Genomic DNA, 55,837 nt, shown 5'->3' on the forward strand with positions numbered 1-55,837 from the left:
GCTGCGCGATGGCGTCCAGGATCCGGCCCGCGCTCAGCGAGCCGTCGCACACGCCGGCGAAGCCCGCGCCGACCGTGTCCACCTTCGTGGCCCGGCGCATGCCGCGGTTCTGGCGCAGCACGACGTGCTCCGGATCCTCGGCGCCGGGCAGCCCGACCTGCTCCTGGACGACCTCCGCGGCGAGCCTGAAATTCCCCGCGAGCAGGGCCGCGTCGTCGTGGACACGCAGATAGTCGACACGCTCGAAGTGGGCTCTGACCGTGTCACCGAGCGGCTGCTCGACGGGGTGCGGCCACTCCTCCACGGTGATGGTGGGCTCGTCCGACGCGGTCCTGCGCAGGGTGATCCAGCCGAAGCCGACGGCCTTCACCTTGCGCGCCTCGAACTCGTCGAGCCACGCGTCGTAGCGCGCGCGGTACTCCGCGGGGTCGCCCTGGTGGTCACCGGAGTCCCTCAGCCACAGTTCGGCGTACTGCGTGATGTCCTGCACCTCGCGCTGCACGATCCACGCGTCGCATCCGCGCGGCACCCACGACCTGAGTCTGTCCTGCCAGTCCTCCCCCTCGACGTGCTGCCAGTTGGCGAGGAACTGCGCGAACCCGCCCACGTTCAGCCGTTCCCCCGCTCCTTGGACGAGCGAGCGGCACAGATCGTCCCCGGTCATCCCGCCGTCGCGATACGTCAGCCGGGCGTCCGGGGAGATGACGAACGGCGGGTTGGACACGATCAGGTCGAACGTCTCGTCGTCCCGGACCGGTTCGAACAGCGAGCCCTCGCGCAGGTCCGCGGCGGGCACGCCGGACAGGGCCAGGGTGAGCGAGGCGATGTGCAACGCGCGCGGGTTGAGGTCGGTCGCCGTCACGCGCGTGGCGTGCCGGGCGGCGTGCAGCGCCTGGATCCCGGAGCCGGTGCCGAGGTCCAACGCGGCGGAGACGGGAGTGCGGACGGTGATCCCGGCGAGCGTGGTGGACGCCCCGCCGACGCCCAGGACGACACCTTCGGCACGGCTGCCGACGCCGCCCGCCCCGCCGACGGCGCAGCCCAGGTCGGACACGATGAACCAGTCCTCGCCGTCCGGCCCGCCGTAGGGCCGTACGTCCACGGTGGCCGCGATGTCGTCCGCTCCCGCGCGCGTCAGCCAGCCGGTCTCCACGCACGCGTGCACGGGCAGAACCTCCTCCACGCGCGCGTACGGCACCGGCTGCTGGAGGAGGAAGAGACGGACGAGTGTCTCCAGCGGCGTGTCCCCGCGGGTCGCGCGCAGCGCGGGCACGGTCTCGCTGCGCGCGAGGGCCGCGTACGCGGGGGCGCCGAGCAGGTCGAGGAGACCGTCGGCGGTGAAAGAAGCCGCGAGCAGGGCCTCGCGCAGCCGGGCGGCGACGTCGGGGTGGTCGACGGAGGGCAGGGGGGACAGGGTGGCGTTACTCACGCCACCCATTGTGTCCCGCGCGCGTGCCGCCCGCCCGGCCCGGTCGGCCGACCGGGCCCGCCGTCAGCTGGTGGTGGCCCGGGCCGAAGACGAGGCCGCGACCTTCTTGCAGCTGTCCTGCTTGGCCATGGCGGACTTGACGTCACCCTTCTCGAGGTTCGCCAGCGCGGTGTTGCCGCTCTTGCTGAGCTTGCCGAGCTCGGTGGCGATGTCCTGGAGTCCGTCGGCGAACTTCCCCTGGTCCTTCGTGTCCAGCGCGTCCACCTGCTTCTTCAGGTCGGCGTAGGAGGTGGAAAGGCCGTTGAGGGCGGTCACGGCGTCCTTCTGCTTCTTCGCGCCGTCGTCGACACCGGGCGGCGTTCCCGCCTTCTGGATGGCCTGGGCGAGCGCCTTGTAGGCGTCGGACATGTCCTGGAAGGCCTGGGAGTCGGTCTTCTGGACGTTCACCGGGACGTTGTCGTCCGTGGCGGCCTTCTTGATGGCGGCGTTGGCAGCGTCGACCTTCGCGTCCTGGGCGGGCAGGGCGTCGCAGACCTGCTTGGCCCAGGCGTCCAGCTCCCTGTTGCCGTCGTCGCTGCTGCATCCCGACAGCGCCAGTACGAGTACCGCACCGCCCGACAGTGCGGCCACGAGCTTCTTGTTCACCGGATCGGTCCCTTCCATGGCTCTCGGCCCCGGAACATACACGCCGACCGGGCGACAACCCCAGGACGAATGTCCGCTATGTAGGTGAATGAAGCCATTCATACCAAGGGAGAGAAGGCTCACGGCTCGGGTGCGCGCGCAGCGAAACGGGCGGCCGACGCGTCAACACGCGCCGTCCGCCCGACCTTTGAGCTGCGCACTGTTCCCGGTTCCTACGAAACCACCGCCGGATCGGTCGACTTGGCCGACTGGCCGGCGTTGTCTTCGTCACCCATGGCGATACCGCGCCGCTTGGAGACGTAGACCGCGCCGACGATCACCACGAGCGCCAGGACCGCGATCACGATCCGTACACCGAGGTTCTTGTCGTCGCCGTAGCTGAAGTTGATCACCGCGGGCGCGATGATCAGCGCCACCAGGTTCATGACCTTCAACAGCGGGTTGATCGCGGGCCCCGCGGTGTCCTTGAAGGGGTCGCCGACGGTGTCGCCGATGACGGTCGCCGCGTGGGCCTCGCTGCCCTTGCCGCCGTGGTGGCCGTCCTCGACGAGTTTCTTGGCGTTGTCCCAGGCGCCGCCCGAGTTGGCGAGGAACACCGCCATCAGCGTGCCCGCGCCGATCGCGCCCGCGAGGAACGCGCCGAGCGCGCCGACACCGAGCGTGAACCCGACGAAGACGGGCGCCAGCACCGCGAGCAGGCCGGGTGTGGCGAGTTCCCGCAGGGCGTCCCTGGTGCAGATGTCGACGACCTTGCCGTACTCCGGCGTCTGGCTGTAGTCCATGATCCCGGGCTTCTCCCGGAACTGCCGCCGCACCTCGTAGACCACGGAACCCGCCGACCGCGACACCGCGTTGATCGCCAGTCCCGAGAAGAGGAAGACGACCGCAGCGCCGGCGATCAGGCCGACCAGGTTGTTGGGCTGCGAGATGTCCATCATCAGGGTCATCGGCGCGCCGTCCCCGGAGAGCTTCTCGCCGACGTCCCGCGCGCCGGTGGTGATGGCGTCGCGGTACGACCCGAAGAGCGCCGCCGCCGCCAGCACGGCCGTGGCGATGGCGATGCCCTTGGTGATGGCCTTCGTGGTGTTGCCCACGGCGTCGAGGTTGGTGAGCACCTGCGCGCCCGCGCCCTCGACGTCGCCGGACATCTCCGCGATGCCCTGCGCGTTGTCGGAGACGGGCCCGAAGGTGTCCATCGCGACGATCACGCCGACCGTAGTGAGCAGGCCGGTGCCGGCCAGGGCCACCGCGAACAGCGCCAACATGATCGACGTACCGCCCAGCAGGAAGGCTCCGTACACGCCCAGGCCGATCAACAGGGCGGTGTAGACAGCGGACTCGAGGCCGACGGAGATGCCGGCGAGGACGACGGTGGCCGGGCCGGTCAGCGAGCTCTTGCCGATGTCGCGCACCGGGCGGCGCGTGGTCTCGGTGAAGTAGCCGGTCAGCTGCTGGATGACGGCGGCCAGGAGGATGCCGATCGCCACCGCGACGAGGGCCAGGACGCGCGGGTCGCCGTTCTTGCCCTGGATCGCCGCGTCCGTGACGCCGTCGAGGTCGGCGTACTTCCCGGGGAGATAGACGAACACGGCCACGGCGACCAGCACGAGTGAGACCACCGCGGAGATGAAGAAACCCCGGTTGATCGCGGACATGCCGCTGCGGTCCGAGTGGCGTGGCGCGACCGCGAAGATGCCGATCATGGCCGTGATCACACCGATCGCGGGCACGAGCAGCGGAAACGCGAGCCCGGCGTCGCCGAAGGCCACCTTGCCGAGGATCAACGCGGCGACCAGCGTCACCGCGTACGACTCGAACAGGTCGGCCGCCATGCCCGCGCAGTCGCCGACGTTGTCGCCCACGTTGTCCGCGATGGTCGCGGCATTGCGCGGATCGTCCTCCGGGATGCCCTGCTCGACCTTGCCGACCAGGTCGGCGCCGACGTCTGCGGCCTTGGTGAAGATGCCGCCACCGACCCGCATGAACATCGCGATGAGCGCCGCACCGAGACCGAAGCCCTCCAGGACCTTCGGCGCGTCGGCCGCGTAGACCAGCACCACGCAGGAGGCGCCGAGCAGGCCGAGGCCCACCGTGAACATGCCGACCACGCCGCCCGTGCGAAATGCGATCTTCATCGCCTTGTGCGAAACGGCGGTGAGATCCTTTTCCGGTTCCCCTTCCGCCGGAGTCGCTTCCCGGGCCGCCGCGGCGACACGCACATTGCTGCGTACGGCGAGCCACATGCCGATGTAGCCGGTGCCCGCCGAGAACGCCGCGCCGATCAGGAAGAAGATCGATCGTCCGGCGCGTTGATTCCAGTCGTCCGCGGGCAGCAGCATGAGCAGGAAGAACACCACGACGGCGAATACGCCGAGGGTGCGCAACTGCCGGGTCAGGTAGGCGTTGGCGCCCTCCTGGATGGCCGCCGCGATCTTCTTCATGCTGTCGGTGCCCTCGCCCGCCGCGAGCACCTGGCGCAGCAGCACGCCCGCGACCACGAGTGCGGCCAGTGCGACGACCGCGATGACCACCACGAGGAGTCGGTTGCCGTCGGTCAGCACCGCGGCCGCGAAGGTTGTGGAGTGGTCCAACCGCTGAGGGGTAGAAAGCCCCGCCATTCGTCCTCCTTGACGCTTGGGCTGAGCTCAAGATGTGGACGGATTGTAGGTACCGGAACCTGATCAAAACAGTGTGCGGGAAACGGAATTAGCCTTCGTCCGCGAATCCGTCACCGTAATGCCTCCAAGGCATTGCCGTTCGTGAATGGCTTCACGAAATTCGCGGCAGGGTTCACTTCCCGCGCGGCGACATTCACTTCTTCAAGATTCACTTCCTGGCACCACTGTAAGCGCGCCGTCGCACCTGCGCACATGCCGAAGGGCCCCACCGGAGTGGGGCCCTTCGAGTACGAATCCGTCCGGCCCGGGCCGGACGGGAGCGCGCCGACGTCAGCCGAGCGCCGCGGCCGGCGGTGTGGTCGGCCACGTCATACGGATCAGTCCGCCGTGTTCCCCGGCGGTGACCTCCACGTCGTCGACGAGGCCGCTGATGACCGCGAGGCCCATCTCGTCCTCCTCGGCGTCCGCATCGAGGTCGCCGGAACCCGGCGCCCGGTCACCGGGCGCCACCCGCGGGGACTCGTCCCCCACCTCGATGGAGAACTGCTTCTCCTCCTCGATGAGCGCCACCTTCACCGGCGCGGTGATGCCGCCGCTCCGGTGGAGCCCGACGGCACGACTGCAAGCCTCACCGACGGCGAGCCTGACCTCGTCGAGAACGGCCTCGTCCACCCCGGACCTGCGCGCCACCGCTGCCGCCACCAGTCGGGCGGTCCTGACGTGCTCGGGCAGCGCGCTGAAGCGGAGTTCAACGGTGGCCATGCATCCCCCTCGGAACTACGGGCGTGCTGTCGGGGGGCCGGGCTGCCGAAAGCCCGGTGCCCCGGTGTTCAACTGGGCCGTCCGGGCCACAGGGGCCCGGACGGAGTGGTCAGTCGGTGGCCGCGACCGCTTCGTCGACCGAGGTGTGAATCGGGAACACCTTGGTCAGACCGGTGATGCGGAAGATCTTCAGAATGCGCTCCTGGTTACAGACCAGGCGCAGCGAGCCCTCGTGGGCACGCACCCGCTTCAAGCCACCGACCAGCACGCCGAGCCCGGTGGAGTCGAGGAAATCCACGCCCTCCATGTCGACGACAAGGTGGAAATTGCCGTCGTTCACCAGCTCAACCAGCTGCTCGCGCAACTTGGGCGCGGTATATACGTCGATTTCGCCACCGACCTCGACGACCGTACGATCGCCGACGGTACGGGTCGACAGGGACAGGTCCACGGATCCTCCAGCACCTTGCTATCGAGCGGTCGTCCCTCGGAACACCTGGGCAGGAGCCCCCGGGACGGTACGCCAGCCGCGATGGCATTCAATCACTTACCGGCAGGCGTGCACGACGCCTTGGCTCCATTGTCCGTCACGCCAGTGACACACTCGGTGCCGATGGCCAAGAATCACCGATCCGATCGACCCTCGGCACAGCCCGCGCCCCGCCTGTCTCCGGGCCAGATCCTGGACCGGCTCGCCTCGGGACCGAGCCGGGCGTCGCGCATCACTCATACGGAGCATGTGCCCCCGCGCGCGGGCCGCCATGCCGTCTGGCCTGACCGGATTCGTTCGGAGGTCATCGCGGCCGTGCAGGCCTGCGGCATCGAGCACCCCTGGGCGCACCAGGCCGCCGCCGCCGAGCACGCCCTGGACGGCGATTCGGTGGTCGTGGCGACCGGCACCGCGTCCGGCAAGTCCCTGGCTTACCTCGTTCCGGTCCTGTCGACCCTCCTGGACGGCTCACAGGCCCCGAACGGCCGCGGCGCCACCGCGCTGTACCTCGCGCCGACCAAGGCACTGGCGGCGGATCAGTGCCGATCCGTGAAGAAACTTTCACAACCTCTGGGCACGGCGGTACGCCCGGCGGTGTACGACGGCGACACCCCGGTCGAGGAACGCGAGTGGGTCCGCCAGTACGCCAACTACGTCCTCACCAACCCGGACATGCTGCACGGCGGCATCCTCCCGTCCCACGCCCGCTGGTCCTCCTTCCTGAAATCCCTGAAGTACGTGGTGGTCGACGAGTGCCACACCTACCGCGGCGTGTTCGGCTCCCACGTGGCCCAGGTGCTGCGCCGCCTGCGCCGCCTGTGCGCCCGCTACGGCGCCTCCCCCGTCTTCCTGCTGGCGTCCGCGACAGCCGCCGAGCCCTCGGTGGCCGCCGGCCGCCTCACCGGCCTTCCGGTGGTCGAGGTGGCCGACGACGCCTCACCGCGCGGCGAACTGGTGTTCGCGCTCTGGGAACCCCCGCTCACCGAGATGCGAGGAGAGAAGGGCGCCCCCGTCCGCCGCACCGCCACCGCCGAGACCGCTGACCTGCTCACCGACCTCGCCGTCCAGGGCGTCCGTACGGTGGCCTTCGTCCGCTCCCGGCGCGGTGCCGAGCTGATCTCCCTCATCGCCCAGGAACGCCTCGCCGAGGTGGACCGGTCGCTGTCCCGGCGTGTCGCGGCCTACCGCGGCGGTTACCTCCCCGAGGAACGTCGCGCCCTCGAACAGGCCCTCCACTCGGGTGAACTCCTCGGCCTGGCCGCCACGACCGCCCTCGAACTCGGGATCGACGTCTCCGGTCTGGACGCCGTCCTCATCGCCGGATACCCGGGCACCCGTGCCTCGCTGTGGCAGCAGGCAGGACGAGCGGGACGAGCGGGGCAGGGGGCGCTGGCCGTGCTGGTCGCCCGCGACGACCCGCTGGACACCTTCCTCGTCCACCACCCGGAGGCCCTGTTCGAACGCCCGGTGGAATCGACCGTCCTCGACCCCGACAACCCCTACGTCCTCGCCCCGCACCTGTGCGCGGCCGCCGCCGAGCTCCCGCTCACCGAGGACGACCTCGTGCTGTTCGGCCCCGAGACCGAGGCGCTGCTGCCACAGTTGGAGGCCGCGAGGCTGCTGCGCCGCCGGACGAAGGCCTGGCACTGGACCCGGCGCGAACGCGCCGCCGACCTCACCGACATCCGCGGCGGAGGCGGCAGGCCGGTCCAGATCGTCGAGTCCGGCACCGGCCGGCTGCTCGGCACGGTGGACGAGGGCGCCGCCCACTCGGCCGTCCACGAGGGAGCGGTCCATCTGCACCAGGGCCGTACCTATCTGGTGCGCTCCCTGGACCTGGAGGACTCGGTCGCCCTGGTCGAGGAGGCGAATCCGCCGTATTCGACGGTCGCGCGCGACACGACGGCGGTCTCCGTCCTGGAGACGGACGTCGAGATTCCCTGGGGCGAGGGCAGGTTGTGCTACGGCTCCGTCGAAGTCACCAACCAGGTGGTCTCCTTCCTGCGCCGGCGTGTCATCACCGGTGAGGTACTGGGCGAGTCGAAGCTCGACCTCCCTCCTCGCACGCTGCGCACGCGCGCCGTGTGGTGGACGGTCACCGAGGACCAGTTGGACGCGGCCCGCATCCACCCCGAGATCCTCGGCGGAGCCCTGCACGCCGCCGAGCACGCCTCCATCGGCATGCTGCCCCTCTTCGCGACCTGCGACCGCTGGGACATCGGCGGCGTCTCGGTCCCCCTGCACCCCGACACCCTCCTCCCCACGGTCTTCGTCTACGACGGCCATCCGGGCGGGGCGGGCTTCGCCGAACGGGCCTTTCACACGGCCCGTGCCTGGCTGACCGCCACCCGCCAGGCCATCGCCTCCTGCGAGTGCGAGGCCGGCTGCCCGTCCTGCATCCAGTCCCCCAAGTGCGGCAACGGCAACGACCCCTTGCACAAGAGAGGCGCGGTGAGACTCCTGACAGAGCTGTTGCGGTGCGCACCGACGGAGGACGACACGGCGGTGAAGGACGGAGCAGTCGAGGATGCAGCCGTGAGGGACGAAGCGGTGAAGGACGAAGCGGTCGAGGACGGAGCCGTGAAGGACGGCGGAGGGTGAGCGGTCGACGGAGAGCCGCCGGGAGGCGGTCCGCTCGGCCACCCGGCTCAGCCTCCCGCCGTCGGCACCACCGGTACCTCTGACACCTGGGGCACCACCGGCCCCGCTCGCGCCCTCACCTCCACCCTGAACGGCCCCTGCCCAGCCACCGCCGTCACGTCCGACACCTCCCCCACGACCACGCACCGCACCAGTCGTGCCCCATGTGCCCGGGTCAACCGGTCCGCGCGGGCGCACGCCGCCGCGGTGCCGTCCGTCCAGTGGTCCGCGGCCGCGAGTGCGGCGAGGTCCGCGCTCCCGGCGGCACGATGCCGGACCAGGACGGCCTGACCGAGGGCGAGCACGGCGCCGAACACCAGGCACAGGACGGCCAGCGCGGCCAGGGTCCACACGGTCGCGGACCCACGGTCGGCCTGACACCGGCTCCGCCCCACGAGCCAGTCCCACCAGCGGCGGAGCACTTCCATTCCCGAGCCCTTCCAAGGGACAGGAGCGGGAGCACCGCCACCGTATTCCCGCCGGTGCCGTCGCCCGGCAGCCCCCCGGCCCGCCGAGAGGCGCCCCGTGCCTCCCTCACGTGCTCTCACGGCCCCGCCTCCCGTCCGGCCGCGGCCCCGCCGCCACCGTCTTCCGCGACCCCCACGTCCTCCGCCGCGGCCACCGCCTCCTCCCGCACCTCGAAAGGCAGCCCTCGCAGTACCGGAGGCCTCGCCACGACCACCACGCGGACCTGGTCGCCCTCACGGGTGACCGTCACACGCGCCCCACGCGGTGCCGTCGCCCGCGTCACCTCCACGACCGCGTCGGCCGGGTCCTGCCGGGCGGCGGACCGGGCGCCGTTCCTGGCCGCGTCCACGCACTGGATCTGGGCGGCCATGACCATCAACCCCCACACCAGCGCCATCGCGAACGCCACCAGCACCGGCAGCACCACAGCCGCCTCCGCCGTCACGAATCCCCGGTCCGCGCCTCGCATCCGGCCCGGCTCACGTCCCCGCACTGAGCGCCCGCTTCACGATGCTCTGCAACTCCGCCGCGACCGCCCCGCTCGTCACCACCTGGTAGAGGGCCACGGCGAACGCCACCGCCGCAACGATTCCCATCGCGTACTCGGACGTCACCATCCCCGCGTCCCTCCGCGCCGCACGCACCCGGCACACCAGGAAACGCAACCTCGCTCGTACCGCCTTGCTCATTTCGACCCCCGTGAGTCCCGATGCCCTTGCCCGTGACCGGTCCCCGTGGACCAGCCGCCTGCTCGACCTGCTGCAACCGTTGGAAACCGCTGCAACTGCTACAACTGCTGAACCCGCTCGAACCCCCTGACCGACAGCGGCTCCCACCGCGTGACCAGGCCGGACCGACCGCCCCGGCGCTCTGGCCGCGAGTCAGATCCGCCTCACGGCTCACCCCCTCCCAGCACCCCGCCCGCCAGGCCGATCACGACGGGCACGATGCCCACGGCGATGAAGGCGGGCAGGAAGCACAGCCCCACCGGTGCGGTGACCAGGACGGCCGCCCGACGGGCCCGAGCGGTGCCGGCACGCGCCCAGTCGGCTCGGGCGTCGGCCGCGATCCGGGCGACCGGCACCGCCGCGGGCAGACCGGACACACCGGCCCGCTCCAGCAGCCGGGCCAGCGCCGCCGCCCCCGGTACCGCGGCCAACGTCCGCCACGCGCGGGCGGGTTCGCCTCCGAGGCGCACCTCGGCGGCACCCCGCGCCAACGCTCCTCCCACGGGGCCGTCCAGTGCCTCGCCCACGGCCTGCGCCGCGATCACCGGCCCCGCACCGGCCGCGATGCACGCGGCCAGCAGGTCGGCCGCGAGTGGGAGCTGCCGGGCCACGGCCCGCGCGTCGGCCTCGCTCATCGAATCCGTCGCCCGCTGCCTGCGGCGCCACCACCACAGCACCGCCGCTGCGGTCAACCCCAGGCCGAGACCCACGAGCCCACCGCCCAGCGTCCACCCGGCGCCCCACACCGCCGCCTCCGGCAGCCACCGCCGCACGACCTCCCGCGCCCCGGGCCGCGGGGTCCCCGCCTTCGCCGGCCGGGCCAGCACCTCGGCGAGTCTCCGCCTCGCCCGCCGCCGACGCCGCACGGTGTCCAACCGCCGCACCGCCCACCCCAGGACCATGACGATCCCCATGGCCACCCCCAGCCTGTGGACGACTTCCGCACTCATCCCGCCTCCCTCTCCCTCATCCGTCCTCCATGCGCCTCATCCGGCCGACCCACGCGACACCCACCTCCCAACCTCGCCGCGCCTCATCCGCCCTCCGCGCCCCGCACGATCCGCAGCGCCCACCACATCCCCAGCCCTTCCAGCACCCCGCCGACGAACAGGCACCCCAGACCGGCCGCCGTGTGCAGCAGGACGCGCAGCGGGTCCGCGCCGAGAGCGGTGCCCAGGAGGAGGCCCAGGACCGGCAGGCCGGCGAGCATCACCGCCGTGGCACGCGCTCCAGCCAACTGCGCCCGCAAATCGGTACGTTGGTCCCGCTCGGCGCGCAGCGCCCCTTCGAGACGGTCGAGGCCGGCCGCGAGTCCCGCGCCCCGGTCCACGGCCACGCGCCAGCACGCCGCGAGCCCCGAAAGACCATCGGCCCCCGGCTGCCGCGCCGCACCCGTCAGCACACCGGGCACGTCCCCACCGAACCGGGCGGCCGCCAGGACGGCCGCCTGAGCCTCGCCGAGCCCTCCCGAGTCATGAGCGGCACGCTGGAGGGCCTCGCCGGGTTGCCTCCCCGAGCGCACCTCCCCGGCGAGCGCCGCGCACAGCGCGATCACCGCGTCGGCCCGCTGCTCGCCCGCCCGCCGCGCCGAGCGGGCCCGACGCATCCGGCGCAGCAGGGGTACTCCGACCGCCCCCGCGGCGACCGGCAGCACCGAACCGCCCAGCACGGCCACGACCAGTCCGACGACCGGTGACCACCACTCGGGCCGCCAGCGTCCACGCACTCGCCGCAATGCGTGTGCCAGGTGGTGCCATGACGGCGGCCCACTGCCGGCAACCCCGCCCCCGGCCAGCAGCAACCGCGCCCGCCGGGCCGCCGAGGGCGGTCCGCCCCACAGCAGGACCGCCACCCCGGCACAACCGACGGCCGCGCTCATCGGTACGTCGCCCACCACGCCTGTCACTCCCATCGCTCGTCCTCGCTCCCCTCACTTCGCAGCAGCTCCCTCAGCCGCTCCCAGCCGCGCTCGTAGGCGAACGCGTGCGACTGCCACCGCAGGGCCGGCACGGTCCGCACCAGTCCCGAAGAATCCCGCTCCAGCACATGCACCTCGGCGATCCGACGCCGCCCGGCCCGGTCGCGCACGAGGTGCAGCACCACGGACAGTGCAGCCGCCAACTGGCTGTGCAGAGCCGCCCGGTCGAGCCCGGCCGCCGTACCGAGCGCTTCCAGCCGGGCGGGCACGTCTGCCGCGGCGTTGGCGTGCACCGTGCCGCACCCGCCCTCGTGGCCGGTGTTCAGCGCGGCCAGCAGGTGGACGACCTCCGCTCCGCGCACCTCGCCCACGACCAGCCGGTCCGGCCGCATCCGCAGGGCCTGCCGCACGAGGTCCTCGAGCGTGACCAGACCGGCGCCCTCCTGGTTGGCGGGTCTGCTCTCCAGCCGGACGACGTGCGGATGGTCCGGCCGCAGCTCCGCCGAGTCCTCCGCCAGCACGATCCGCTCTCCGGGCCCGACCAGCCCCAGAAGCGCGCTGAGCAACGTCGTCTTGCCGCTGCCGGTGCCCCCGCTGACCAGGAAGGACAGGCGGGACCGCAGTAACGCTCGCAGCACCTGGTCCCCACCCGGCGGCACCGTGCCCGCGGCCACGAGTTCGTCGAGGGTGAACGCCCGCGGCCGTACCACTCGCAGCGACAGGCAGGTGCAGCCGACGGCCACCGGGGGCAGCACCGCGTGCAGCCTGGTGCCGTCGGGCAGCCGGGCGTCGGCCCACGGCCGGGCGTCGTCCAGCCGCCGGCCGGCCACCGCGGCCAGACGCTGCGCCAGGCGCCGTACGGCGGCCGCGTCCGGGAAGGAGACGGCGGTCAGCTCCAGGCCGCCGCCCCGGTCCACCCAGACCCGGTCGGGGGCAGACACCAGCACGTCGGTCACCGACGGGTCGGCGAGCAGCGGCTCCAGCGGGCCGCTGCCGACCAGTTCGGAGCGCAACTGCTCGGCCGCGCCGAGAACTTCCGCGTCCCCGAGAACCCGCCCCTGTTCCCGCAGCGCCTGTGCCACGCGTGCGGGTGTGGGTTCGGCTCCGCTCTCGGCGAGCCACTGCCGTACGCCGTCGAGGAGTGCGCCGGATCCTCGCGGCCGGTCGAGCCGGGGCACGGCGTTCACGCGGCGCCCGCCTCGGTCAGGGCCCGATCCAAGAACGCCTTGCAGAAGCGGGAGAGCGGTCCGTGTGCCGACGCGCCGGGCGGTGCGGTGCCGCCGTCCGGGCGCAGCAGGCCGGAATCGACGGGCACCTCGCCGGCCAGGGGCAGTCCGAGCAGGCGGGCCACCTCACGGTCGTCGAGGCCGGGCGCGTACGGACCGCGCACCGCCACCCTCAGATCGTGCAGGACCATGCCGACGGCGGAGGCCACTCGCCCGGCCGCCGCGACGGCCCGCAGTTCGGCGGGGACCACCAGGAGGCCGACGTCGAGCTGGGCGAGGACCTCGGCGGCCCCGTCGTCGACGCGCCGCGGCAGGTCGACGACGACCGTGCCGCCGCGGCGGCGGGCGGCGGCGAGCACCGCCCGTACCGCCTGCGGCGGGATGGCGACGCAGTCGCCGCGGTCCCAGCTGAGCAGCCGCAGCTGATGCAGTTCGGGCAGCGACTCCTCCAGGGCGCCGCCGCCGACGCGTCCGCGTGAGGCGGCGAACGCCGGCCAGCGCAGGCCTTCGACGGTCTCACCGCCGAGGAGTACGTCGAGTCCGCCGCCCAGTGGATCCGCGTCCACCAGGAGGGTGCGCATTCCCTCACGCGCGGAGGTGACGGCGAGGGCGCAGGCGAGCGTGGACGCTCCGGCCCCGCCACGCCCGCCGACGACTCCGACGGTGAGGGCGGGCCGCCCGACGCCTTCGACGACGTCGGCGATCCGGTCGACGAGCCACTGCTCGCCGTCGGGCAGCATCAGGACGTGGTCGGCGCCGATCTCGACGGCCCTGCGCCACACCCCCGAATCGTCCTGGTCGCGCCCGACGAGGACCACGCCGCGACGGCGGGCGGCACCGCGGACGCGCCGCGCGGCGTCGTCGCCGACCAGGACGACCGGCGCGGACTCCCAACCGCCCCGCTGCTCGGGCACCGAGTGGTGCACCTCCGGTGTGGCGCCGGCCGCGGCGCACAGCCGCAGCAGATCGTCGAGGAGTGCCGCGTCCTCGGTGACGATGAGCGGCCTGCCCTGCCGGCTTCCGGCAGCGGACGGCGAGTCGTGTGTGACGGCTCCGGTCACGGTTTCCATCCCCCTTCGCCGCGTGGCGCGCAGTCCTCCGCTGCCCCGCGATTCCCGTACGTGTGAAGAACCGGCGCCCGGTCCCCTTAGGAACGTCCGGCGGAATCCGGTTCGGGTGACCGGTAAACGGAACCGGTCCTGAACTCGGCGCGAGCGGACGTGTCGGAATCACGGTGCAGCGAAGCCGGGAATCATGTGGATCTTGGTGGATAACTGTGGATGAGTGAGGAGTTGTGAATATCGACGCCACCCATACCGGTGAGCACCGTCCGCCCTGCCTGCGACGTCCGCAGAGCAGTCCGACGGCTACACAACGTGACGGAGGGTGGACGCGCCGAAGAGGCGGCCGCAGGAGCGTCGATACAGCGCTACAGCCGCGCAGAAAGTATGAAAACCCATCCGGACATGCGACGACCCCCGCCGGGGGGGAGAGCGGGGGTCGTCTCCACGGCCGACTCGGGGGGGGAGGAGTCGGACCGGGATTAGCACGGTCGCGAACGATCCGTGACTTCCATGGTGTACCCGAGGGCCCTCTCAGGCAAACCCACACGCCGACCTTACGCCGAATGAGCTGCCCCTATGCTCAAGGGGTGGAAAACCACTCCTTGCCCCGTACAGCGGCCTTCTTTGACCTGGACAAGACGGTCATCGCGAAGTCGAGCACGCTCACCTTCAGCAAGTCCTTCTACCAAGGCGGGCTGATCAATCGCAGGGCGGCTCTGCGCACCGCATATGCGCAGTTCGTCTTCCTCGTCGGCGGTATGGACCACGACCAGATGGAGCGGACACGCGAGTACCTCTCCGCGATGGTCCGCGGCTGGAACGTCCAGCAGGTGAAGGAGATCGTCGCAGAGACCCTTCACGACCTGATCGACCCGCTCATCTACGACGAGGCCGCCTCCCTTATCGAGGAGCACCACACCGCGGGCCGCGATGTCGTCATCGTGTCCACGTCGGGCGCGGAGGTGGTCGAACCGATCGGCGAGCTGCTCGGCGCGGACCGCGTGGTGGCCACCCGGATGGTCGTGGGCGAGGACGGCTGCTTCACCGGGGAGGTGGAGTACTACGCGTACGGCCCGACCAAGGCCGAGGCCGTCAGGGAACTGGCGGAGTCCGAGGGGTACGACCTCGCGCGCTGCTATGCCTACAGCGACTCGGCGACCGATCTGCCGATGCTGGAGGAGGTCGGCCATCCGCACGCCGTGAACCCGGACCGCGCACTGCGCCGTGAGGCCGTCGCGCGCGGCTGGCCGATTCTGGACTTCCACCGGCCGGTGCGGCTCAAGCAGCGGATTCCGGGGTTCTCGGTCCCGCCCCGCCCGGCGCTCGTCGCGATGGCGGCGCTGGGAGCCGCGGCCGCGACGGCGGGCATGGTCTGGTACGCCACCCGACGGCGGGCGGCGCCGACCGCCTGAGCGGCGCTCACAGCGACCGGGCCCGTTTACCACCTATTTGAGGATAAAAGTAAAGAACCCGCGCCGACACTTCCGCTTTCCGGGGTCCTGGAGTACAAAGGGTTTAACGGCCCGCGAGACCAAGGACATCCGAGAGGATCACCTTATTACCGCATTTGGCCCCACGGACCGAAGCATGAACACCGAGCACCCACGCGACGTCGACCCGTCGATTACGGGCCAGCCGCACCAGGTGACGGGCGAAGTTCCCCACCTGATGGGCATATATCGAGGACGCCTGGTAACCCGGTGAGCATGCCAGCGGCGGTACGAGAACTCGTGCCGCCGCAACCCTTTCCAGGCTCCCCGAGGGGGGCCTTTCCCCTTTACGCCGCCCCGCGCTGAAGCGCCTCGCACACCGCTGTGGACTCACGGGCCCCCAACTCCACCGCGCGGCCACAGTGGGCGATCCAAGCCGCCATGCCCTCCGGGGTGCCGGACACATAGCCGCCGAGCGCCGCCAGGTAGGCCGCCCGGCCCAGTTCCGCGTGGCCCACCTCGGCGGGGCAGACCGACTTGGGGTCGAGACCGCTGCCGATCAGAACGATGCGCTCGGCGGCCCGTGCCACCAGGCCGTTGTGCGAGGCGAAGGGGCGCAGGGCGAGGAGTTCGCCGTGGACGACCGCGGCCGTGACCAGGGCGGGCGCGGAACTGCCGCCCAGGATCAGCCCGGACAGCCCTTCCAGCCGGCCGGAGACCTCGTCCGCACTCGGCAACGGCAGCTCGATCAGCGGCTCGTCGACCTCCTCGCCCGCCCGCCTCGGGCGTCCTACCTCGTCGCCACTGGTCGCCGCGGCCACCAGGTGCAACCGCGCCAGCACGCGCAACGGCGACTGCCGCCAGATGGACAGCAGCTGGCCCGCCTCCGCGGTCAGCCGCAGTGCCGCGCCGACGACGCGCGCCTCGTCGTCGGCACCGAAGTCGCTGCGTCGGCGCACCTCCTCCAGCGCCCAGTCCGCCCCGGACAGCGCCGCAGAGCCCCGGGAGCCGCGCAGGGCGGCCTCGGAGGTGATCGCGGTGCTGCGGCGGCGCATGATGCGGTGCCCGTACACCCGGTCCACGGCCTTGCGCACGGTTTCGACGGAGTCGGCCACCCCGGGCAGCGACCCCAGGGCTGCGAGCGGATCGGCGGTAGCGCCTGTCGTACTCATGAGTACGACACTACGCAACGGGAGCGCGGACCCACACGAAGGAGTGGCCTTCCTCACGCGGATGTGCCACGCAGAGCGTTCGACCCGCTACTGTTGGTGAACATGAAAATTGCTTTCGTCGGGAAGGGCGGCAGCGGCAAGACCACGCTGTCCTCCCTTTTCGTCCGCCATCTCGCGGCCGGCGGCACGCCGGTGATCGCGGTCGACGCGGACATCAACCAGCATCTGGGCGCCGCGCTCGGGCTCGACGAGGCCGAGGCCAAGGCGCTGCCGGCCATGGGCGCCCGGCTGCCGCTGATCAAGGAATATCTGCGCGGCACCAACCCCCGCATCGCCTCCGCCGAGACGATGATCAAAACCACTCCGCCCGGCGAGGGCTCGCGGCTGCTGCGGGTGTCGGAGGACAACCCGGTGTACGACGCGTGTGCCCGGCCGGTGGAACTCGACGGTGGCGCCGTCCGTTTGATGGTCACGGGGCCCTTCACGGACGCCGATCTGGGAGTCGCCTGCTACCACTCCAAGACGGGAGCGGTGGAGCTGTGCCTCAACCACCTGGTGGACGGCCGCGACGAGTATGTCGTGGTCGACATGACGGCGGGCTCGGACTCCTTCGCCTCCGGCATGTTCACCCGCTTCGACATCACGTTCCTCGTCGCCGAGCCGACCCGGAAGGGGGTCTCCGTCTATCGCCAGTACAAGGAGTACGCCCATGACTTCGGCGTCGAGCTGCGGGTCGTGGGCAACAAGGTGCAGGGCGAGGACGACCTCGACTTCCTTCGCTCCGAGGTCGGGGACGATCTGCTCGTGACGGTCGGACACTCGGACTGGGTGCGCGCGATGGAGAAGGGCCGGCCGCCCCGGTTCGACTCCTTGGAGCACACCAACCGCCACGCCCTGGACGTGCTGCGGGCGGCCGCCGACTCGGCGTACGAGCGGCGCGACTGGGAGCGCTACACGCGCCAGATGGTGCACTTCCATCTGAGGAACGCCCAGTCGTGGGGTAACGAGCGCACGGGGGCCGACCTGGCCGCGCAGGTCGACCCCGGCTTCGTCCTCGGCGAGAGCGTGACCGCCTCGGTGTGACGGTCGGGCGGGCTGTCCCCCCGCGACACCCGCCGCTCACGACCGGCCGCTACCGCTTGACCGCCGGCGCCCCGGGCGCACCCTTCGGGGCCGGGGCGGGGCCGCCGGCGAGGAAGGATGCCCAGCCCTGCTTCGGGGCCTCGCCGACGCCGAGGCCGCGCAGCTTGGCCAGGACCTGCGGATCCTGGGCGTCCAGCCAGTCCGCGAGCTGCCGGAAGGAGACACAGCGCACCTCCTCCTTGGTGCACACGTTCTCCACGACCTCCTCGACGGCGCGCATGTACGTGCCGCCGTTCCAGGACTCGAAGTGGTTGCCGATGATCAGCGGCGCGCGGTTGCCGTCGTAGGCCCGCTGGAAGCCCCTGAGCAGGCCGTCGCGCATCTGGTCGCCCCAGTACTCGTGCTTGGCGGGATCACCCTGGGTGACGGTGCCGGACTGGTTGACCATGAAGTTGTAGTCCATGGTGAGTTGCTCGAAGGAGTGGCCGGGGAAGGGCACGAGCTGCATGGACAGATCCCACAGACCCTCCTTCTTGCCGGGCCACACCTGGTTGTTGACGCCGCTGGTGTCGTAGCGGAAGCCCAGCTCCCGGCCGGCCTTGCGGAAGTTCTCCTGGCCTTCGAGGCACGGCGTGCGGGCGCCGATGAGTTCCTTGTCGTAGTCGAAGGGCAGCGGAGCCGCCGTCGCCATGCCGGTGGTGGTCTTCCACGTCTTCACGAACTGCTTGGCCTGGGCGATCTCCGCCTTCCACTCCTCGACCGACCATTCGCCGACGCCACCGCCCTTGCCACAGAAGTGGCCGTTGAAGTGGGTTCCCACCTCGTTGCCCTCCAGCCACGCCAGGCGAAGCTGCTGCACGGTGTCGGCGATGCCCCGTTCGTCGTTGAAGCCGATGTCGGAGCGGCCCGGCGAATGCTGGGGCGGCTTGTAGAGGTCGCGCTTGTGCTCGGGCAGCAGGTACACGCCACTGAGGAAGTAGGTCATCGTGGCGTTGTTCTCCTTGGCCACCTTGCGGAAGTGGGAGAACAGCCGCTGGCTGTCCTCGCCCGCGCCGTCCCACGAGAAGACGACGAACTGCGGGGGCCTCTGTCCCGGCTTCAGTCTCTCCGGTCGGGGCAGATGGGGCTGGGCCCCGGTGAACGCGGTCGAGCCGTCGCCGATCAGGCGGACGGCGTTCTTGGGAGCGGGTGCCGCCGGCTTCGCCTTCTGAGGCCCCGACGCCCCTTCGTCCGAACGGTGGAAACCATCGGTTCCCGTGGCGCAGCCGGCGAGCGATGCGGTGACCGCCGCGGCGATCACGGCGCCCACGGCGATCCTCTGGGTGGCGGCCATTTCCGCCCACCTTCTTCCTTCTCCAGGGCCAACAACGGCGCCGTCAACGTCGCACGGACCCCGAAAAAGAATTAATACGACAAGCCGATGAGATGCCCAGTTCACTCATGGGAGTGATGGATTGCACCATTTGCCGGAAATATCCATGCTCAGCCTTTACTCTGCATTACGATCCGTTTACTGAGAGTTGATCCATCCCGCCGCTGTACGCCGTGACCCACGGCCGCAAGACGCGACCGCGCAGCCCCGGAGGAGACGGGAAACATGTCAGCCTGCATCCCCACTCGCACACCGGACTCGCCACCCACCGAGCGGGTCCATCCACCCCACAGCCCCCCGCACCGCCGCTTCCGCGTGGCGGGCGCCGACCTGTCCGCCGCGATCGCGGTCTTCCTGATCGCCCTGCCTCTGTCCCTCGGCATCGCCCTCGCCACCGGCGCACCCCTCCAGGCCGGCCTCGTCGCGGCCGCCGTGGGCGGGCTCGTCGCCGGACGGCTCGGCGGCTCACCCCTCCAGGTCAGCGGACCCGCCGCCGGCCTGACCGTCGTCACCGCCGACGTCATCCATCACTACGGCTGGCGAACGACCTGCGCCATCACCGTCCTGGCCGGACTCGCCCAACTCGGCCTCGGCTGCCTGCGCGTGGCCCGCAGCGCGCTCGCCGTCAGCCCCGCCATCGTGCACGGCATGCTCGCGGGCATCGGTGTCACCATCGCCGTCGCCCAGTTGCACATCGTCCTGGGCGGCAGTCCGCAGAGTTCCGTCCTCGACAACCTCCGTTCCCTGCCCGCCCAGTTGGCCGACCTGCACCCCGCCGCCGTGGCGGTCAGTGTCCTCACCCTGGCCCTGCTGCTGCTCTGGCCGCGTCTCCCCGGCCGCATGGGCCGCTTGCTGCGCAAGGTGCCCGCCGCGCTGGTCGCCGTCAGCGGGGCCACGACGACCGCCGTCTTCGCCGGCCTGACCCAACCCCGGGTCGAACTGCCCTCCTGGAGCAGCCATGCCCTCGCGGGGCTGCCCGAGGGCCCGGCGCTCGGGCTCGCCGCCGCCGTCCTCACCATCACGCTGGTGTGCAGCGTGCAGTCGCTGCTCGGCGCGGTCGCCGTGGACAAACTCATCGCCGCCCGTCCCGGCCCACCCGCCCTGGTCGGCCGCTCCGACCTCGACCGGGAACTCTTCGGACAGGGCGCCGCCAACCTGGTCTCGGGCGCACTGGGCGGACTGCCCGTCGCGGGAGTGGCGGTGCGCAGTTCGGCGAATGTTCAAGCCGGTGCCGTCAGCCGGAACTCCACCATGGTGCACGGCGTTCTCGTAGTGGTCGCCGCGCTGTTGTTGGTACCGGTCCTGGAGCTGATCCCGCTCGCCGCGCTCGCAGCCCTGGTCATGGCCGTCGGCATCCAGATGGTGTCCCTGCACCACATCCGCACGGTGACCCGCCACCGAGAGGTGCCGGTGTACGCCATCACCACCCTGGGCGTGGTGTTCCTCGGTGTCCTGGAGGGCGTCGCTCTGGGGATCGCCGTGGCCGTCGCCGTCTCCATGCACCGTCTCGCCCGCACCCGCATCACCCACGACGACAAGGAAGGAGTCCATTACGTACACGTACGAGGGCAGTTGACGTTCCTGGCGGTGCCACGCCTCAGCCGCGCCCTGCACCAGGTGCCGCAAGGCTCGCGTGTCGTCGTCGAGTTGGACGGTTCCTTCATGGACCATGCGGCGTACGAGACACTGCAGGACTGGCAGAGAACGCACACCGCGCAGGGCGGATCCGTCGAGCTGACGAGCCGCCGCTCCGGCACAGGACCGGGCAGCACAACCGGCACCGATCCCGGCACCGGATCCGGCAGCGACGGCGTCGAGCCCGGTTCCTCCCCCGTCGAAGCCGTCTCCGGCGTCCAAGCCGTCGTCTCCGCCGACACGGCGGACAGCCCTCTCGCCGGTTGCCGCTGCCGCCCCTGGACACCCTGGCGCAACCATCAGTGCGGTGGTCCGAGATCGGCGCCGCCGCCCGGTGGCCGAGCCTCGGGGCGCCGGGACGGGTCGCCGGAGAAACCGTCCGGACGGGAGCCTGGCGGCGGTAGCGGCGCACTTCCTGCGGAGGCTGCCGAGTCCGCCCGGTCGGCCAGCGCGAGCGGGCTCGCCGAGTCCGCGGCACCCGCGGCACTCACCGAGCGGACCGAGTCGGCCGAGCTCTCCGAGCACACCGAGCGCACCGAGTCGCTCGGTGCCGCCGGATCCCGGCCGAGTGCGCGCCAACTGGTACGTGGCATCAGCGCGTTCCAGCGGAACACCGCGCCGCTGGTGCGGGGCGAGCTGGCCCGGCTGGCTCGGGAGGGGCAGCAGCCGTCCCAGCTGTTCCTCACCTGCGCCGACTCGCGGCTGGTCACGTCGATGATCACCTCCAGTGGTCCCGGCGACCTGTTCGTGGTGCGCAACGTGGGCAACCTCGTGCCACCGCCCGGCGAGGAGAGCGGAGACGACTCGGTGGCGGCCGCGATCGAGTACGCGGTGGACGTCCTGAAGGTGCGGTCCGTCACGATCTGCGGGCACTCCGGGTGCGGAGCCATGCAGGCACTGCTGAACACCGACTTGGGCGCGGCGCGGACACCGTTGAAGCGGTGGCTGCGGCACGGGCTGCCGAGCCTGGAGCGGATGGCCGACCCCGGCCGGCCCTGGGCGCGGCTGGCCGGGCGGGACGCCGCCGACGCGGTCGAGCAGCTCTGCCTCACCAATGTGGTCGAGCAGTTGGACCGACTACGGGCCCATGAGTCGGTGGCGCGGGCGCTGCGGGGCGGCGAGCTGGAACTGCACGGGATGTACTTCCATGTGGGCGAGGCCCAGGCATACCTGCTCAGCGAGGCGAGGGCGGGTAAGGGCGAGGGCGAGGTGTTCGACCATGTGGGAGTGGCGGATCTGAGCGCGTGAGAGTCGGGCGGGTCGGGCCGGCCGCTGGGCCGGCCCGACCACGCTGCCCACCCACTCGACGCAGCCCTCCTCGCTTGGCTCCCTCGGCGCAGGCCCCGAGGCACTTGGGTCCGCTCCGCACGCACCCGCCGCACTCGCCTCCGTTTCCCAGACCTCCCCCCTCACACCTCCCCTCGGTACACCCCCTACCCAACGCTCTTCCCTCGGCCCACCCCCGCCTCCCCCAAGTGTGAAAGCCGTTACACGCCTGAACTCCGCCCGGCCCGGACCCGTGGGTACGGATGACTCGGGCGACAGAGAAGGAGCCACACACCCCGGCCACGACAGGTCTAAACCAATCTCCTGTCGGCCCTTGTCACCGGCCCGCGGGTCTGATGAGCTGTGGCTCGGGACACAACGGACACCCTTGGATTGGGAGATGTCGTGAGCAACGAAAGCCTGGCCAACCTGCTCAAGGAAGAGCGCAGGTTCGAGCCGCCCGCCGACCTGGCCGCCAACGCCAACGTCACGGCGGAGGCGTACGAGCAGGCCAAGGCTGACAGGCTGGGCTTCTGGGCCGAGCAGGCCCGTCGGCTGGCCTGGGCCAAGGAGCCGACGGAGACGCTGGACTGGTCGAACCCGCCGTTCGCCAAGTGGTTCAAGGACGGCGAACTCAACGTCGCGTACAACTGCGTCGACCGGCATGTGGAAGCCGGGCACGGCGACCGGGTGGCGATCCACTTCGAGGGTGAGCCGGGCGACAGCCGCGTCATCACCTACGCCCAGCTCAAGGACGAGGTCTCCAAGGCCGCCAACGCACTGCTGGAGCTGGGCGTGCGCAAGGGCGACCGGGTCGCCGTCTACATGCCGATGATCCCCGAGACGGCCGTCGCGATGCTGGCGTGCGCCCGGATCGGTGCCGCGCACTCGGTGGTCTTCGGCGGCTTCTCGGCGGACGCGCTCGCCACCCGCATCCAGGACGCCGACGCCAAGGTCGTCATCACCTCGGACGGCGGGTACCGGCGCGGCAAGCCATCCGCGCTGAAGCCGGCCGTCGACGACGCGGTCGCGCGCGTGGACAACGTCGAGCACGTCCTCGTGGTCCGGCGCACCGGCCAGGAGGTCGCCTGGGACGTCACCCGCGACGTGTGGTGGCACGAGATCGTCGAGCGGCAGCCGGCCGAGCACACGCCCGAGGCGTTCGGGGCCGAGCACCCGCTGTTCATCCTCTACACCTCCGGCACGACGGGTAAGCCGAAGGGCATCCTGCACACCTCCGGCGGTTACCTCACCCAGACCGCGTACACCCACCACGCCGTGTTCGACCTCAAGCCCGAGACCGACGTGTACTGGTGCACCGCCGACGTCGGCTGGGTCACCGGTCACTCGTACATCGTGTACGGGCCGCTGGCGAACGGCGCGACGCAGGTCATGTACGAGGGCACGCCCGACACCCCGCACCAGGGCCGGTTCTGGGAGATCGTGCAGAAGTACGGCGTGACGATCCTGTACACGGCGCCGACCGCGATCCGTACGTTCATGAAGTGGGGCGACGACATCCCCGCGAAGTTCGACCTCTCCAGCCTCCGGGTCCTGGGGTCCGTCGGGGAGCCGATCAACCCCGAGGCCTGGGTCTGGTACCGCAAGCACATCGGCGCGGACCGCACGCCCGTCGTCGACACCTGGTGGCAGACCGAGACCGGCGCGATGATGATCTCGCCGCTGCCGGGCGTGACCGCGACCAAGCCCGGTTCCGCGCAGACGCCGCTGCCCGGCATCTCCGCGACCGTCGTCGACGACGAGGCGAACGAGGTGCCGAACGGCGGGGGTGGCTACCTTGTCCTGACCGAGCCGTGGCCGTCGATGCTGCGCACCATCTGGGGCGACGACCAGCGGTTCCTCGACACGTACTGGTCTCGCTTCGAAGGCAGGTACTTCGCCGGCGACGGCGCGAAGAAGGACGACGACGGCGACATCTGGCTGCTCGGCCGTGTCGACGACGTGATGCTCGTGTCGGGCCACAACATCTCCACCACCGAAGTGGAGTCGGCGCTGGTGTCGCACCCTTCCGTCGCCGAGGCGGCCGTGGTGGGCGCCGCCGACGAGACGACCGGACAGGCGATCGTCGCCTTCGTGATCCTGCGCGGCACGGCGAACGCCGATGACGAGGGCCTCGTGGCCGACCTGCGCAACCACGTCGGTACCGCGCTCGGCCCGATCGCCAAGCCGAAGCGCATCCTGCCGGTGGCCGAGCTGCCGAAGACCCGCTCCGGCAAGATCATGCGCCGTCTGCTGCGGGACGTGGCCGAGAACCGGCAGCTCGGTGACGTCACCACGCTGACCGACTCGACCGTCATGGACCTCATCCAGAAGAACCTCCCCACGGCACCGAGCGAGGACTGAGGACGGCCGCCCGTACCGATGTCCGGGGCACCCGGCGCCCGGTGCGCGGGGTGCCCCTTTCGCACCTAACGTGAGAATCACCGGAACGCCCCGGGCTCATTTTAGGTAAACTAAACAAAGGTGAGCCGGGAAGTCTGGTCGGCACGAGTTCCGTGCTGTCCACCCACCGGAGGCCTCACCGTGACCGCGCCCCGCGCCAACACCCCCCGCGCCACGACTCCCCGCAAGGTCTTCGGACGCCTGTCCCTGCCCGAGCGGAACTACGTCGCGAACGCGTTGCGCACCGAGACCGTCGGCGGTGTGCTGCTGCTGGTGGCGGCCGTCGCCGCGCTGATCTGGGCGAACATACCCGTGCTGCACCACAGCTACGAGAGCGTCAGCCACTTCCACCTCGGCCCCGAGGCGCTCGGGCTGAACCTGTCGATCGAGCACTGGGCGGCCGACGGGCTCCTCGCCGTGTTCTTCTTCGTCGCCGGCATCGAGCTGAAGCGGGAACTCGTCGCCGGTGACCTCAAGGACCCCAGGGCCGCCGCGCTGCCCGTCGTCGCCGCCTTGTGCGGCATGGCCGTACCGGCACTGGTCTACGTCCTGACGAACCTCACCGGGGGCGGCGCCCTGGAGGGCTGGGCGGTGCCCACCGCCACCGACATCGCCTTCGCGCTCGCCGTGCTGGCCGTCATCGGCACCTCCCTGCCCAGCGCCCTGCGTGCCTTCCTGCTGACACTCGCCGTCGTCGACGACCTGTTCGCGATCCTGATCATCGCCCTCTTCTTCACCGACGGCATCCACTTCGCCGCGCTCGGCGGCGCGGCCGCCGGCCTGGTCGTGTTCTGGCTGCTGCTGCGCAAGGGCGTACGCGGCTGGTACGTGTACGTGCCGCTCGCGCTGGTCATCTGGGCGCTGATGTACAACAGCGGCGTGCACGCCACCATCGCCGGCGTCGCGATGGGCCTGATGCTGCGCTGCACCACCCGCGAGGGCGAGGACCACTCCCCCGGCGAGCACATCGAACACCTCGTCCGCCCCCTGTCGGCAGGCCTCGCCGTTCCCCTGTTCGCCCTGTTCAGCGCCGGGGTGTCGATCTCCGGCGGCGCGCTCGGTGACGTGTTCACCGAACCGGAGACGCTGGGCGTCGTCCTGGGGCTGGTCGTCGGCAAGACGCTCGGCATCTTCGGCGGGACCTGGCTGACCGTCCGCTTCACCCGAGCCTCGCTGAGCGAGGACCTCGCCTGGGCGGACGTCTTCGCCGTGGCCGCGGTCGCCGGTATCGGCTTCACCGTCTCGCTGCTGATCGGGGAGCTTGCCTTCGACGGCGACGCGGTCCTCACCGACGAGGTCAAGGCGGCCGTCCTGATGGGCTCGCTGATCGCGGCGGCCCTGGCGACCGTCCTGCTGAAGATGCGCAACGCCAAGTACCGCCGGATGTGGGAGGCCGAGGAGCGTGACGAGGACCTCGACGGCATCCCGGACATCTACGAGGAGGACGACCCGGCATACCACCTGCGGATGGCGGACCTCCACGACCGCAAGGCCGCCGAGCACCGCCGGCTGGCCGCGGAGAAGGCCGCCGCGCGCCACGGGCTTGCCGAAGTGACGGGCGGGGCGGGCGAGGAGGGCGACCGTCCGGCATGATCTGACGGGACGGTACAAAAGACGGGACCGCACGCAGTCAGGCAGAAGACGGCGGAACCGTACAAGACGAGGGAGAACGCGATGAGCGCACCCGACGGCAGCCCGGTCGGCGCCGAACGAAGCATCGGCCAGCTGTTCGCCTCCGCGACGACCGAGATGTCGGCGCTGGTGCACGACGAGATCGCGCTGGCGAAGGCCCAGCTCAAGCAGGACGTCAAGCGCGGGGCGACGAGCGGCGGGGCGTTCACGGTGGCCGCCGCGCTCCTGCTGTTCTCGCTGCCGATGCTGAACTTCGCCCTGGCGTACGGCATCCGCACCTGGAGCGACTGGAATCTCGCGATCTGCTTCCTGCTGTCCTTCGCGGCGAACGTCCTCATCGCCGTGGCACTGGCGCTGATCGGCGTCCTCTTCGCCAAGAAGGCCAAGAAGAGCAAGGGCCCGCAGAAGGTCGCCGCCTCGATGAAGGAGTCGGCGGGCGTCCTCCAGCACGCGAAGCCGCACCCGCGGCCCGAGCCGGCGCAGGACGGTGGCCAGAAGTCCCTCGAGCCTGTGGCACGCTCGTCGTCATGACAGACCCCGCCCCCGCTTCGGCTCAGCCGGCCTCAGTCGTACGGCCCGATTTCGTCGGCGAGACCAAGGTGACCCACCGGGAAGTCGCCGCCAACGGCGCGCGCTTCCACATCGCCGAGCTGGGTGACGGGCCCCTCGTGATGCTCGTGCACGGCTTCCCCCAGTTCTGGTGGACGTGGCGGCACCAGCTGACCGCGCTGGCCGATGCCGGTTTCCGGGCCGTGGCCATGGACCTGCGGGGCGTCGGCGGCAGCGACCGCACGCCCCGCGGTTACGACCCGGCCAACCTCGCCCTCGACATCACCGGCGTGATCCGCTCCCTCGGCGAGCCGGACGCCGCGCTGGTCGGCCACGACCTGGGCGGCTATCTGGCGTGGACGGCGGCGGTCATGCGCCCCAAGCTCGTACGACGGCTCGCGGTCGCCTCGATGCCGCACCCGCGGCGCTGGCGTTCGGCGATGCTCGCCGACGTGCGGCAGACCACCGCCGGCTCCCACATCTGGGGGTTCCAGCGGCCCTGGATCCCGGAACGGCAGCTCACCGCCGATGGCGGCGAGCTGGTCGGGCGGCTGATCCGGGAGTGGTCCGGGCCGCGGCCGCCGGAGGACGAGGCCATCGAGACGTACCGGCGGGCCATGTGCATCCCCTCCACCGCGCACTGCTCGGTGGAGCCCTACCGGTGGCTGGTGCGGTCGATGGCCCGGCCGGACGGGATCCAGTTCTACCGCCGCATGAAGCGGCCGGTGCGCGTACCGACGCTGCATCTGCACGGCTCGCTCGACCCGGTGATGCGTACCCGCAGCGCGGCCGGGTCGGGCGAGTACGTCGAAGCGCCGTACCGCTGGCGGCTGTTCGACGGGCTCGGGCACTTCCCGCACGAAGAGGATCCGGTCGCTTTCTCCTCCGAACTGGTCAACTGGCTCAAGGATCCCGAACCCGATCGGTGACCGTTCCATCGCGCCCGGTACCCGCCAATGAACACCTGTGCCACGAACGGCCAATTGCCTGGCGCATAGGCCAATTGGCGGCCTCTCAGGCGATTATCGACCTTGGGGCAGGGGCAGACGTCGAGGTATGGGCTGGACGCACGACTACAGTGACGCAGTACGCGACCGCCGCTCGGCCGGTGGCCTCGACTCCCACCAACACGGCAGCGGCCCGCAGTTGCAGGGCAGCGACCTCCGAGTGGGCATTCCGCGCATCCTTCGCCGCCGGGCCCGCTGGGTCTCGGTACGCCTGCGTCACCCGCGCGACTGACGGTCACGCGGGCTTCTTCCCGGGGCGCGGTCCGCCGGCCGACCGACCGTATCTCTCTCACAGGGCGCAGTTGTCGCTGTCCACCTGCTGGTTCGCGGTGCGTCCCCGGGCGATGTCCTGCTGGATCTCGTCCGCGGTGAGCGCGTAGCCGGTTTCGGCATCGTCGAGGGACTTCGCGAAGACCACGCCGTACACCTTGCCTTCGGGCGTGAGCAGCGGGCCCCCGGAGTTGCCCTGGCGGACCGTCGCGTACAGCGAGTAGACGTCACGGCGGACGGTGCCACGGTGGTAGATGTCCGGGCCGTTGGCCGTGATGCGACCCCGCACGCGCGCCGCTCGGACGTCGTACGCGCCGTTCTCCGGGAAGCCGGCGACGATCGCGCCGTCCCCGCTCGAGGCGTCGCCGGTGGTGAACTGGAGGGCTGGCGCGTCGAGATCCGGTACGTCGAGGACGGCGATGTCGCGCTTCCAGTCGTACAGCACGACGGTGGCTTCGTGCTTGCGGCCCTCGCCGCCTATCTGGACGGTCGGCTCGTCGACGCCGCCCACGACATGCGCGTTGGTCATGACGCGGCGCTCGCCGAAGACGAAGCCGGTGCCTTCCAGCACCTTGCCGCAGCTCTCGGCGGTGCCCATGACCTTGACGATGGAGCGCTGCGCGCGGACCGCCACGGCACTGTTGGCCAGGGCCGGGTCGGGCGGCTGGACCTCGGTGATCGGCTCGTTGGCGAACGGACTGAAGACCTGCGGGAAGCCGTTCTGCGCGAGGACGGAGGAGAAGTCGGCGAACCAGGTGTCGGCCTGGGCGGGCAGCGCCTCGGAGACACCCTGCAACACCGTGGAGCTACGGACCTCCTTGCCCAGCGTGGGCAGGGTCGTACCCGCGAGGGCGGACCCGATCAGCCAGGCCACCAGCAGCATCGCGACGACGTTGACCAGGGCGCCACCGGTCGCGTCCAGCGCGCGGGCCGGGGACCAGGTGATGTAGCGGCGCAGCTTGTTGCCCAGATGGGTGGTGAGGGCCTGGCCCACGGAGGCGCAGACGATGACGACGACCACCGCGACGACGGCGGCCGTCGTGCTCACCTCGGAGTTGTCGGTCAGCCAGTCCCAGATGACCGGCAGCAGATAGACGGCGACGAGACCGCCGCCCAGGAAACCGATCACCGACAGTATGCCGACGACGAAACCCTGGCGGTAGCCGACGACCGCGAACCAGACGGCCGCGACCAGCAACAGGATGTCCAGCACGTTCACCGTTCAGGCCTCGCCTCTTTCTACCCGGCCACGGCAGGCCGGCCGGGGGTCCGGAGGGTCGTCCCCCCCGGGTACACACAGCACGGACGACACCCTGTCATGACCGCCAGTCGAGTGGCACCAGCTTGTCGCGGTCCCAGGGGCGCTCCCAGCCCGCGTAGTGCAGGAGACGGTCGATCACCCCGGCGGTGAAGCCCCACACCAGGGCCGATTCGACCAGGAACGCCGGGCCTCGGTGACCGCTGGGGTGGTACGCCGTGGCGCGGTTGGCGGGGTCCGTGAGATCCGCCACGGGGACGGTGAAGACGCGAGCGGTCTCGTTGGGGTCGACCACGCCGACCGGACTCGGCTCGCGCCACCAGCCCAGCACGGGGGTCACGACGAACTCGCTGACCGGGATGTACAGCTTGGGCAGCACACCGAACAGCTGGACGCCGGCCGGATCGAGGCCGGTCTCCTCCTCGGCCTCACGCAGGGCGGCTCGCAGCGGGCCGTCGCCGTGCGGATCGCCGTCCTGCGGGTCGAGGGCACCGCCGGGAAAGGAGGGCTGCCCGGCGTGCGAACGCAGGGAGCTGGCGCGCTCCATGAGCAGCAGCTCGGGGCCGCGCTCACCGTCACCGAAGAGGATCAGGACGGCGGACTGCCGCCCGCCTCCGTCCTCCGGGGGCAGGAAGCGGCTCAGCTGGAGCGGCTGCACCGTCTCCGCGGCGTCCACCACCGGATCCAACCAGGGCGGCAGCCCCTCCTTGATGAGGGCCGCCCCGCCCTGCGTGTCACTTGTGCGCGTCATCGCCACACCACTCCCCCGCTCTGCGTGGTCCAACGCCCGAGGAGGCGAAAATCGTTCCGGTTCGGCGGGGTCGCACCCTGCCTCATCCGGCCCCCAGCGGTGGAGCGGGGCGGCCGCCCGCGTCCAGGTAGGCCTGGGGCGGGTTCAGCCGTTGGCCGGGGAAGCCGCCCTTCTCGTACTTGAGAAGCTTCTTCGCCTTCTCCGGATCGGTCTCCCCCTCGCCGTACGCCGGGCAGAGGGGGGCGATGGGGCAGGCGCCGCAGGCGGGCTTTCGGGCGTGGCAGATGCGGCGCCCGTGGAAGATCACGTGGTGCGAGAGCATCGTCCACTCGCTCTTGGGGAAGAGCGAGCCGACGGCGGCCTCGATCTTGTCCGGCTCGGTCTCCTGCGTCCACCGCCAGCGCCGTACCAGCCGCTGGAAGTGGGTGTCCACGGTGATTCCCGGTCGGCCGAACGCGTTGCCCAGCACCACGAAGGCGGTCTTGCGGCCGACGCCGGGCAGCTTCACCAGGTCCTCGAGGCGCCCCGGCACCTCTCCGTCGAACTGCTCGACCAGCGCCTGGGAGAGCCCTATCACCGACTTGGTCTTGGCACGGAAGAAACCGGTCGGACGCAGGATCTCCTCGACGTCCTCCGGATCGGCGCCGGCCAGGTCCTCGGGCGTGGGGTACTTCGCGAAGAGGCCGGGGGTGGTCTGGTTGACCCGGAGGTCGGTGGTCTGGGCGGACAGGACCGTGGCGACCACCAGTTGGAACGGGTTCTCGAAGTCCAGCTCGGGGTGGGCGTAGGGGTAGATCTCGGCGAGTTCCCGGTTGATGCGGCGGGCGCGGCGGACCAGGGCGGTGCGGGACTCCTTCCCGAAAGGCTTCGACGACGTCGGGGCAGCCGTCACTGCGCCGGTCTCGGCCTTCTCCACGGGCGCCTTCTTCTTCGCGGAGGGCGCCTTCTTCGCGGAGGGCGCCTTCTTCCCGGCCGCCTTCTTGGCCGGAGTCGCCTTCTCCACGGGCGCCTTCTTCTTCGGGGAGGGCGCCTTCTTCACGGTCACCGGATCCAGGGCAGCGGGCGTCCCCTCGGCAGCCGCCTTCTTCACGGCTTTCGCCCTCTCCTCGTCACCACCGGGGACCTGTTCGCCCACGGCGGAATCACGACGTACAACCACCTGCCCAGCCCCCTCGGCCTGTGCTCTCACCGGCGATTCGGACACCTGGCCAGCCTAAAGCCCGACACTGACATCTGCCCCGGGCCCTGAAGATCAGCCCCCAATTGGACCCCTGCCGCTTACCTCGGGACACCTGTACGGCATCCTTGTGACAGATCACACTGTTTGGACCGCCCGGCAAAATGGGGAACACGGACCCCTGGCACACGGGGGAGCAAGATCCCCTGAGCAGGTCGACAAGGAGAGAACTCGTGGACGACGTCCTCCGGCGCAACCCGCTCTTCGCGGCACTCGACGACGAGCAGGCCGCGGAGCTCCGCGCCTCCATGAGCGAGGTGACGCTCGCCCGCGGCGACTCCCTGTTCCACGAGGGAGACCCCGGCGACCGGCTCTACGTCGTCACCGAGGGCAAGGTCAAGCTCCACCGCACGTCTCCGGACGGCCGCGAGAACATGCTGGCGGTGGTCGGCCCGAGCGAGCTGATCGGGGAGCTGTCGCTCTTCGACCCGGGTCCGCGGACGGCGACCGCCACCGCGCTGACCGAGGTCAAGCTGCTCGGCCTCGGCCACGGCGATCTCCAGCCCTGGCTGAACGCCCGCCCCGAGGTGGCCACCGCGCTCCTGCGCGCCGTCGCCCGGCGGCTGCGCAAGACCAACGACGCCATGTCCGACCTGGTCTTCTCCGACGTTCCCGGCCGTGTCGCGCGCGCCCTGCTGGACCTCTCCCGCCGCTTCGGCGTGCAGTCCGAGGAGGGCATCCACGTCGTCCACGACCTCACGCAGGAGGAGCTGGCCCAGCTGGTCGGCGCCTCCCGCGAGACCGTGAACAAGGCGCTGGCGGACTTCGCGCAGCGTGGGTGGCTCCGGCTGGAGGCTCGGGCGGTCATCCTCCTGGACGTGGAGCGGCTGGCCAAGCGGTCCCGCTGACCGCTGGGCCCGGCCCACCGGGTGCCCGTGTGGGCGCACCGGCCGTGGGTCCGGAGTGTCGGTGCGGGCCTTGCGGGGGCTGCCGTCCAGGCTCCCGCTGCGCCCTCGACGCCCTCGTCCTCGAACACCGGGCGGGCTGTCTCCTCACGGCGTGGAAATGCCGAGCCCCGTCCTCGTTCCTCGTGCACAGTGGCCCCATGAACGCCGCCAGGCCGGGGCTCGACGCCCAGGGGAACATCGCCCGCGAAGGCGCTCTCGCGCGCGTGCCGCGGGCTTTCCGGCCCGTCGTCGCCGCGGCACGCGACCGGCTGCCGGACGTGTTCGGGGCGCGGCTGCACAGCGCCTATCTGTACGGGTCGGTTCCTCGTGGCACCGCGCGCGAGGGTCGCAGCGACCTGGATCTCCTGGTCGCGCTGCACGAGGATCCCTCCGAGGCGGACCGCGAGGGCGTCCGCTCCCTGGGCGAGGCGCTCGACCGGGAGTACCCGCAGATCGACGGGGTCGGCACCCTGCTCCACTGCCGTGCGCGGCTGCTGAGCGACGCGGAGCGGTACGACCTGGGCTGGTTCGTGGCCTGTCTGTGCACGCCGCTGCTGGGCGAGGACCTGGCCGTGCACCTGCCCCGCTACCGGCCCACCTCCCTGCTCGCGCGGGAGACCAACGGTGACCTCCCGCTCCTGCTCCCGCGCTGGCGTGCCCGTGTCGTCGAGGCCGACGACACGGACGCGGCCCGGCTGCCGCTGGTCCGGTTCATGTCCCGGCACCTCGTGCGCACCGCCTTCACCCTGGTCATGCCGCGCTGGAACGGCTGGACCAGCGACCTGCACGAGATGGCGGAGGCCTTCGCCGTGTACTACCCCGCGCGCGCGGAACAGCTCCGCGAGGCGGCCGTACGCGGCTACGAGCCGACGGGGGAGGCGGCCGTCCTGCGCGGGTACGTCGACGATCTCGGGCCCTGGCTCGCGGAGGAGTACACGCGCGTGCACGGCGTGAAGGCACACCGGCCGGACCGAGTGAGCCGGACCGAGGGAGCCGGACCGGTGAGCGCGACCAGGGTCCTTCGTCCGGATCACCGAGCGGGAGGGGGCCGGTGGTACCTCGGCACGGCCCCAGGGCCCGCGAGCCGGCCTGATGCGGGCACGAGGCCCTAGATGAGCCCGTGTTCCTGGAGGTACTCCAGCTGGGCCCGCACCGACAGCTCCGCCGCCGGCCACAGGGAGCGGTCGACGTCGGCGTAGACGTGGGCGACGACCTCGGCGGGGCTGCGGAAGCCGTCCTCCACGGCCGTCTCGACCTGGGCGAGGCGGTGCGCCCGGTGGGCGAGGTAGAACTCGACGACGCCCTGGGCGTCTTCGAGGACCGGCCCGTGGCCCGGCAGCACGGTGTGGACGCCGTCGTCGACCGCGAGGGACCTGAGCCGACGCAGCGAGTCCAGGTAGTCGCCCAGGCGGCCGTCGGGGTGCGCCACGACCGTCGTGCCGCGACCGAGGATCGTGTCGCCGGTCAGGACGGCGCGGTCGGCCGGCAGGTGGAAACAGAGCGAGTCGGCGGTGTGGCCCGGCGTCGGTACCACCCGCAGCTCCAGGCCGCCGACCGTGATCACGTCACCGGCGGCCAGGCCCTCGTCGCCCAGCCGCAGCGCCGGGTCCAGGGCCCGCACCTTCGTGCCGGTCAGCTCGGCGAAACGGCGGGCGCCCTCGGCGTGGTCGGGGTGGCCGTGGGTGAGCAGGGTCAGGGCGACGCGCCGGCCGGCCTTCTCTGCGGTGTCGACGACCTTGCGCAGGTGGCCTTCGTCCAGCGGACCCGGGTCGATCACGACGGCCAGGTCCGAGTCGGGCTCGGAGACGAGCCAGGTGTTCGTGCCGTCCAGGGTCATCGCGGAGGCGTTGGGCGCGAGGACGTTGACCGCGCGCGGGGTGGCGGGGCCCGAGAGGGCGCCGCCGCGGGGCTGGCCGGGCAAGGCGGCTGCGTCGGTCATGCGGGGCCTCCACCGGCCGGGATGTTCTTGGTGAACTCGTCGTGACCCGGCCAGGAGAGCACGACCTCGCCGCCCTCCAGTCGGGCCCGCGCCAGGACCGGGGCGAGATCGCGCGCGGGTGCGGCGGCCAGGGCCTCCGCGGCCGTGCCGTAAGGGAGCAGTTGGCGCAGGGTCGCGATCGTGGGCGGCATCATCAGCAGCTCGCCCTCGTCGTACGAGGCGGCGGCGTCCGCGGGGCGGATCCAGACCGTGCGGTCGGCCTCCGTGGAGGCGTTGCGGGTGCGCTGGCCCTCGGGGAGCGCGGCGACGAAGAACCAGGTGTCGTAGCGGCGGGGCTCGAACTCCGGGGTGATCCAGCGCGTCCAGGCGCCCAGCAGGTCGGAGCGCAGCACCAGCCCTCGCCGGTCGAGGAACTCCGCGAAGGACGTCTCGCGGGCGACGAGGGCGGCCCGGTCGGTCTCCCAGTCGTCGCCGGTGGTGTCGCCGACGACGGACTCGGGGGTCGGCCCGGCGAGCAGCACGCCGGCCTCCTCGTACGTCTCCCTCACGGCCGCGCAGACGATCGCCTGGGCCTCGGTCTCGTCCACGCCGAGCCGCTCGGCCCACCACGCGCGCGTGGGGCCCGCCCAGCGCACGTGCCGGTCGTCGTCGCGCGGGTCGACCCCGCCGCCCGGATACGCGTACGCGCCTCCGGCGAAGGCCATGGAGGCGCGTCTGCGCAGCATGTGGACGACAGGGCCGCTGCCGGCGTCCTTGAGGAGCATCACCGTGGCCGCGCGTTTCGGGGCGACCGGGATGAGTGTGCCGTCCGCGAGCGCACGGATGCGTTCCGGCCACTCCGGTGGAAACCACTGCCCATTCGCCATGGCCGGAGGCTATCCCGTGACACGCGATTGTTCGAGAGGTGCCCGAGGTCAGGGGGTATGTCCGTGGGGGCCGTCCACCGGCCGACGTGCCTCCACCGGTCCCGCCGGCTACTCCGCCAGCTCGACCTGGATCTCCACCTCGACCGGGGCGTCCAGGGGCAGGACCGCGACACCCACCGCACTGCGCGCGTGCACGCCCTTGTCGCCGAAGACCTCGCCCAGCAGCTCGCTCGCGCCGTTGAGGACGGCGGGCTGTCCGGTGAAGTCGGCAGCCGACGCCACGAAGCCGACGACCTTCACCACGCGCGCGACGCGGTCCAGGTCACCCGCGACCGACTTGACGGCGGCCAGGGCGTTCAGGGCGCAGGTGCGGGCCAGGTCCTTGGCCTCCTCGGGGGTGACCTCCGCACCGACCTTGCCCGTGACCGGGAGCTTGCCGTCCACCATCGGCAGCTGGCCGGAGGTGTACACGTACCGACCGGACCGCACGGCCGGCTGGTAGGCCGCGAGGGGCGGTACGACCGCGGGCAGGGTCAGGCCCAGTTCGGCGAGCCTCGCCTCGACCGCGCTCACGCCTTCTCCCGCTTCAGGTAGGCCACGAGCTGCTCGGGGTTGTTCGGTCCGGGCACGACCTGGACGAGCTCCCAGCCGTCCTCGCCCCAGGTGTCCAGAATCTGCTTCGTGGCATGGACGAGCAGCGGCACGGTTGCGTATTCCCACTTGGTCATGGGCCGACTTTATCCGCTGCGACGGCGGGGGCCCGCCCCCGGCCATGTGGCCGATCGGACACCGGTTATCCACAGCCTCCCGGTTGGCCGGCGCGTCGACTGGTTACGCTCGAAGACGTGAGCAGGCTCCAGGTCGTCAGCGGCAAGGGCGGGACCGGAAAGACCACGGTCGCCGCCGCTCTCGCGTTGGCTCTCGCGACCGAGGGGAAGCGGACGCTTCTCGTCGAGGTCGAGGGGCGCCAGGGCATCGCGCAGCTCTTCGAAACAGAGGCGCTGCCTTATGAGGAGCGGAAGATCGCCGTCGCTCCCGGGGGCGGGGAGGTGTATGCCCTGGCGATCGACCCCGAACTGGCCCTTCTGGACTACCTCCAGATGTTCTACAAGCTGGGCAGCGCGGGCCGGGCCCTGAAGAAGCTGGGCGCGATCGACTTCGCCACCACCGTGGCGCCCGGCCTGAGGGACGTACTCCTCACCGGCAAGGCGTGCGAGGCCGTGCGCAGGAAGGACAAGAGCGGACGCTTCGTGTACGACTACGTCGTCATGGACGCCCCTCCCACGGGCCGCGTCACCCGCTTCCTGAACGTGAACGACGAGGTGGCGGGCCTCGCCAGGATCGGCCCGATACACAATCAGGCGCAGGCCGTCATGCGGGTCATGAAGTCCCCGGAGACGGCCGTGCACCTGGTGACGCTGCTGGAGGAGATGCCGGTCCAGGAGACGGCCGACGGCATCGCTGAACTGCGGGCCGCGAATCTGCCCGTGGGGCGGGTCGTCGTCAACATGGTCCGGCCCGAGGTGTTGGACGGGGGCGAGCTGGAACTCGTCAGGACGGTGGCGCGTTCCTCCGTTGCGCGGTCGTTGTCCGCCGCGGGACTCGGCGGGGCACGCCGGGGCGGGCACGCCGAGCGGCTGGTGGACCCGCTCCTCGCCCAGGCCGACGAGTACGCCGAGCGGCACGCGCTGGAGCAGGAGCAGCGTGCCGTGCTGGGCGAGCTGGGTCTGCCCTCGCACGAACTGCCGCTGCTCGCCGAGGGTGTGGACCTCGCGGGCCTCTACGAACTCGCCAGCGAGCTGCGGAAGCAGGGGATGTCATGAGTGCGGACGAGGCTCAGGTCCAGGACGGCACCCACCGTCTCTCCCCCGCGCACCCGCTGGAGGTCGACCCCCTGCTCGACGATCCGGGGACCCGCATCGTGGTGTGCTGCGGTTCGGGCGGGGTCGGCAAGACGACGACCGCGGCGGCGCTGGGCCTCAGGGCGGCCGAGCGGGGCCGCAAGGTGGTCGTCCTCACCATCGACCCGGCGCGCCGGCTCGCACAGTCCATGGGCATCGACTCGCTCGACAACACGCCCCGCCGTGTGAAGGGCGTCGAGGGGGACGGCGAGCTGCACGCGATGATGCTCGACATGAAGCGCACCTTCGACGAGGTCGTCGAGGCGCACACGGACGCCGAGCGGGCGGCCGCGATCTTGGCGAACCCGTTCTACCAGTCCCTCTCCGCGGGCTTCGCCGGCACGCAGGAGTACATGGCGATGGAGAAGCTGGGGCAACTGCGGGCGCGGGACGAGTGGGACCTGATCGTCGTCGACACACCGCCGTCCCGCTCCGCGCTGGACTTCCTGGACGCGCCCAAGCGGCTCGGCTCGTTCCTGGACGGGCGTCTGATCCGGCTGCTGACGGCTCCGGCCAAGCTGGGCGGCCGCGCCGGGATGAAATTCCTCAATGTCGGGATGTCGATGATGACCGGCACCCTCGGCAAACTGCTCGGTGGTCAACTGCTCAAGGACGTCCAGACGTTCGTGGCCGCGATGGACACGACCTTCGGTGGTTTCCGCACGCGCGCGGACGCCACGTACAAGCTCCTCCAGGCCCCCGGGACGGCGTTCCTGGTGGTGGCGGCGCCCGAGCGGGACGCGCTGCGGGAGGCGGCGTACTTCGTGGAGCGGCTGGCCGCCGAGGACATGCCGCTGGCCGGGTTGGTGCTCAACCGGGTCCATGGCAGCGGCGCCGCCCAGCTGTCCGCCGAGCGGGCCCTCGCCGCCGCCGAAAATCTTGAAGAACCCCGCATTGTGGATCAGGACGGCGGGAAAGCTGGACTTCGTAACTCTCCCGACACGTATGGCAGTTCAGAAGCGACCGCTCCCGGAACACCGGCCGCCGACAGCACCGACGACGGCTCCCCCACCGGCTCCGACCCGGAGCGGTCCGCCGACCAGCTCACCGCCGGCCTGCTGAGGCTGCACGCCGATCGTATGCACCTGCTCATCCGCGAGCAGCGCACGCGGGACCGCTTCGCCTCGCTGCACCCGGAGGTGGCGGTGGCCGAAGTGGCCGCGCTGCCCGGCGACGTACACGACCTGGCCGGGTTGCGGGACATCGGCAACCGGCTCGCGACCAACCGGCCGGAGCTGCCCGAGGCGGAGGCCTGAGGGGACGGACCCCTCAGCTCACCGCCGCGTAGTTCTCGTACACCTGGTCGTCGTCGAGCGGCACGATGCCCGCTCCGCGCTCGTACTCCGAGCGCGCGGTCTCCAGGAGCCGGCGCCAGGAGGTCACGGTCGGCCGCCTGCGCAGCAGTGCGCGGCGCTCGCGCTCCGTCATGCCTCCCCACACGCCGAACTCGACGCGGTTGTCGAGCGCGTCCGCCAGGCACTCGGTCCGCACCGGGCATCCGGTGCACACCGCCTTGGCCCTGTTCTGCGCTGCTCCCTGAACGAACAGTTCATCCGGATCGGTAGTGCGGCAGGCAGCCTGCGCACTCCAGTCGGTTACCCAGCCCATACCGGCGCCGTCCTCTCCCGAATCGAGGCTCCCCCACGGCGGCAGCGGCATATTCACCGCCGCCAGTTGAGGACGTTACGGAAGGTGGGCACAGCGCAACACCCCCTTCGGGCCCAATCTTGAATGGCCCGAACGGACTATGCGTAAGCGGCAGATCACCCGGGGGAGTGAGCCTGCGACATATGCGACCATCCCGGCAGAACGGGACGGTTTGCTTGAGTCACAACGGACGCCTGATGACACACAAGGCGGATTCGGACACGCCCTCATCAGAAAGCGAGGAACCTCCGGAACGATTCGGGTTCGCCGGACGTATTGATACGTAAGCCCTGCTGCTGTGACAGTTGAGAGCAGCTTAGGCCAAGGCATTGACGCCTGTCCGGCGAATGAGAACGTAGGCTGCCCTCATGCCAAAGAAGAGCTCCGGCGGTGGTCTGACGGCGACCCAGCAGGCCGCCAAGTTCCTCGGTGTCAGCGTGCTCGCGGGAGCCGTGCTGGCCGGCATCGCGCTGCCCGCGGTCGGGGCGTTGGGTCTGGCCGCGAAGGGGTCGGTGGAGTCCTTCGACGAACTCCCGGCCAATCTCAAGACGCCGCCGCTGAGCCAGCGCACCACGATCCTCGACGCCGACGGCGACCAGATCGCCACGGTCTACTCCCGTGACCGCACGGTCGTCGACCTCAAGAACATGTCGCCGTACATGCAGAAGGCGATCGTCGCGATCGAGGACTCGCGCTTCTACCAGCACGGCGCGGTGGACCTGAAGGGCGTCCTTCGCGCCCTCAACAAGAACGCGCAGACCGGCGGCGTCTCCGAGGGCGCCTCGACGCTCACGCAGCAGTACGTGAAGAACGTCTTCGTCGAGGAGGCCGGTGACGACCCGACGAAGGTCGCGCAGGCCACCCAGCAGACCATCGGGCGCAAGATCCGCGAGCTGAAGTACGCGATCCAGGTCGAGGAGGAGCTGGGCAAGAAGAAGATCCTCGAGAACTACCTGAACATCACCTTCTTCGGCCAGCAGGCCTACGGCGTCGAAGCCGCCTCCCAGCGGTACTTCTCCAAGCACGCCAAGGACCTCACCCTCGCCGAGTCGGCCCTGCTGGCCGGCATCGTCCAGTCGCCCAGCCGGTACGACCCGGTCAACGACGAGGCCGAGGCCGTCAAGCGGCGCAACGTCGTGCTGGAGCGCATGGCCGAGGTCGGGGACGTCTCGCAGGCGGAGGCCGACAAGGCGAAGCAGGCCCCGCTGGGCCTGAAGGTCACCCAGCCGAAGAACGGCTGCATCACGGCCGTGCAGGGCGCCAGCTTCTTCTGCAAGTACGTCGAGCGGGTCTTCCTCAGCGACCCGGTCTTCGGCAAGACGAAGGAAGAGCGCGCCAAGGTCTGGAACCAGGGCGGTCTGACCATCCGGACGACGCTCGAACCTCAGGCCCAGGCTTCCGTGCAGGACTCGCTGAAGGACCACGTCTACAAGTCGGACAAGGTGGCCGCGGCCGCCACGCTCGTGGAGCCCGGCACCGGCAAGATCCTCGGGATGGGCCAGTCGAAGCCGTACGGCTACGGCAAGAACGAGACCGAGTACAACTTCTCGGTCGACGCCGCGATGGGCGGGTCGAACTTCGGCTTCCCGACCGGTTCGACGTTCAAGCCCTTCGTGGCGGCGGCCGCCCTGGAGCAGGGCAAGCCGCCGACCCAGTCCTACCCCGCGCCGTACAAGATGCCGTACCCGGAGCGGGTCCAGACGTGCAGCGGGAAGCCCTGGGTCAACACCAACAACGAGACCCTGGAGAACGAGGCCGAGTCCGAGGTCGGGCCCTTCGCGCTGAAGGAGGCCATGGAGCTGTCGGTCAACACCTACTTCGTGCAGATGCTCGGCGACATCGGCATGTGCCCCGTGGTGAAGATGACCGACGCTCTCGGCGTCGTCCAGGGCAACGGCGACAAGGTGCCCGAGGTGCCGTCCTCGATGACCCTCGGTTCGACCGGCCTCTCGCCCCTGACGATGGCGAGCGCGTACGCCGCCTTCGCCAGCCGAGGGATGTACTGCACGCCGGTCGCCATCGAGTCGATCACCCAGACCGTGGGCGGCGAGAAGAAGTCGCTGGAGGTCCCGAAGTCGACCTGTTCGCGCGCGATGAGCGAGAAGACCGCCGACAGCATCAACACCCTGCTGAGCGGAGTGGTCGACTCCGGTACTGGCAAGCAGGCCGGTCTCTCCGGTCGCGCGAACGCCGGCAAGACGGGTACGACGGACGAGCGCAAGAACGCCTGGTTCGTCGGTTACACGCCGAACCTCTCCGGCGCCGTCTGGGTCGGCAGCGCCTCCCAGAAGGTCAAGATGACCAACATCTCCATCGGTGGCACCTACCACGCCCAGGTGTACGGCGGTGACACTCCCGGCCCGATCTGGCGGGACGCGATGTCCGGCGCGCTGGAGGGCAAGGAGGCTCCCTCCTTCAACCTCGTCAGCATCCCGAGCGGCGGGAAGGACCCCAAGGGGGACGACCGCCGCGACGACAACGGCCGCGGCAACGGGAACGGCAACGGCACCGGGAACAACGGCGACGGGAACACCGAAGACGGCAGCAACGGCGACGGGGACAACGGCGACGGGGGCCTCATCGGCGGCCTCGTCGACGGCGGCACCACGGGCGACACCACCGGCGGCATCACCCTCCCGGACAACCTGTTCCAGGGGCAGGGCAATGGGGGCGGCGGAAACGGGAACGGCGGGCGGGGCTGAGGGCCCGGTCAGCTCCTTCCTCCGTGAGGAACGGCCCCCGTCTCCCCTGGCCGGGGGGACGGGGGCCGCTTGTGTCACCGCTGACCGCAGGGGCCGTATGTCCTGCCGCTGACGGAAGCAGAGCCGTATCTTCCGCCACTGCTGGACGCCGACCGGATGTCCTGCCGCGGGCCGGTCAGCCCGCCAGGTTCTTCTTGACCACGGCGGCGACGCGGCCCCCCTCGGCCAGGCCGGCCACCTTCGGGTTCACGATCTTCATGACGGCGCCCATCGCGCGCGGCCCTTCGGCACCGGCCGCCTTCGCCTCCGCGACGGCCTGAGCGACGATGGCCTGCAGCTCGTCGTCGCCGAGCTGCTTCGGCAGGTACGCGGCGAGGATCTCGTGCTCCGCCTTCTCGCGCTCGGCCGACTCGGCGCGACCACCCTGCGCGAAGGCGTCCGCGGCCTCCCGGCGCTTCTTCGCCTCACGGGTGATCACCTTCTGCACCTCGTCGTCGGAGAGCTCGCGCTTGGTCTTGCCCGCGACCTCTTCCTTCGTGATCGCGGTGAGGGTCAGCCGGAGCGTCGAGGAGCGGAGCTCGTCGCGCTCCTTGATCGCAGCGTTGAGGTCTTCCTTGAGCTTCGACTTGAGCGTGGTCATGAGGGTGATTGTCGCAGGTGCGGGCGGAAGGGCGCCCCTTCATTAACGCTTCTTCCTTCAGGCCCCCTGGTTCACCCCGTTCACTTGGGGGGCGGCACGTCAGGGACAACCGAGGGGCGTCCCAGGGACGTTCCGGGGGACGGCGGGGTCCGGGCCGGCGACCGGGTCTGACACGATGGGCCGTATGCGCGCGCGATACGGAGTACCTCTGTCCATCGCGGCGGCTGGCGCCGCCGGTCTGGTGTACGCGGCGGGTTTCGAGGCCCGCTCCTTCCGCCTCCGAAGGGTGACGGTCCCCGTCCTCCCCGCCGGGATGCGCCCCCTGCGCGTCTTGCAGGTCTCCGACATCCACATGGTGAGCGGCCAGCGCAAGAAGCAGCGCTGGCTGCGCTCCCTGGCCGGACTGCGACCCGACTTCGTGATCAACACCGGTGACAACCTGTCGGACCCGGAGGGAGTTCCCGAGGTCCTCGACGCACTCGGCCCGCTGATGGAGTTCCCGGGCGCGTACGTCTTCGGCTCCAACGACTACTACGGCCCCAAGCTGCGCAACCCCGCCCGCTACCTGTTCGAGAAGGCCCAGGGCCGGCACGGACTGAACGGCAACGCGCCCGCGGTCGGTGTCGTCCACAACCCGTGGGAGGACCTGCGCGACGGCTTCGACGGCGCGGGTTGGCTCAACCTCACGAACACCCGCGGCACTCTGAAGATCGAGGGCGTGTCGGTCGAGCTGACGGGACTGGACGACCCGCACATCAAGCGGGACCGGTACGCGCGGGTGGCCGGCGGCCCGTCGGAGACGGCGGACTTCTCGATGGGTGTCGTGCACGCGCCGTACCTGCGCGTCCTGGACTCGTACACGGCGGACGGCTATCCCCTGATCCTGGCCGGCCACACGCACGGCGGCCAGCTGTGCATCCCCTTCTACGGCGCGCTCGTCACCAACTGCGACCTGGACACGGACCGGGTGAAGGGCCTGTCCACGCACACGGCGGACGGCCGCACGGCATACCTGCACGTGTCGGCGGGCTGCGGCACGAACCGCTACACGCCGGTGCGGTTCGCGTGCCCGCCGGAGGTGACGTTGCTGACGTTGGTGGAGAGGGCGTAGGGACAGGCGTGGCCTGAGGTTGTGCGGGGGCGTGGCCTGAGGCTGTGCGCGGGGCGGGGCCGACGGCCGAGGAAGGCTGCGCGGGGCGGGGCATGAGGCGGCGCGGTTCCGGGGCCGACGGGATGCTGCGGGGGCGGGGCGTGTGGCTGTGCGGGAGCGGGACGTGAGCATGCGCGGTTCCGGGGCCGACGAGCGGATCGAGGCCCCCTCCCCCGGATGGGCCACCCGTATCGCCCCTCTTGTCCCCTTTCCCTAGCTTGAGGGCATGACCGCCCCGATACCCAGGGACATCCCGGACCTGCCGGCGATCCCTCGGACCCACGTGCTCCCGCCCTCCTCCGTCCCCGCCTCCGCGGTGGTGACGCCGGTACGCCGTCGGCCGGCAGGCGCACTCCGTCTGCTCATCGCGGGGACGGCGGCCGGGGCCGTGACCCTCGCACTGCTGCTCGGCAGTCCGCTGCGGGTACTGAGCCACTTCTCGGTCCAGAGCGCGACCCTGCTGGCCGTGGTCACCCTCCTGTCAGGCCGCCGCGCCTGGGCGGCCCGCCGCCCCCTCACCTCCGCACTCACAGGTGCGGCACTGCTGTACGCCGTGACCAACGGGCTGGTGTACCACCTGCTGCTGGCGGACACGGCGTACTCGGTGACGGGCACGACCGGCGCCCCGACGGGCTGGCACGCGGTCGCCCATCACCTCCTGCACACGGCGGTCCCGGCGGCGGCCGTACTGGACTGGCTGCTGCTGACCGCTCCCGGCCACCTGCACCTGCGTCAGGCGGCGCCCTGGCTGGTCTACCCCCTGGTCTACCTGGTCTTCTTCCTGACCCGCGGCGCCCTGATCACCGCCGGCACCCCAGGACGCTACTTCTACCCCTTCCTCGACGCCGCGGCCCACGGCTACAAGCACACGTTGGCCAACGCACTCCTCCTCGGCCTCACCGTCTACGCCCTGGCCGTCCTCCTGGTCGCCCTCGACCACGCCCGCCCGAACCCCACCCGCCACCGCACCAGAACCGGATTTCGTCTCCAGCCACCGGTGGGCTAAAGTAAACGACGTCGCCGCGACGAGCAGTACAGCAGCGACATCGGGGTGTAGCGCAGCTTGGTAGCGCGCTTCGTTCGGGACGAAGAGGTCGTGGGTTCAAATCCCGCCACCCCGACAGCCAAAACACCAGGTGAGGCACCTACCGAATTCGGTAGGTGCCTCACCTGTTTGTGCCTGCGTGTCTAACTGCGTGACTAACGGTTCTGCGTGTCTATGACCGCCGTTCCTGCGTGCCGAAGATGCCGTCCATGACCACGGCACCGGTCTGGATCACGGGCCGGATCTGCTTCCGGTAGACCTCCTCGGTCACGGCCGTCCCCGAGTGCCCGACGAGCCGCGAGATCTCCTCCAGCGGGACGCCCCGGTCGGACAGCAGGGACACGAAGCTGTGCCGCAGCTCCCGCGGCGTCCACTCGTCGGCGTTGATCCCGTCGATGCCCTTGAGCGCCTGGCGGAAGGCGCGGCGGACGTTGGCCGCGTCGAGCGGCTTGCCCACGGCCGACGAGAAGACCAGGCCGTGTTCCTCCCACTCCTCATCAGCGGCAAGCCGGTCCCACCCCTGGTCCTCGAACTGCTGCCACAGCGCGTCCACGCAGCGCGCCGGAAGGGCGAGCGTGCGCCGGGACTTTCTGGTCTTGGTGTCCCCGCTCCTCCGCACCGACCGCCAGACCGCGATGTGCGGAGGCTGCGGCGGGTCGAGGTCCGGCCGGCCCTTGAGGAAGACGTGGTCCCAGGTGAGCGCCCGCAGCTCCTCGGTGCGTGCCCCGGTCAGCAGGGCGACGACGATGTACGCGTACATCGAGGTCCCCTCGGCGCCCTTGAGCACGGCCTCGGCCTGGGCGAAGGTGAGCGCCTTTGACGGACGACCGGCCTGTCCCTGCGGCACCGAGCACAGCTCGACGACGTTGCGCTTCACCTTGTCCCGCGCCATGGCCCGCTTGACCGCACGGTTGAGACAGGAGTGGATGCCCTGGAGCGTGCGGGTGCTGAGCGTCTTAGCCTTGGTGGCCAGCCAGCGATCCACGTCCTCTGCACTCAACTCGCGCAGCTTGCGCGCGCCGAGAGACGGGATGACGTGATTCCGGCTCAGGAGCGTCACGGTCTCGACGGTACTGGGGTCGAGGCCCGCCAATCCGAACTCCAACCAGTCGGCGACGGCGTCCTTGACCGTGTAGTTGGTGGGCGCGATGGCAAGCCCGTCCTCGTGGTCCCTCAGCACCTCCTTGAGCTTGGTCTTCGCCTCCGTCTTGGTCTTGCCACTCCCCCGCTTCACGATCCGCTTGCCGCTCGGATCGAAGCCGAGGTTCGCCGTGGCGATCCACCGCTGTCGCTTCTCGTCCCAGTGCAGGCCGCCGTCACCACGGCTCCGACGCTTGGTCATCAGGCCGCGTCTCCCATCTGGTGCCGGATGAAGGCTCGTACGGACTCATCCGGGATACGACGGCATCCGTCGACCTTGATGGAAGCCAGGCGGCGAGTGCGGATGAGGTCGTACACCTTGGTGCGGCCCACCTTGAGCCGGGTCATGACCTCCGGCACGGTGAGCAATTCAGGGGCGGCGGTGGTCATACGGCGGCTCCTTTCAGGGCGAGTTGTTCCTGCAGGGCTTCGCGGGCGGTCTCGCGGTTGAGCTGGATGTCCCGGCGGATGGTGGCGGCGAGCCAGGATTCGCCGGGGGTGTGGCCATGGCCGGCGTACATCCAGTGGGCGAGGGTGAGCGTGGTGGCTTCCCCGTCATCGGGGTCGGGCAGGCCAAGGGCTTCGCGTTGTTGGGCTGCGCGGTAGTCGGCGCGGGTCTGGCGGAGGGCGCCGAGGGTGGTGGAGTAGCGGCGGGACTTGCTGGAGAAGTGGCCGCGGAAGCCGAGCATGTGGGCCCAGTCGCGCAGCTTGCGGTCCGGGTAGAGCGGGTGCAGGTCGAGACAGGCCGCGATGAGCCGGGCGGGGTGCTCGGGGACGTCGAGGAGGACCAGGGCCTCTTTGTTGCCGATGCGGCGGTCTACGGTGCCGGTGGTCTCGGCTGCCTTGGTGGCGTACTTGGCGAGGTAGGAGGCCACGGCCTGTTCGGTGATCTGCTCACCGTTGCCGAAGGCCCGGATGGTGCGAACGTCGAGCTGTGTGCCCCAGCGCAGGGTGCGGGCGGGTTGGTCACCGGCCGGGGGCACGTCGACCGCGACGCGGGCAGCCGCAGCCTTGATCGCGTCGGTAAGGAGGTCAAGGGTGGCCCAGGCCGGGGGCGGTGAGTCGGGACCCTCGGGGCCGTCGAAGCGGACCACGGCGTGGAAGTGCACGGCCCCGCGCTTCTGGTACTCGGCGACCTTGCCGAAAGAGACGCGAGACTGCGCGTGCGCGGCCTTTTGCGTGAGCCCGGCCCGCTTGGCGATCTCGCGGCGCAGGTAGATCGTGAAGTACCGCCACAGCTCCGAGGCGTGGTTGTTCCACAGCACGGCGCCCGCGTAGTCGTAGGTGCCCGGGTACAGCGGGGTGCCCAGTTCCGGCGCGTCCTCGGCGTGCTGGGCTCCGCAGCGGCACGGCCGGTTGCCGGGGCGGTTGTGGACCGGGCCGAACGAAGGCGCCGTCAGGGTCGCGAAGACACGCGGGTGGTCGCGGACGGTGTCCGGGGTGCCCTTGGCGGGGTCTCCAATCAGGCCAGCGCGGATGAGGTGGTAGGTGTCGCCCGCGTAGGTCCAGGAGCAGGCGGGGCAGCGGGAGGCGCGGCGGTTGCCGCACGCGACGCGCAGACGGCCGCCGGGTTCGCTGTCGGTGCTGTAGCGGTGAATGACGCGGCCGGTGGCCCGGTCACGGACGACGGTCGAGCCTTGCAGATGGATCGGGTTGGAGCATCCTCCGGTGCGGCGGATCTGGTCCTGTACGCGGTCGAAGCCGGGGGACCCGGCCAGTCTCAGCACGTCGGCGAGGGTGGCCGGGTCCAGGCCTGCCGTGACGGCGGAGTGAGTCACCTCTTGTTTCCCTTGAGGATCGAGCGGACGACAACGGCGCAGACCGCGACCGAGGCGGCGGTGACGGCGACTGCGAGGAGCATGGAGACCAGAACCGCGCCGACGACCAGGACCGCGGCGCCGCCACCGGCGACCAGGGCGAGGGTGCTTCCGGCAGTCAGTTGGACGGCGGGCCGGTGGGCCGGCGGGGCGGACGGAGCCGGTATGTGGGCGGGGGCGCAGGGCACCGGGCGGTAGACGGTCTGCACTGTCGGCGTGGGGGCGGGGGCGGTGTCCTGGGGCGGGTACTTCGGGGTGAACACGTCGGTGGTCCCTTCTGCGGCGGTCAGTCGAGGAGCGTGGCGACGGCGGGGGCGAGGACGCTGTTGGCGACGAGGTAGCCGCCGAGGAGCAGCAGGGCGACCAGCCACCACGGCGGGCGGGCGAGCTGGATGCCGAGGACGGCGACGACGAGCACGGCGAACCAGAGCGGGACGCTCATGGCGGTGGTCTCCTTCTCAGGCCTTGCAGCGGTGGGTGCGGGCGGCGAGTTCGGCGGCGGTGCGGCTGTCGTACTCGGCGGAGAAGTCGCAGCGGGGGGCGGTGCAGGCGGCGAGGTGGCGGTTGCGTCCTCGGGCGAGGTACGAGGCGACCTGCACGGGACCGAAGCGGCGGACGTTGCGAAAGCGCGGGTTCACAGGGGCGGTCCTTTCTCAGAGGTGAGCGGCGACGGAGGCCGTCATGGACGCGGGCAGGCCGAGCCGGGCGCGTACGGCGTCGGGGTCGGCCGGTTGGCCGGTGGTGGCGCGGTGTTCCTCGGCGAGGGCCTGAACGCGGTCGACGAGCGCGGGCGGCAAGGCGACCGCCCGAGGAGCGGGAGCAGCGGCGGGGACCGGATCCGGGGTGTCTTCCGGCGTTGAGACCGGGAGGGCGTCACGGGGGGACTCGTCGACCGGTGGGGCCGAAGGCGTCTCGGCGTCCCGCTCCGGAGAGACAGGCACCGGAGTTGCCTCGGACGCTCGTGGTTCGTGCGCCAGAAGGGTTCCGCCGAAGAAGGCGACGGCCGGCCACCCGGCCACCACGACCCGCAGCGAGGCGGGAACGTGGTCCAGGTCGAGGAGACCGGCCGTGGCGACGTTGGCGCCGAGGGACGCGGCCAGGGCGACCAGGAACCACAGCCGCGCTCCCCCGGCCGGTTGCCCGGCCCGCTGGTGGGCCCCCATGCGACGCCATGCGGCGACCAGCAGCAGGTCAACACTGATCGGGTAGGCCCATGCCTTCCAGCCGCCCTGTCCTGCCGCTTCGGCGAGGTCGTGCAGGTGGTCGAAGGACAGGGCGCCCGCGATGACGGCTTGCACGATCACGGCGTCCACGCGGGCGAGGTGGGCACGCATCGGCTCGTCTTCCTTCCGGTTCGAGGCATGGGAGGGGTAGGGACCTGGCGCGAGGCGGTCACGCCGACCGTGGGAAGCGAGGGAGGGTTACTCGGTCACCGGGCGCGCGGTCGGCACGGGGGTGACGGGGGCCGTCGTACCGGCAGGCTCGACGGCGACGGCGGGCCGGAAGGCGTCGAGGCGGGGCAGCTCGGGCACGAGGGCGGAGGTGGCGCGGCAGACGGCCGCAGCTTCGTCGAGGCTGAGGTGTGGGGAGCGGATGCGGGACCAACCGCCGGAGGAGTCACCGACGATGGCGACGCCGGGACGCTCGGCAGGGATCGCGGTGGCGGCGAGGGCCGCTTCCGGGGAGACGTCGGCAAGCGCCATGTTCGCCGACGACTCATCGTTGACACGGTGGCAGACACGGCCGGTGAGCTGGGCCCGGAGCATGGTGGCCCCCTTGCCGAGTTCGGAGCCGAAGCGCTGCCCGCACACCTCCAAGTAGATGCCGGCCGCACGGCCGAGCTGGGCGATGCGGATGAGCTTGGTGACCATGGCGTCCCGCCGCTTCTCGTCGTCCCGGTTCGCGGCGAGGAAGAGTTCCGCGACCTCGTCGACGACGACCACGACCGGCACCGGCCGCACCTTCTCGGGCAGGCCCCACACGTCCGAGGTGAGGACGGCGTCCGGACCAGCCGCGGAGCTGAGTCCGATGAGCCGAAACCGTGCCTCCATCTCATCCAGCAGCGCGTCAAGCAGTTCGTTCGCACGGTCCGGGGTGTCGGCGAGGGCCGACAGACGCGGCGCGAACGGCGCCAGTTCCACACCCCACTTGCAGTCGATACCGACGAGCACGACCGGTTGCCGGGCGAGCCCGCAGACCAGGTTGCGCAGGAAGACCGACTTACCGGACTGCGTGGCGCCGAGGATGAGTTCGTGCGGCACGGTGCGGAAGTCCCGTACGTGCCACCGTCCGTCCTCCCGCAGCGCCAGCGGGAACGTGAGCAGACCCCCACCCTTCCGCTGGCGCATCGGACGCCGTACGTCGTTCAGCACGTCCCAGCCGATGAGTCGGAGTTCGAGCCAGCCCGGCTTGGTGGGTCGGATGTGCACGGCGTGAGCCGCCCAGGCGTGCCGCAACCGGTCGGCCGAGGCCATGAAGTCTTCGGGAGCCTGCCCGGTTGCCATCCGCAGCCGCATCACCAGGCCGGACCCGGTCGGCAGCGGCAACGAGCGACGCGGGGGCACCGGGGCCGCCTCCCTGCCGACCAGGCGAGCCGTGGCCCGGCGGACAGCAGAGGCCGGAACCGTCAGACCGCAGGCGTCCATGGTGGTCCGATAGGTGGTGACCACGCGCAGCGCGACCAGCGGGTATCCCACGAGCCACCAGAACGCGACCGGCATACGCCGACGCAGCACCAGCAGCGCGACGACACCCACCAGGCACAGCGTCAGCACCCACACGGTGTCGGTCATGGCGGTCAGCCCTTCACCGACGCGGGGGCGTTGACCATGACGGCGTCGGCCCGGTAGGCGATGCCGTGACGCATCCGCCCGCCGAACTCGCTCTCCCACGGGCGAGCGACGAGACCGGACAGGATGACCGGCGCACCCTGCACCAGGCCCTCACCGATACCCGCCTCGGGAACGGTGACCTTGATCATGTCCGAGCCGCCCTGCGCGATGAACACCAGCTCCATGACCATGAGCCGCTGGTTCGTCGTCGGGTCCACGGCAACCTCACCGGTCTGCCGGTCCTTGACCTTGACCTCCGGCAGCTTGGTCACGAGCAGCGTTGCGGAGGAGACGTCGACGGGAATGACACGCATTTCTGAACCTCACTGGTTGGCAGTGCCCCACCGGGCACCGCTGCCGCTGGATACCCCCCTAGACAGCAGAGGGGTGACCCGCCCTAACTGTCTAGGGGGGTTGACGGCAACAGTAGACCGACGCCCCGTCAACTGTCTAGGGGGATATACGGGTGTTTTTTCGTGTGAGGTTGCAGGGCTACGGCAGCACCCAGTGAAGGACGGTGGCGTCATCGTGCGCCTTACCGCGTGGCCACCGTCGCCCCTCGATGTCGCCGGCCTCGACTTCACGAACTCGGCGTACCAACTCGGCTGGCCCTGAGGAGTCGACGACCGCCAAGGTCTCTTGCCAAGTGGTGAGTTCGAAGCGGTCGACGAGCCGAGTCGCCCCGTCGCTAAGCAGCGTCACGGAGGTCAGGGAGGCGAGCGGCACCACCCCGGTCAGCGAATGCTCGGCCGCTCGCGGGTCGGGCCCAGCGATCCAGAAACCGCCGGGCCGGTTCCGGAGCTCCGTAAGAGCGTCTCGGTAGTCGGCCAAGGCGGCGGCGTGTTCCGGAGAGCCAGTGGGCAACGCGTCCACCGGACCGCGCAGCCGCTTGCCCACCTCGTCCAGCCGCCGATCAGTGACCACGGTTGGCCCCTCCCCCGCACCGGCCAGCAGGAGCGAGGAGTCGCCGAGGACGAGGTACTCAAGGGCGTCACCGCGGGCACGTACGGCAACGACTGTGCTGGTAGGGCTTGCTCGGTGGTCCAGGTCGCACATGCCCTGATGCAGCGACCGAACAGCGCGGATCGAGTCAGCCAGGCACTCAGGCAAAGGCCGTCCAGCATCCGCGGTGATGGCTCCGAGCAGCAGCCCGCCGAGAGTCGAGGAGAACCAAGCGACACCGTGCGAGCAGCCGGTATCCGCGCCGACCACGCCCGCGCCGTCCAGGAGCACAGCAGCACCGGAAGCAGCAGCAGCGAAGTCCTCGTTCTCCTGGCCCGGTTGTGCGGGCAGGGACGCGAGGGTGACCCTCACGCGGCCGACTCCTCGTCGTGCCGGTAGAGGGGGGTGAGCAGTTCGACGGACTGCGGTTCGCTGGTCTCCGGGTCGTACTCGACGCCGACGAGGGTGGAGAACCGGTGCTCACCCACCTGTCCCCACAAGGTGTTCAGGTCGGACCCGAGCAACTGCACGACACCGAGGGAACCTTGCGTGTGGATACCGGCGATCGCGAGGAGTGAGCCCTTGCCGTCCGGTCGGGGCAGCTTGCCGACGTATCCGACGTCGTACGAACGAGCAGGATCACTGTCCTGCCCGGACCGGTACACCTCCCCGGTTCGTCGATCGACGATGGTCCAGGGCCCGTCTTCCGCTTGCTCCCAGTTCAGCACGGGGTCCTGCGCGTACGTGTCCCACATCTGCTGAGACATGCGCGGACCACAGACGACGACCAGGCCGTCACGGTTGAGGTCGATGTCACCGCTCACCGGCACATGCTCGGACGTGACGTCGAGACCGTACGACCGCGCGAGATCTTCGAGCCGCTTGCCGGAACTGACGTCGTCCACAGCGACGACCGTGCGCCCGCGCTCGTCGTCCCGCCGCAGAGGGGTCGCGATGACGACCGCCCCGCGCCCGAGGAAGGCGCCCTCCGGCGCCGGCCCGGTGTGGCGGATCTGATGGATACGCCCGCGGCTCAGACCGGCTTTCGTGGCGATCTGCGCGTACGACAGGCCCTGCGCGTGGAGGTCCTGAACCACTCGGCGACGAAGCCGGGCGAGTTCAGTCACCTCCTGCTGAGCGTCGGCCAACCGGGTCGTGACCTCGCGGAGGAGCAGGTACGGGTCTTGGATAGCCATGATGCGCTGCAACTCGTCCGACATGACTTCACCTCCTAGCAGTACCCAGGAGTCTAGGGCCCTAGACAGGACGGGCGCGAGACGCCGTCCTGATCTCACCCCGATCACGTAGAACGCAGCCCGCCGCCGAGGTACACCCTTGGGGCTCACCTTCTCCCGCCCGGCAGGCAGTCCGGTCGAGTCTCCCCGCGGCCGGCCATCACACATCCACCCGCGCCAGGTCGGCCCAGATGCAGCGCCCGCCTCCGGAGCGGTCCTTCACGCCCCAGTCCTTCGCGCAGGCCGAGACGAGCATCAGCCCGCGGCCACCCTGGTCCACCGGACTGTTCACGCTGCGCACCATGGGCTCGTCGTCACTGCCCTGGTCGATGACCTGGATGCGCACGAAGTCGTCCGCGAAGCCGACGAGCACGAGGAACCAGCCTCGGTACCAGCCGCTTCGCGTGTGCCGGACAGCGTTGGCGGCCAGCTCGCCGACGACTAGGACGGCGTCATCAACCAGGCTGGGCGGCTCATCTTCCAACAGGGCAGCGACGAAGTGACGAGCCTCGGCCACCTGCCAGGGTTGGCCGGGGAAGCTGCGGCCCCAGTTCTTGGGCATGGGAAAACTCCTCCTGCGTCTAGGGGGCTAGACGATGCAGGCAGCAGAGTATTCCTAGGCTCGCAGGCAAGCCAGGCATGTAGAGGAATTATTCCTCTAACGGGTGGTGCTGTCGTCGCCCAGGGCTCGGAAGTCCTTCATCACTTGCAGCAGCAGTTCCCGCACGTCGGACCCGAAGGTCGCAGCCTCCTCGAAGCGGCTGAAGGTGCCCTCGTACGAGGTGACGTCGGAGGAGTCGTCCAACACCCGCTCACCACGGAAGGTCTCGACGACCACCGCCCTCCGGTCGCACAGACTGAACCCGTGGCGAGGCATGACGGGTACGGCCCGACGCCAAGGGATGACCCCGAGGCGGACTGTGCTCAGGCTCTCGACGGCCAACAGCCGGTCAAGTTGGGCGAGCATGAGCGAGGGACTCCCCGGCCAAGTGCGAAGGACCCCCTCGGTCAGTACGAACACCCACTCATGCCCTGGCTCATACAAGAGGCTCTGCCGCTCGATACGGGCGGCGACGGCGCGACCGACCCCTTCCGGCGTGGCTGCCGGTGCACTATCGAAGACATGCCGGGCGTACTCAGCGCTCTGAAGCATGGCCGGCAGGACGACGCACTGAAAGGAGCGGACGAGCTGGGCGGACCGCACCGCGTCGTCGAGCGCGCCGCCATGTGTCGTTTCGGCGCCAGTGGCTTGGGTTGCGTGCTGCGCGGCCTCCACAGCACTCAGGAGGTCACGCACCTCCCGAGTGGTCGTCTCATCCAGGCCGAGAGCGCGGGACAGACGACCCAAGACGTCAACACTGGGGACCATCCGGCCCGTCTCCACCTTCGACACTGTCGGCTGGCCAACTCCCGCCAGCTGCGCCAGCGTGGCACCGGTCAGACCAGCCTCGGTACGAAGCCCACGAAGACGCATCCCAAGCGCCTTCATTCGATCCTGCCGTTCGCTCCCCATGACCAGGGTTCTACACCACGAGGCAGCAGAGCCCAGGCCCCCAAGGCGCGAGGACCATCCGATCCAGACGCCCCACCCTGATCAGCTGTTACAGGTTTCCCTACCTCATCAAGGCGGCTCGCTCCGCTCCCCGCGCGCGGCCCGGCCCCCGGCCGGGCCTGCGCTCCTGTCTCCGCCCCGCTCCAGCCCGGCCGGCGTCCATGCCGCGCTCAGAGCAATCGGCCACCTGATGCCAGAGAAGGCGGACGTCGTGGCTGGGGCGGTCGGCTCCACGGCTTTAGGCAGCCACTTTGGGGCGAGCCTCTAAGATCATGGCCCCATCGTCGTGCTTTACCGGGCAGGTCCACAGACTGCCCGACGCGCCGCAAGCTTACGGGGCCATGATCACTCGCCCCAAAGCAGCTCCAGCCCAAAGCCGCTACGCCGACCGCTCTGCAGGCACACGGCCACTAGGGCAGATGTTCGAGCAGTGAACTGTTGTTACCAATGTGCAGAAACCGGTTGCCTGTGGTGCGCGGGTGGGATCACCATGAAGCATGAGGATGATCCGGGCGCGGATTGAGAACTTCCGCTGCCTCCAGCTCGCTGAAGTGCGCTTCGACAACGTTACTTCAATTATCGGCCCCAACGGTGTCGGCAAGTCCACCATCTTGCGTGCACTCGATTGGTTCTTCAACGGCGAAAAGGGCACAAGCCTAAGCATCGATGATCTGTGCGTCAATGCTAAAGGCGGCCGAATCTTGGTCGAAGTCGAATTCGATTCACTTACTTCCAGCGACCGCGATGAACTCGGTTACTACGCCCCCGAAGGCGTGGATAGCGTACTGATTCGGCGCACATGGGATAACGGCGAAGATAAGATCACAGGAAAGGGGCTAACCTTCCCTCCGTTCGAGTTTGTGCGGAGCCAGGTTAACGCAACCGCGAAGCGTAAGGCCTACAACGCACTTCGTGAGGAGCGTCCTGAACTTTCCCTTCCTTCTGCCGGAAGCGAGGCCCTCGTAGACGAGGCGATGATCGTCTGGGAGAGAAATCATCCCGACCAGCTCGAAGAGTCCGAAATGCAAGCTACAAACTTTTTCGGGTTCGCGGGGAAAGGTAAACTCTCCAGCCTCTTCGAATTTATCTTGGTTAGCGCAGACCTGCGCGCTCTTGAGGAATCGACTGATACTCGTTCCGCGATCTTCGGGCGAATCATCGAACGCGCCGTAGACAGGCGAGTCGCAGATACAGAGCTGGCGGAACTGGACGATCGCCTAAATCTGGAGCGTGCCCAGATCGCGACTAAGAACTTCGGCCCTCAGCTTGAGCTGATCTCCAAGGAACTAACCAAGGCAGTGGAGGTCTTCTGTGCTGGTCGAGACGTTCTCGTTTCTCCTGTGGACAACCCATACAAGCCCGTCAAAGCATCCTTCAAGGTCAGCATTGTAGACGGCCCCGTTGAGACTGGCGTCGAGCGTCAAGGGCATGGATTTCAGCGAGCAATGATCATCGCCGCGTTGAAGCTCCTGTCGGATAGGGGGAGCGACGGGCCTCGATCCAAGGCTGTGTGCCTGGCCATTGAGGAGCCCGAGCTGTACCAGCACCCTGTTCAGGCACGAGCCTTTTCTCAAGTGCTACGAAAGATCGCGGAAGACCCTAACCAGAGGGCACAGGTGGCCTACGCCACTCACAACCCAATTTTCGTGGATCCTCATAATTTCCATGAGATTCGGCGCATAAGTAGAGTTAGCAAGGGCAGCTTCGAGCGAGCGATCTCAATCGCACATGTTCGAGTCGAGGACGTAATAGAGTCGCTTTCCGGCTTTGTTCCGGAAGACCGCGTGAGAAAACAGATCGGTGCCGCAATTCTCCACCGTCTAGCTGAAGCTCTATTTGCATCCGCTGTAGTGCTCGTAGAGGGAGACACGGATAAGGCTGTACTAGAGGGCTGCGCTACTCGTAGCGGCAGCCCATTGACCGTCGAGGGAATTCACGTAGCGGATGCTGGAAATAAGACGGCAATCTACCTGAACCATGCCATTCTAACCCTGCTCGGCATTCCATGCTTTGTGGTATTTGACGCCGACTCCGGAATCGCCGTGCGCATGGAGCAGAAGGGAAGGACTCAGCGCGATATTCGGAATGCAGAGATGTCCGAGAGCAGCGAGAATCACCGACTATTCTTGTACCTCGGTCACCGCGATAAGCCCGATTGGCCTCCGACTCACGCAGAAAGCGACTTCGCCGTCTTTGCCGACCGCCTCGAAGAGACAATCAGTAGCGAATGGCCCGAGTGGGGTACCAAGGTCAACGAACTCATTGAGTCGGGCCTCGGCTACAGCGAAAAGAACTCGTACACGTACGCGAGAGCCTCAATCGAAGCTGAAGGGGAACCGCCCATTGTGATCAAGCAAATCATCGAAAACGTGAAGGCTATGGCCAGGGAGGGACAGTGATGGATAGATCACCCGTAGCCTCGTCCAACATCACCTCTATTGGCTACGAGGCCGCAAGGATGCTTCTTGAAATCGAGTTCTCCTCTGGCGT

53 protein-coding genes, 1 tRNA gene and 1 pseudogene (2 of these 55 only partly in view) are annotated in these 55,837 nt (G+C 70.1%); 19 read left to right on the forward strand and 36 right to left on the reverse strand.

Going from position 1 to position 55,837, the window contains the following annotated elements:
• The 5 genes from ACZ5Y0_RS14385 to bldG all read right to left on the reverse strand — a co-directional run.
• Positions 1-1,438, reverse strand: the 5' portion of a protein-coding gene (locus tag ACZ5Y0_RS14385) for a DUF7059 domain-containing protein (RefSeq protein ID WP_469128976.1). 89 nt of this gene lie to the left of the window's left edge; only the first 1,438 of its 1,527 coding nucleotides appear in the window; its start codon is at positions 1,436-1,438; the stop codon falls past the left edge of the window.
• 54 nt (positions 1,439-1,492) lie between these two features.
• Positions 1,493-2,092, reverse strand: a complete 600-nt coding sequence (locus ACZ5Y0_RS14390; RefSeq protein WP_469128977.1) for a small secreted protein — start codon at positions 2,090-2,092, stop codon at positions 1,493-1,495.
• 194 nt (positions 2,093-2,286) lie between these two features.
• Positions 2,287-4,692, reverse strand: coding sequence for a sodium-translocating pyrophosphatase (locus tag ACZ5Y0_RS14395; protein WP_469128978.1), 2,406 nt, complete (start codon positions 4,690-4,692; stop codon positions 2,287-2,289).
• Between the two features lie 330 nt (positions 4,693-5,022).
• Positions 5,023-5,454, reverse strand: a complete 432-nt coding sequence (locus ACZ5Y0_RS14400) for an ATP-binding protein (protein WP_469128979.1) — start codon at positions 5,452-5,454, stop codon at positions 5,023-5,025.
• A 109-nt stretch (positions 5,455-5,563) separates the two neighbouring features.
• Positions 5,564-5,905, reverse strand: coding sequence for an anti-sigma factor antagonist BldG (gene bldG / locus ACZ5Y0_RS14405; RefSeq protein WP_009189842.1), 342 nt, complete (start codon positions 5,903-5,905; stop codon positions 5,564-5,566).
• Positions 5,906-5,986: 81 nt separating this feature from the next.
• Here bldG and ACZ5Y0_RS14410 point away from each other — a divergent pair, with 81 nt between their 5' ends.
• A complete protein-coding gene (locus ACZ5Y0_RS14410) occupies positions 5,987-8,545 on the forward strand; it encodes a DEAD/DEAH box helicase (RefSeq protein ID WP_469128980.1) in 2,559 nt (852 codons plus the stop codon).
• 47 nt (positions 8,546-8,592) lie between these two features.
• Here ACZ5Y0_RS14410 and ACZ5Y0_RS14415 read toward each other — a convergent pair whose 3' ends face one another.
• From ACZ5Y0_RS14415 to ssd, 7 genes are all read right to left on the reverse strand, one after another.
• On the reverse strand, positions 8,593-9,012 hold the full coding sequence (locus ACZ5Y0_RS14415) for an Rv3654c family TadE-like protein (RefSeq protein WP_469128981.1): 420 nt from the start codon (positions 9,010-9,012) through the stop codon (positions 8,593-8,595).
• 116 nt (positions 9,013-9,128) lie between these two features.
• Positions 9,129-9,521, reverse strand: coding sequence for a TadE family type IV pilus minor pilin (locus ACZ5Y0_RS14420; RefSeq protein WP_469128982.1), 393 nt, complete (start codon positions 9,519-9,521; stop codon positions 9,129-9,131).
• Between the two features lie 10 nt (positions 9,522-9,531).
• Positions 9,532-9,741, reverse strand: coding sequence for a DUF4244 domain-containing protein (locus ACZ5Y0_RS14425; protein ID WP_469128983.1), 210 nt, complete (start codon positions 9,739-9,741; stop codon positions 9,532-9,534).
• 203 nt (positions 9,742-9,944) lie between these two features.
• Positions 9,945-10,730: a type II secretion system F family protein gene (locus ACZ5Y0_RS14430; RefSeq protein WP_469128984.1), complete on the reverse strand. Its 786-nt coding sequence runs from the start codon at positions 10,728-10,730 to the stop codon at positions 9,945-9,947.
• Positions 10,731-10,813: 83 nt separating this feature from the next.
• Entirely contained in the window at positions 10,814-11,692 is an 879-nt protein-coding gene (locus ACZ5Y0_RS14435; RefSeq protein WP_469128985.1) for a type II secretion system F family protein, read from the reverse strand.
• Positions 11,683-12,885 carry a TadA family conjugal transfer-associated ATPase gene (locus ACZ5Y0_RS14440; protein ID WP_469128986.1) on the reverse strand — a complete coding sequence of 401 codons (1,203 nt, stop codon included), beginning with the start codon at positions 12,883-12,885 and terminating at the stop codon, positions 11,683-11,685. The genes ACZ5Y0_RS14435 and ACZ5Y0_RS14440 overlap by 10 nt, the downstream gene beginning before the upstream one ends.
• A complete protein-coding gene (gene ssd, locus ACZ5Y0_RS14445) occupies positions 12,882-13,994 on the reverse strand; it encodes a septum site-determining protein Ssd (RefSeq protein ID WP_469128987.1) in 1,113 nt (370 codons plus the stop codon). The genes ACZ5Y0_RS14440 and ssd overlap by 4 nt, the downstream gene beginning before the upstream one ends.
• A 557-nt stretch (positions 13,995-14,551) precedes the next feature.
• Between ssd and ACZ5Y0_RS14450 the strand changes: the two genes are divergently transcribed.
• On the forward strand, positions 14,552-15,400 hold the full coding sequence (locus tag ACZ5Y0_RS14450) for an HAD family hydrolase (RefSeq protein ID WP_469128988.1): 849 nt from the start codon (positions 14,552-14,554) through the stop codon (positions 15,398-15,400).
• Between the two features lie 365 nt (positions 15,401-15,765).
• Here the strand turns inward: ACZ5Y0_RS14450 and ACZ5Y0_RS14455 are convergent, their stop codons facing one another.
• Positions 15,766-16,590: a Fic family protein gene (locus ACZ5Y0_RS14455; protein ID WP_469128989.1), complete on the reverse strand. Its 825-nt coding sequence runs from the start codon at positions 16,588-16,590 to the stop codon at positions 15,766-15,768.
• A gap of 102 nt (positions 16,591-16,692) precedes the next feature.
• Between ACZ5Y0_RS14455 and ACZ5Y0_RS14460 the strand changes: the two genes are divergently transcribed.
• Complete coding sequence (locus tag ACZ5Y0_RS14460) at positions 16,693-17,673, forward strand: ATP-binding protein (protein WP_469128990.1); 981 nt, start codon at positions 16,693-16,695, stop codon at positions 17,671-17,673.
• Positions 17,674-17,722: 49 nt separating this feature from the next.
• On the opposite strand, the gene ACZ5Y0_RS14465 is transcribed toward ACZ5Y0_RS14460, so the two are convergent.
• Complete coding sequence (locus ACZ5Y0_RS14465) at positions 17,723-19,006, reverse strand: polysaccharide deacetylase family protein (RefSeq protein ID WP_469128991.1); 1,284 nt, start codon at positions 19,004-19,006, stop codon at positions 17,723-17,725.
• Positions 19,007-19,270: 264 nt separating this feature from the next.
• On the opposite strand from ACZ5Y0_RS14465, the gene ACZ5Y0_RS14470 reads away from it, so the two are divergent.
• From ACZ5Y0_RS14470 to ACZ5Y0_RS14495, 6 genes are all read left to right on the forward strand, one after another.
• Positions 19,271-21,928 carry a SulP family inorganic anion transporter gene (locus ACZ5Y0_RS14470; RefSeq protein ID WP_469128992.1) on the forward strand — a complete coding sequence of 886 codons (2,658 nt, stop codon included), beginning with the start codon at positions 19,271-19,273 and terminating at the stop codon, positions 21,926-21,928.
• Between the two features lie 423 nt (positions 21,929-22,351).
• Positions 22,352-24,310 carry an acetate--CoA ligase gene (gene acs, locus ACZ5Y0_RS14475; RefSeq protein WP_469128993.1) on the forward strand — a complete coding sequence of 653 codons (1,959 nt, stop codon included), beginning with the start codon at positions 22,352-22,354 and terminating at the stop codon, positions 24,308-24,310.
• Between the two features lie 180 nt (positions 24,311-24,490).
• Positions 24,491-25,942: a Na+/H+ antiporter NhaA gene (gene nhaA, locus ACZ5Y0_RS14480; RefSeq protein WP_469128994.1), complete on the forward strand. Its 1,452-nt coding sequence runs from the start codon at positions 24,491-24,493 to the stop codon at positions 25,940-25,942.
• Between the two features lie 81 nt (positions 25,943-26,023).
• Positions 26,024-26,512, forward strand: a complete 489-nt coding sequence (locus tag ACZ5Y0_RS14485; RefSeq protein ID WP_469128995.1) for a phage holin family protein — start codon at positions 26,024-26,026, stop codon at positions 26,510-26,512.
• On the forward strand, positions 26,509-27,459 hold the full coding sequence (locus tag ACZ5Y0_RS14490; protein WP_469128996.1) for an alpha/beta fold hydrolase: 951 nt from the start codon (positions 26,509-26,511) through the stop codon (positions 27,457-27,459). Before ACZ5Y0_RS14485 ends, ACZ5Y0_RS14490 begins: the two co-directional genes overlap by 4 nt.
• Before the next feature lie 127 nt (positions 27,460-27,586).
• The gene (locus tag ACZ5Y0_RS14495; protein ID WP_469128997.1) at positions 27,587-27,769 is read left to right on the forward strand and encodes a hypothetical protein; all 183 of its coding nucleotides are present in this window, start codon (positions 27,587-27,589) and stop codon (positions 27,767-27,769) included.
• A 57-nt stretch (positions 27,770-27,826) separates the two neighbouring features.
• Here ACZ5Y0_RS14495 and ACZ5Y0_RS14500 read toward each other — a convergent pair whose 3' ends face one another.
• The 3 genes from ACZ5Y0_RS14500 to nth form a co-directional block, all read right to left on the reverse strand.
• On the reverse strand, positions 27,827-29,026 hold the full coding sequence (locus ACZ5Y0_RS14500) for a MarP family serine protease (RefSeq protein WP_469128998.1): 1,200 nt from the start codon (positions 29,024-29,026) through the stop codon (positions 27,827-27,829).
• 97 nt (positions 29,027-29,123) lie between these two features.
• Complete coding sequence (locus ACZ5Y0_RS14505) at positions 29,124-29,816, reverse strand: NUDIX hydrolase (RefSeq protein ID WP_469128999.1); 693 nt, start codon at positions 29,814-29,816, stop codon at positions 29,124-29,126.
• Positions 29,817-29,898: 82 nt separating this feature from the next.
• Positions 29,899-30,951 carry an endonuclease III gene (gene nth, locus ACZ5Y0_RS14510; protein WP_469129000.1) on the reverse strand — a complete coding sequence of 351 codons (1,053 nt, stop codon included), beginning with the start codon at positions 30,949-30,951 and terminating at the stop codon, positions 29,899-29,901.
• A gap of 275 nt (positions 30,952-31,226) precedes the next feature.
• On the opposite strand from nth, the gene ACZ5Y0_RS14515 reads away from it, so the two are divergent.
• Together ACZ5Y0_RS14515 and ACZ5Y0_RS14520 are read left to right on the forward strand one after the other, a co-directional pair.
• The gene (locus tag ACZ5Y0_RS14515) at positions 31,227-31,901 is read left to right on the forward strand and encodes a Crp/Fnr family transcriptional regulator (protein WP_020129286.1); all 675 of its coding nucleotides are present in this window, start codon (positions 31,227-31,229) and stop codon (positions 31,899-31,901) included.
• Positions 31,902-32,098: 197 nt separating this feature from the next.
• Positions 32,099-32,911 (forward strand): annotated as a pseudogene (locus ACZ5Y0_RS14520) (nucleotidyltransferase domain-containing protein); the annotation flags it as partial.
• 137 nt (positions 32,912-33,048) lie between these two features.
• Here the strand turns inward: ACZ5Y0_RS14520 and ACZ5Y0_RS14525 are convergent.
• From ACZ5Y0_RS14525 to ACZ5Y0_RS14540, 4 genes are all read right to left on the reverse strand, one after another.
• Positions 33,049-33,879: an MBL fold metallo-hydrolase gene (locus tag ACZ5Y0_RS14525; protein ID WP_469129001.1), complete on the reverse strand. Its 831-nt coding sequence runs from the start codon at positions 33,877-33,879 to the stop codon at positions 33,049-33,051.
• A complete protein-coding gene (locus ACZ5Y0_RS14530) occupies positions 33,876-34,745 on the reverse strand; it encodes an NUDIX hydrolase (RefSeq protein WP_469129002.1) in 870 nt (289 codons plus the stop codon). Before ACZ5Y0_RS14530 ends, ACZ5Y0_RS14525 begins: the two co-directional genes overlap by 4 nt.
• 108 nt (positions 34,746-34,853) lie before the next feature.
• Positions 34,854-35,318, reverse strand: a complete 465-nt coding sequence (locus ACZ5Y0_RS14535) for a RidA family protein (RefSeq protein ID WP_469129003.1) — start codon at positions 35,316-35,318, stop codon at positions 34,854-34,856.
• Positions 35,315-35,473, reverse strand: a complete 159-nt coding sequence (locus ACZ5Y0_RS14540) for a DUF4177 domain-containing protein (RefSeq protein WP_003967454.1) — start codon at positions 35,471-35,473, stop codon at positions 35,315-35,317. The genes ACZ5Y0_RS14535 and ACZ5Y0_RS14540 overlap by 4 nt, the downstream gene beginning before the upstream one ends.
• A gap of 117 nt (positions 35,474-35,590) precedes the next feature.
• On the opposite strand from ACZ5Y0_RS14540, the gene bagA reads away from it, so the two are divergent.
• Together bagA and bagB are read left to right on the forward strand one after the other, a co-directional pair.
• Entirely contained in the window at positions 35,591-36,568 is a 978-nt protein-coding gene (gene bagA, locus ACZ5Y0_RS14545; RefSeq protein WP_469129004.1) for an ATPase BagA, read from the forward strand.
• Positions 36,565-37,902 (forward strand): ATPase BagB, encoded by a 1,338-nt coding sequence (gene bagB, locus ACZ5Y0_RS14550; RefSeq protein ID WP_469129005.1) that lies wholly within the window; start codon positions 36,565-36,567, stop codon positions 37,900-37,902. Before bagA ends, bagB begins: the two co-directional genes overlap by 4 nt.
• A 13-nt stretch (positions 37,903-37,915) precedes the next feature.
• On the opposite strand, the gene wblA is transcribed toward bagB, so the two are convergent.
• On the reverse strand, positions 37,916-38,254 hold the full coding sequence (wblA, locus tag ACZ5Y0_RS14555) for a transcriptional regulator WblA (RefSeq protein ID WP_190046553.1): 339 nt from the start codon (positions 38,252-38,254) through the stop codon (positions 37,916-37,918).
• Positions 38,255-38,661: 407 nt separating this feature from the next.
• On the opposite strand from wblA, the gene ACZ5Y0_RS14560 reads away from it, so the two are divergent.
• Positions 38,662-40,995, forward strand: a complete 2,334-nt coding sequence (locus ACZ5Y0_RS14560) for a transglycosylase domain-containing protein (protein ID WP_469129006.1) — start codon at positions 38,662-38,664, stop codon at positions 40,993-40,995.
• A gap of 175 nt (positions 40,996-41,170) precedes the next feature.
• Here ACZ5Y0_RS14560 and ACZ5Y0_RS14565 read toward each other — a convergent pair whose 3' ends face one another.
• Complete coding sequence (locus ACZ5Y0_RS14565) at positions 41,171-41,635, reverse strand: GatB/YqeY domain-containing protein (RefSeq protein ID WP_469129007.1); 465 nt, start codon at positions 41,633-41,635, stop codon at positions 41,171-41,173.
• Between the two features lie 184 nt (positions 41,636-41,819).
• Between ACZ5Y0_RS14565 and ACZ5Y0_RS14570 the strand changes: the two genes are divergently transcribed.
• From ACZ5Y0_RS14570 to ACZ5Y0_RS14580, 3 genes are all read left to right on the forward strand, one after another.
• On the forward strand, positions 41,820-42,746 hold the full coding sequence (locus tag ACZ5Y0_RS14570; protein ID WP_469129008.1) for a metallophosphoesterase: 927 nt from the start codon (positions 41,820-41,822) through the stop codon (positions 42,744-42,746).
• Between the two features lie 265 nt (positions 42,747-43,011).
• Positions 43,012-43,791, forward strand: a complete 780-nt coding sequence (locus tag ACZ5Y0_RS14575) for a Pr6Pr family membrane protein (protein ID WP_469129009.1) — start codon at positions 43,012-43,014, stop codon at positions 43,789-43,791.
• A 41-nt stretch (positions 43,792-43,832) separates the two neighbouring features.
• Positions 43,833-43,906 (forward strand) — tRNA-Pro (locus ACZ5Y0_RS14580).
• A gap of 96 nt (positions 43,907-44,002) precedes the next feature.
• On the opposite strand, the gene ACZ5Y0_RS14585 is transcribed toward ACZ5Y0_RS14580, so the two are convergent.
• The 13 genes from ACZ5Y0_RS14585 to ACZ5Y0_RS14645 all read right to left on the reverse strand — a co-directional run bounded on the left by ACZ5Y0_RS14585 (position 44,003) and on the right by ACZ5Y0_RS14645 (position 53,308).
• On the reverse strand, positions 44,003-45,172 hold the full coding sequence (locus ACZ5Y0_RS14585; RefSeq protein ID WP_469129010.1) for a site-specific integrase: 1,170 nt from the start codon (positions 45,170-45,172) through the stop codon (positions 44,003-44,005).
• A complete protein-coding gene (locus ACZ5Y0_RS14590; RefSeq protein ID WP_469129011.1) occupies positions 45,172-45,360 on the reverse strand; it encodes a helix-turn-helix domain-containing protein in 189 nt (62 codons plus the stop codon). Before ACZ5Y0_RS14590 ends, ACZ5Y0_RS14585 begins: the two co-directional genes overlap by 1 nt.
• Positions 45,357-46,748, reverse strand: a complete 1,392-nt coding sequence (gene repSA, locus ACZ5Y0_RS14595; protein ID WP_469129012.1) for a replication initiator protein RepSA — start codon at positions 46,746-46,748, stop codon at positions 45,357-45,359. The genes ACZ5Y0_RS14590 and repSA overlap by 4 nt, the downstream gene beginning before the upstream one ends.
• Complete coding sequence (locus tag ACZ5Y0_RS14600) at positions 46,745-47,050, reverse strand: SpdD protein (protein WP_469129013.1); 306 nt, start codon at positions 47,048-47,050, stop codon at positions 46,745-46,747. Before ACZ5Y0_RS14600 ends, repSA begins: the two co-directional genes overlap by 4 nt.
• Positions 47,051-47,073: 23 nt before the next feature.
• Positions 47,074-47,229 (reverse strand): hypothetical protein, encoded by a 156-nt coding sequence (locus ACZ5Y0_RS14605; RefSeq protein ID WP_168218148.1) that lies wholly within the window; start codon positions 47,227-47,229, stop codon positions 47,074-47,076.
• A 16-nt stretch (positions 47,230-47,245) separates the two neighbouring features.
• Positions 47,246-47,425 (reverse strand): mobile element transfer protein, encoded by a 180-nt coding sequence (locus ACZ5Y0_RS14610; protein WP_469129014.1) that lies wholly within the window; start codon positions 47,423-47,425, stop codon positions 47,246-47,248.
• 15 nt (positions 47,426-47,440) lie between these two features.
• The gene (locus tag ACZ5Y0_RS14615; RefSeq protein WP_469129015.1) at positions 47,441-48,121 is read right to left on the reverse strand and encodes a DUF2637 domain-containing protein; all 681 of its coding nucleotides are present in this window, start codon (positions 48,119-48,121) and stop codon (positions 47,441-47,443) included.
• Positions 48,122-48,208: 87 nt separating this feature from the next.
• Positions 48,209-49,579 carry an FtsK/SpoIIIE domain-containing protein gene (locus tag ACZ5Y0_RS14620; RefSeq protein ID WP_469129016.1) on the reverse strand — a complete coding sequence of 457 codons (1,371 nt, stop codon included), beginning with the start codon at positions 49,577-49,579 and terminating at the stop codon, positions 48,209-48,211.
• 5 nt (positions 49,580-49,584) lie between these two features.
• A complete protein-coding gene (locus ACZ5Y0_RS14625; RefSeq protein WP_266806763.1) occupies positions 49,585-49,932 on the reverse strand; it encodes an SCO3933 family regulatory protein in 348 nt (115 codons plus the stop codon).
• A gap of 178 nt (positions 49,933-50,110) precedes the next feature.
• Positions 50,111-50,932, reverse strand: coding sequence for an integrase (locus ACZ5Y0_RS14630; protein WP_469129017.1), 822 nt, complete (start codon positions 50,930-50,932; stop codon positions 50,111-50,113).
• Entirely contained in the window at positions 50,929-51,780 is an 852-nt protein-coding gene (locus ACZ5Y0_RS14635; protein WP_469129018.1) for a sigma-70 family RNA polymerase sigma factor, read from the reverse strand. The genes ACZ5Y0_RS14630 and ACZ5Y0_RS14635 overlap by 4 nt, the downstream gene beginning before the upstream one ends.
• Before the next feature lie 175 nt (positions 51,781-51,955).
• Positions 51,956-52,357: an ATP-binding protein gene (locus ACZ5Y0_RS14640; protein WP_067237079.1), complete on the reverse strand. Its 402-nt coding sequence runs from the start codon at positions 52,355-52,357 to the stop codon at positions 51,956-51,958.
• A gap of 96 nt (positions 52,358-52,453) precedes the next feature.
• Complete coding sequence (locus ACZ5Y0_RS14645; RefSeq protein WP_469129019.1) at positions 52,454-53,308, reverse strand: helix-turn-helix domain-containing protein; 855 nt, start codon at positions 53,306-53,308, stop codon at positions 52,454-52,456.
• 536 nt (positions 53,309-53,844) lie between these two features.
• Between ACZ5Y0_RS14645 and ACZ5Y0_RS14650 the strand changes: the two genes are divergently transcribed.
• Together ACZ5Y0_RS14650 and ACZ5Y0_RS14655 are read left to right on the forward strand one after the other, a co-directional pair.
• Positions 53,845-55,746 (forward strand): ATP-dependent nuclease, encoded by a 1,902-nt coding sequence (locus ACZ5Y0_RS14650; RefSeq protein ID WP_469129020.1) that lies wholly within the window; start codon positions 53,845-53,847, stop codon positions 55,744-55,746.
• Positions 55,746-55,837: the beginning of a KTSC domain-containing protein gene (locus ACZ5Y0_RS14655; RefSeq protein WP_469129021.1), read on the forward strand. Its footprint extends 118 nt past the window's final position; 92 of the gene's 210 nt are visible here — the first part of the coding sequence; the start codon lies at positions 55,746-55,748; its stop codon lies beyond the right edge, outside the window. Before ACZ5Y0_RS14650 ends, ACZ5Y0_RS14655 begins: the two co-directional genes overlap by 1 nt.

The organism is Streptomyces sp. NPDC033216, from assembly GCF_055577115.1.

Coding starts and splice junctions, on each gene's coding strand:
- ACZ5Y0_RS14615 (WP_469129015.1), bottom strand. CDS start 48,121: ATGCGTGCCCACCTCGCCCGCGTGGACGCCGTGATCGTGCAAGCCGTC.
- ACZ5Y0_RS14485 (WP_469128995.1), top strand. CDS start 26,024: ATGAGCGCACCCGACGGCAGCCCGGTCGGCGCCGAACGAAGCATCGGC.
- ACZ5Y0_RS14530 (WP_469129002.1), bottom strand. CDS start 34,745: ATGGCGAATGGGCAGTGGTTTCCACCGGAGTGGCCGGAACGCATCCGT.
- ACZ5Y0_RS14565 (WP_469129007.1), bottom strand. CDS start 41,635: ATGACCACGCTCAAGTCGAAGCTCAAGGAAGACCTCAACGCTGCGATC.
- ACZ5Y0_RS14495 (WP_469128997.1), top strand. CDS start 27,587: ATGGGCTGGACGCACGACTACAGTGACGCAGTACGCGACCGCCGCTCG.
- ACZ5Y0_RS14525 (WP_469129001.1), bottom strand. CDS start 33,879: ATGACCGACGCAGCCGCCTTGCCCGGCCAGCCCCGCGGCGGCGCCCTC.
- wblA (WP_190046553.1), bottom strand. CDS start 38,254: ATGGGCTGGGTAACCGACTGGAGTGCGCAGGCTGCCTGCCGCACTACC.
- ACZ5Y0_RS14450 (WP_469128988.1), top strand. CDS start 14,552: ATGAGCTGCCCCTATGCTCAAGGGGTGGAAAACCACTCCTTGCCCCGT.
- ACZ5Y0_RS14505 (WP_469128999.1), bottom strand. CDS start 29,816: ATGACGCGCACAAGTGACACGCAGGGCGGGGCGGCCCTCATCAAGGAG.
- ACZ5Y0_RS14415 (WP_469128981.1), bottom strand. CDS start 9,012: ATGGAAGTGCTCCGCCGCTGGTGGGACTGGCTCGTGGGGCGGAGCCGG.
- ACZ5Y0_RS14425 (WP_469128983.1), bottom strand. CDS start 9,741: ATGAGCAAGGCGGTACGAGCGAGGTTGCGTTTCCTGGTGTGCCGGGTG.
- ACZ5Y0_RS14585 (WP_469129010.1), bottom strand. CDS start 45,172: ATGACCAAGCGTCGGAGCCGTGGTGACGGCGGCCTGCACTGGGACGAG.
- ACZ5Y0_RS14645 (WP_469129019.1), bottom strand. CDS start 53,308: ATGGGGAGCGAACGGCAGGATCGAATGAAGGCGCTTGGGATGCGTCTT.
- ACZ5Y0_RS14410 (WP_469128980.1), top strand. CDS start 5,987: ATGGCATTCAATCACTTACCGGCAGGCGTGCACGACGCCTTGGCTCCA.
- ACZ5Y0_RS14460 (WP_469128990.1), top strand. CDS start 16,693: ATGAAAATTGCTTTCGTCGGGAAGGGCGGCAGCGGCAAGACCACGCTG.
- bagB (WP_469129005.1), top strand. CDS start 36,565: ATGAGTGCGGACGAGGCTCAGGTCCAGGACGGCACCCACCGTCTCTCC.
- ACZ5Y0_RS14430 (WP_469128984.1), bottom strand. CDS start 10,730: ATGAGTGCGGAAGTCGTCCACAGGCTGGGGGTGGCCATGGGGATCGTC.
- ACZ5Y0_RS14605 (WP_168218148.1), bottom strand. CDS start 47,229: ATGAGCGTCCCGCTCTGGTTCGCCGTGCTCGTCGTCGCCGTCCTCGGC.
- ACZ5Y0_RS14400 (WP_469128979.1), bottom strand. CDS start 5,454: ATGGCCACCGTTGAACTCCGCTTCAGCGCGCTGCCCGAGCACGTCAGG.
- ACZ5Y0_RS14590 (WP_469129011.1), bottom strand. CDS start 45,360: ATGACCACCGCCGCCCCTGAATTGCTCACCGTGCCGGAGGTCATGACC.
- ACZ5Y0_RS14490 (WP_469128996.1), top strand. CDS start 26,509: ATGACAGACCCCGCCCCCGCTTCGGCTCAGCCGGCCTCAGTCGTACGG.
- ACZ5Y0_RS14640 (WP_067237079.1), bottom strand. CDS start 52,357: ATGCCCAAGAACTGGGGCCGCAGCTTCCCCGGCCAACCCTGGCAGGTG.
- ACZ5Y0_RS14620 (WP_469129016.1), bottom strand. CDS start 49,579: ATGACCGACACCGTGTGGGTGCTGACGCTGTGCCTGGTGGGTGTCGTC.
- ACZ5Y0_RS14650 (WP_469129020.1), top strand. CDS start 53,845: ATGAGGATGATCCGGGCGCGGATTGAGAACTTCCGCTGCCTCCAGCTC.
- ACZ5Y0_RS14455 (WP_469128989.1), bottom strand. CDS start 16,590: ATGAGTACGACAGGCGCTACCGCCGATCCGCTCGCAGCCCTGGGGTCG.
- ACZ5Y0_RS14560 (WP_469129006.1), top strand. CDS start 38,662: ATGCCAAAGAAGAGCTCCGGCGGTGGTCTGACGGCGACCCAGCAGGCC.
- ssd (WP_469128987.1), bottom strand. CDS start 13,994: ATGGAAACCGTGACCGGAGCCGTCACACACGACTCGCCGTCCGCTGCC.
- ACZ5Y0_RS14635 (WP_469129018.1), bottom strand. CDS start 51,780: ATGTCGGACGAGTTGCAGCGCATCATGGCTATCCAAGACCCGTACCTG.
- ACZ5Y0_RS14540 (WP_003967454.1), bottom strand. CDS start 35,473: ATGACCAAGTGGGAATACGCAACCGTGCCGCTGCTCGTCCATGCCACG.
- ACZ5Y0_RS14390 (WP_469128977.1), bottom strand. CDS start 2,092: ATGGAAGGGACCGATCCGGTGAACAAGAAGCTCGTGGCCGCACTGTCG.
- ACZ5Y0_RS14470 (WP_469128992.1), top strand. CDS start 19,271: ATGTCAGCCTGCATCCCCACTCGCACACCGGACTCGCCACCCACCGAG.
- ACZ5Y0_RS14570 (WP_469129008.1), top strand. CDS start 41,820: ATGCGCGCGCGATACGGAGTACCTCTGTCCATCGCGGCGGCTGGCGCC.
- ACZ5Y0_RS14395 (WP_469128978.1), bottom strand. CDS start 4,692: ATGGCGGGGCTTTCTACCCCTCAGCGGTTGGACCACTCCACAACCTTC.
- ACZ5Y0_RS14575 (WP_469129009.1), top strand. CDS start 43,012: ATGACCGCCCCGATACCCAGGGACATCCCGGACCTGCCGGCGATCCCT.
- ACZ5Y0_RS14435 (WP_469128985.1), bottom strand. CDS start 11,692: ATGGGAGTGACAGGCGTGGTGGGCGACGTACCGATGAGCGCGGCCGTC.
- ACZ5Y0_RS14420 (WP_469128982.1), bottom strand. CDS start 9,521: ATGCGAGGCGCGGACCGGGGATTCGTGACGGCGGAGGCGGCTGTGGTG.
- ACZ5Y0_RS14465 (WP_469128991.1), bottom strand. CDS start 19,006: ATGGCCGCCACCCAGAGGATCGCCGTGGGCGCCGTGATCGCCGCGGCG.
- ACZ5Y0_RS14625 (WP_266806763.1), bottom strand. CDS start 49,932: ATGCGTGTCATTCCCGTCGACGTCTCCTCCGCAACGCTGCTCGTGACC.